Raw genomic sequence first — 57671 nt, forward strand, 5'->3', positions numbered from 1 at the left:
AATCCCTCTTTAAAGCTTGGTCTACTACTTGAAGAATATTTAGAGAAATTATGGATTTTGACAGAGGAAATACCTGTTGATTTTATTCTTCCTGAGGAAAGAATTGTAACAAAAGAAATTGTTGAAAAAGCTCATATTTTGAAAAAAAAGGTTTTTGCTTTTACTGTTAATAGGGAAGATCTCGCTAATAAGCTTTTTTCTTTAGGAGTTGATGGAATTATAACGGATTTTCCAGGTTTATTTCTTCTGAAAACTAAGGCGGTGAACCATAATGACAATTTTTGAAGCGGTTATTGTTGCAATTGTTGAAGGACTTACAGAATTTTTGCCCATCTCCTCTACAGGCCATATGATATTAACTTCCGCAGCATTAGGGATAAAAAATAATGAATTTTTAAAGACCTTTGGGATATTCATTCAGATAGGAGCAATAATGGCGATTGTTTTGATATATGCAAAGCGATTTTTAAAAAGTTTAGAGATATATAAAAAACTTTTTATTGCATTTATTCCAACAATAATTGGGGGTTTTCTGAGTTATAAATTCATAAAATCATATCTTTTTAACCCTCTTGTTGTCTCTATCTCGTTGATTTTAGGGGGAATTATTTTGATTGTTGTAGATAAGAAAGTAGAAGGCAAAGTTTCTAAATACGATGAACTTGAGAATATTCCTTTGAAAAACTCTTTTTTCATTGGACTTATTCAATGTATTTCAATGGTTCCGGGAGTTTCAAGAGCAGGTGCAACGATTGTAGGAGGTGTTTTTAATGGTTTTGATAAAAAACAGGCTACAGAATTTTCTTTTTTGCTTGCAGTGCCAACAATGTTTGCCGCAGCAGGTTATGATCTATTGAGGACCCCCTTAGAATTTAATGTTGAAGAAATATTACTTCTTGGAATTGGTCTTGGAACTGCTTTTATTTTCGCTTGGATTGCGGTGAAAGGTTTTCTTGCTTTTGTAAAGAGATATGGGTTCGCCTATTTTGGCTGGTATCGCATATTAATTGGAGCTTTATTTTTAATTCTTATCCTAAAAAAAGTTATCTAACTATATTATCCCTAAATTTATCAAAACTTCCTTGAGTTTACTTTTGTTTGCCGCCGACATTTCACAAAGTGGGAGCCTAAAGACCTCTTTTATCATTCCTTTCATAGCCAGAGCTGTTTTTATCGGAATTGGATTTGTTTCTATAAATTCTGCCTTGAAAAGTGGTAAGAGTTCGTAATGGAGTTTCCTCATTTCCTCAAAATTTCCTTCCAGTCCAGCTTTTACCATTTTACTCATTTTATCAGGCACAATATTACTTGCAACACTGATTACCCCTTTTCCACCCACAGCCATTAAAGGAAGAGTTAAATTATCATCCCCTGAAAGAACAATAAATTCGGGAGGTGTGTTTTTTATAATGTCCATCATCTGAGGAAGACTTCCCGAGGCTTCTTTTACTCCTATTATGTTTGGATGCTCTGCCAATTTAGCTATTGTGTTAGGTTCAATATTCACCCCTGTTCTTCCAGGGATATTGTATATAAACATTGGGAGATCAACTTCATCAGCAATTGTCTTAAAGTGACGATAAAGCCCTTCTTGGGTGGGTTTGTTGTAGTAAGGGGCTACTTGAAGACTTGCATTTGCTCCTAATTCTTTAGCCTTTGAGGTCATATAAAGAGCTTCTTTTGTAGAGTTTGAACCTGTTCCCGCTATAATTGGAACTCTTCCATTTACATGTTCACAAACAACTTCTATTACCCTTAAGTGTTCTTCATGACTAAGGGTTGGAGATTCTCCCGTTGTTCCCATAGGAACTATACCGGTGACTCCATTTTCTATATTAAAATCCACCAATCTCTTAAGATCTTCTTCGCAAACACTTCCATCTTCATTAAATGGTGTAACTATTGCAGTGAAAACACCTTGAAACATTTTAACCTCCTATTATCTCATTCATCATATCATCAATACTAAAAAATCCCCTTTTGCCGTTTATCCATTCTGCTGCTTTTAAAGCACCCACTGCGAACCCTTCTCTGCTTCTCGCAATATGTTTTAATTCAATTGTATCCACATCACTATCAAAAATAATCACATGGGTGCCAGGAATACTTCCACCTCTAACTGAAGCGAGATGAATTTCTTCTTCCGAGATTTTTCTATCAAGTTTTTCTGTAACTATTTTTTTCTTTCTTTTAACAGAATCTAAAAGGATTTCCCCAATCATATTCATAGTTCCAGAAGGACTGTCCTTTTTTCTTTTATGATGGAGCTCAAATCCCATTATATCATAAATAGGGAATTTATCCATTAATTCTGCAGCTGATCTTATCATTCTAAAGAATATATTAACTCCAAGGGAAAAATTTCCTGACCATATTACTCCAATTTTACTTTTTTCTACTTTTTCTTGAATTTCCTTTAGATGCTCATACCAACCAGTCGTTCCTACTACAGCATTAATCTCATAAGTAATATACTTTTCAATGTTATATGGGACTGCTTCTGGAACTGAAAAGTCTATAGCAACATTGGCTCCAAATAGGGATTCTTTATTTAATTCTTTAAATTTAGCAGAGCTAACAAAGGGATCTATGGTTGAAGTTACTTCAAAATTTTGCTCTTTTGCAAGTTTCTCTATTAGTTCACCCATCTTGCCATATCCAACTATTGCAATTTTCATCTTATTCTCCTTTTAATCTTAATATACAAAAATTATTTTAAAGTCAAGGTTATAAAGATATATACTTTTCAAGCTCGTAATCTGTTACCTGGATTCTATAGTTTTCCCATTCTGCCTTTTTGTTTCTTATATATTTATCGAAAAAAATTTCTCCAAAAATTTCCTTAACTAAATCGCTTTTCTCTGTAATTTGGATTGCAGAATAAAGAGAGTCAGGTAAAACATCAATTTTAAGTTGTTCCCTTCTTTCCCAGGAAAGAGTATAAATGTCCTCTTCTACAGGATCTGGTAAGAGAATTTTTTCCTTAATTCCTCTTAGACCCGCTCCAAGCATAACCGCAAAAGAAAGATAAGGATTTGTCGCAGGATCTGGAGCTCTATATTCTATTCTACAAGAAGAAGGCCTTTTAAAAGACGGGACTCTTATAAGTGCAGAGCGATTTTGCCTACCCCAAGATACATAGACTGGAGCTTCGTATCCTGGGACTAGTCTCTTATATGAATTTACCCATTGATTTGTCACAGCAGTTATTTCTTTAGCATATTTTAAAAGCCCAGCTGTGTAATGCTTGGCGATGTCCGAAAGCCGATAAGCGTCTTTTTCATCATAAAAAATATTCTTGCCATTAGAGAAAAAAGACTGATGGAGATGAAGTCCTGAACCGTTAAATCCGAAAATAGGTTTTGGCATAAATGTTGCATAGACTCCTTTCTCTCTTGCTGTTTCCTTTATGACGTATTTTGCCACCTGAATGTGGTCTGCCATCTTTAGAGCTTCTTCATATCTAAGATCTATTTCGTGTTGATTTTCTGCAACTTCATGATGAGTTACCTCAACTTCTATTCCTACATTATTTAAAATTTTCACAATCTTTTCTGAAACTTCGTCATATTTATCGTAAGGAAGAACATCAAAATAGCCTTTTGTGTCCCGAGTTTGAAGGATTTTATCTGAAAAATAGAAAAACTCAAGTTCTGAGCCTACAAAAAAATCCCAGCTCTTTTTTTTGACTTTCTCTATAATTTTTTTAAGAATGTATCTTGGAGAAGATTCTACTGGTGTCCCATCTGGATAATATATATCGCAGATAAATATTATGGTTTTTGCTCCGTTTTCATCTAAGAAGATATAAGAAGAGGAGAGATCTGGTTTTGCGGTAAGATCTGATTCTTCAATTCTCACAAGACCTTCAATTGAAGAACCATCAAAGTTTATCCCTTCCTCAATTGCCCTCTTTGCTTCTTTATAGCTGATTGAAAATCCTTTTACCCTTCCTAAAATGTCAGTAAACCACAAACGAATTGCTTTTACTTCTCCAGATTCCAATAAAGATAGAGCTTCTTTTTCCTTCATCTTCCCTCCAAAATCAAAGATATTATTTTGCCTTTACAACTCTTATAATCTCTCCCTGCCTAACAGCTTTGAAAACTTCAGGATCCCCTTCGATTTTCCCAATGATATTCACTTCGCTATAAGCACGAATTTCATTTTCACCACTTACAGGAGTTTTCCCGAAGAATATGCAAAAAGAAGGGCTTTCAACCCAAATACCTATTTCTCCTTTTTCTACAACCTCTCTTCCGTTTTCTTTTGTTACAGGGACAGGAATTCTAAAGTATATTTCTTCTCCCCATAAATTTGCTCTTCCTTCAATAGGCAAAGAGAGACAAAAGGCTCTGACTGTATTTGGATTTTCGTCTGTTAAGGTAGCGTAAACCTCTCCTATACTTTCAGAAGTTATTTTAATCCTTTTTGTTTCCATAATTATATTATAATATATTCTTTTTCACTTCAGTCAATACTTCAAAAATTAATTTGTAATATTTTCTTCGCTTCTTTTAACCTACTTTTAGGGACAAAGACCCTTGTTTCTCCAAGTCCGTTTAAAGTAAACCCAGAAATTTTACCAATGGCTTCCTGTTCTAATCTAACTTTTATACCGGAGCTTTCTAATTTTCCCCTTATTATTTCTCCTTCCTGAGGATTTGTTCTTAGAAGGAGACTCCAGATATATCTAAGGGTAGGTCTTCTTTTTTGATTTTTATTAAGCTTCTTTTTAGAGTTTTTTGGTTTCATTTTTTCACTCTAATTTTTTATTTATAACTATTTTTATTGTTATCTTCTTAAAAGTCAATAGGGAGAGAAAAGGTGTTTTTATAAAAGGAGGTAAATATGAGAAAAATTAATGAAATAGGTGTTTGGTTTGTTTTTCTTTTTTCCTTCGAGTTTCAACCTCCAAGGGAATAGGAATCTTCCTCTTAAGCAAATAGGAATAAATATATTATTCTCACCGATAGTTGTCAAATCACAAAGAAGAGATAAATTAACTTTACCTTTAAAGAAAATCTTTCTATTTTATAATACACAATTTCTTAGAGTCTATTAGATCCCCAGCTTTTAATGTATAGAAATAGAGTCCGTTTGTAAGAGACGAAGCGTCAAAATTTACTGAATGTATACCGCTTTCAAACTCTCTTTCTGCAATCACAGCTACTTCTTCCCCAAGAAGGTTGTAAACTTTTAAAGAAACAAAAGAACTTTTTGGGATTTCGAATTTGATTTCTGTTAAATGACTAAATGGATTTGGACAATTTTGGAATAACTTGAAAGATGGCGTAGTTACAATTTCTTCTATACCTGAATCCGAGGAGACGAAAGTTGTTATACTCCCTTCTGGTAAGGTAATATTTAAACTGTCATTTTTTACTACTATATGGTTCTTAGGGGAGCAGTTTTCCGTTTTAGAAGTGACATAAGGTATAAATGCCTTTACAGCGCCATTTTTAAAAACAAATGTTAGATTTTTTGTATATATGGAAAGATTTATTGCAACAATAACTATAGTTGAAGAGGTGCTGTCCTTATAAGCAGAAACATAAATACCATTTTGGGGGTTATCATTGCATTTGATTCTCAGATATCCTGGGCGAATGAATCTGGAGAATTGCGACATAACGAATCCACGCTTTGTAACCTCTCCCTTGTTTCCGCTATTTCTTTCTCCATCGCTAATTGGACCATAAAATCGCACAATATACCACCAAAGATAAGCACTCATTCCAGAAACTAAGCAATCATGAATTTCTTTTCCTGTTAGAAGAGCGGCTTTCCAGGTGAAAATCGTATCAAGATGTTCTGTCATCCATACTTCCTTTCCCTTTTGTTCGGCAAGAGGATATGGTTCAAGACCACCCCCATAGATATGCCCTGCTACAATATCTAAGTTTGCACAAGCATCTGGATCATTTAAGATAGGATCAGAAAATGCTTTATTGAAATGATAGGATTCTGGGGCCATTACTTTGACTCCAATTGAAGAAGCATTTTCTTTAATAAATTTCACCATTTGTGAAGCATTCCAACTGCATGACTCATAAGGAACATTAATATCTGGTTCATTTTGAACTGATATAGCGTATATTGGAGCTTCATTTGCTGCCATATAAGTAGCAAATGAATCCAAATGAGCTGCAAAATCGTCATAATAATCTTCTAAAAGTTCACCACCAACTGGACTTTTGTTTGTTTTAAACTCTGGAGGTGGTGTCCAGGGGGATGCGATAATATTTACACCAAAAGAATGTGCCAATTTGGCGGTAGGAACGTTGAGGTTGAATTCGCTCTCTCTATATGGAATCCGAATTCGAAGGATTGAAAATCCGAGTTGGCCATCTCCTGTTCCAAAAGCTGTTTCGATTTCAGATGGAGTCATATCTGGTCTCCAGGGAAGGATATTTGCGGCACCAAAACCTCTTATTATTTGGTGTGTGCTGTCTAGGTTTATTACAACCGCATTCTGTCCGTTGAGATTTTTAGAGAATATGAATAAAAATAAATAAATAACCCCAACCCTTAATTTTAATAAACTTCTCATTTTTTAAAATATTATATTGATTTTTAGTTTTGTCAATTGATCTTGAGAGATGAGAATTTTTATATGGGGGCTTGACTATCTTGCCAATGTGTGTAAATTAAAAAAGAGACATTTGGTTTTATTAAAATAGAAAAGGAGGAGATTGGTGTCAAGCAAGAAAGTAAAAAATAATTGTTGTTTTTGTAAGGATGGGGCAGAAGTGATTGATTACAAGAATGTAGAATTATTAAATAAGTTTGTTAGCCCTAGTGGTAAAATACTTTCTTCCAGGGTGACGAGGGTTTGTCCAAAGCATCAAAGAAAGCTAAGAAGGGAAATAATGAGGGCAAGAGAAATCGCTTTAATGCCTTATGTTAGATCTTTAGAGTGGTAGGTGCATTATGGAAGTTATTCTTATAGAAGATCATCCACATTTAGGTGAAAGAGGAAAGATTGTGAAAGTAGCTAATGGGTATGCAAGAAATTACTTAATACCCAAAAATATTGCTATTCCTAATACTCCTGCTAATAGAGCTCGGATTGAAGCAGAGAGAAAGTTTGAGGAAGTTAAATATAAGAAGATGGTAACATTGGCTAGTGAGATAAAGGAAAAGATTGAAGGGAAAGAGTTCAAGATTAAAGTGAAAGCAGGAAAGGATGGTAAATTATATGGTTCTGTGACGAAGCAGGATATTGTAGAGCTCTTAAGAAAAGAAGGTTACGAGATAGATAAGAAGGTTATAGAATTAGATGAGGCTATAAAAGAAACAGGTTCTTATCAAATACAACTCAATCTTTTAAAAGATGTAAAAACAAGTATTAACTTAATTGTAGAAGAAGATAACTCTTCTAAGGAGGAGGGAGATGATAGAAGTTAAAATTGCAGGTATTGCAATTGATAGAACTTCGAACACTCCTGTAGTTCTTTTAAGGGACGTGACAGAGAAGAAGAGAGTTCTCCCAATTTGGATAGGACCTTTTGAAGCAGAAGCAATATCCCAAGGGTTAAAAAATGAGAAATTTAAAAGACCTTTAACCCATGATTTGATTTTAAATGTTTTAAAGGGTTTGAAGGTGGAAATTTCGAAGGTTGTAGTTTCCGGCTTGAAAGATGACACTTATTTTGCAGAAATTTATCTTAAAAAAGATAATGAAATTTTCAAGATAGATTCGCGGCCAAGCGATTCACTTGCTTTAGCTTCTAAGAATAAAGTCCCGATTTACGTCAAGGATGAAGTTATGGAAAAAGGGGGTATCAGACTGGATCTTGACGAAAGTAAAAAGTTCCAGGATATTAGAAAGTATATGGAGGATATTAAGCCAGAGGATTTTGGAAAATTCAGGATGTAGTAATTGAAAGTTCTTATCCAGAGAGTTCTTTCTTCTTCGGTTCGCCTAATTAAAGATGGAAAAATAAAAGAGGAAGTTTCTATTGGAAAGGGGCTTTTACTTTTTGTTGGAATAGGGAAAAATGATGATGAAGATAAAGCTTCCTTTCTGGCTCAGAAAATTTTTACTCTTAGAATTTTTGAAAATAAAGGGAAATTTGATTTATCGCTTAGAGATATAAAAGGAGAGGTTTTGGTAGTTCCGCAGTTTACCTTGTATGGAGATGCAGAAAAGGGAAGGAGGCCTGATTTTACTTCTGCAGAAAGACCAGAGAGAGCGAAGAAATTGTTTGATTTTTTTTGTGAAGAGATGAGTAAATATGTGTTGTGCAAAAAAGGATTTTTTGGAGAAAAGATGGAGGTAGAATTAATAAACGATGGGCCTGTTACTTTAATGGTGGAAAAATGAAGTCAATGACAGCTTTTGTTTCTGGAGTAAAAGAATTTTTTGGAGTTAATGTAAGATTTGAGCTTGCTTCATATAATAGTAGATTTATAGATATTAATCTCGATTTGCCGGAATTTTTGCTACCTTATAGGGTGAATATATATAACGCAGTTAAAAGTAAGCTTTCTAGGGGGAGAATAGAACTTCAAGCTTATATTGAGGATGGTAATTTCACGGATACTATTTTTTATCAAAAAATTATGGAAGAAGATTTGGAGAGACTTAGAAAAATAAAAGATAAATTCAATTTGAAGGGAGATATTGATATTTCTCTTTTGATGAGGTTTGCTAATGAATGGGGAAGTTTTTTTAGATTTAATATAAAATGGGAAGAAATAGCACCATTTTTAGATAATCTTTTGTTGGAGCTTAATGAGGTTAAAGAAAGAGAAGGCGAGTTTATAAAAAGAGACCTTGAGAACAAAATAAAAAAATTTAAAGAAATCCTCGATTTTATATTGAGTCAGTCTGGGGTAGAGATGGAAGAGAAGAAGGAAAAAATTATGAAGGCAATCAAGAGATTAAACGAACTTGATATTCAAATTTCATATGATGATATTAATTTCTTTGCCTTTAAAGATATTGACGAGGAATTGGTTCGGTTGGAAAGTCATGTTGATTATTTTATGGAATTATTAAAGTCAAATGGGGCAGTGGGGAAAAAATTGAAATTTTTGTTGCAGGAAATGGCGAGGGAAGTGAATACCATAGGTTCTAAGGCTTATACAGCTAATATTGTCCATAAGGTTATTGATTTAAAAGAAATACTTGATGAGTTGCGAGAGCAGGTAGAGAATATAGAATAATGGTTATAATAATTTCTGGTCCATCAGGAGCTGGTAAAACCACTGTTTGTAAAGAGTTACTTAAGGAGGACGAGAAACTTCTCTATTCTGTTTCGGCAACTACAAGAGGGAAAAGAAAAGGTGAGAAGGAAGGTGTTGATTATTATTTTATTAGTGAGGAAGAATTTAAAAAATGGAAAAAGGAAGGAAGATTTTTAGAAACGGCGAAAGTCCATAATTATTATTATGGAACCTTAAAAGATTTTATAATAAAAGGAGAGAAAGAAAAAAAAGATATTTTGCTTGACATAGATGTAAAAGGTAAAATAAATGTTTCTAAGAAAATTAAAAATACTGTTTCAATTTTTCTCCTTCCTCCTACAATGGAAGAAGCGGTTAAAAGAATAAAAAAAAGAAACAAGGAGAAAGAAGAAGAAATAAAAAAGAGATTAGAAACGGCTTTATATGAGATAAAAGAAATAAAAAAATTTGATTATTTGGTTATGAATATAGATTTAAAAGAAACAGTAAATATTGTTAAGGCTATAATATTAGCGGAAAGACATAAAGTGAAAAACTTAAAAGGAGGTTAAGGGATGATTTATTCTCTTAGTGATATAAAGAAAAGGTCTAATAACATTTATAAAGCTGTGGTGGTTATGGGTAAAGCTGCACATTGGTTTACAGCTTTTAAAAGGACAACCATAAAAAATCCTGTTTACAAAGCTATTGAGGAGTTTATTGATGGTAATATAGAGTATGAATTAATTGAGGAAGAGGATTAAATTTTGAATCTTCTTTTTGAAAAGGTTATTCTTATTGGAGTTACAGGAGGTGTTGCTGCTTATAAAGTTCCTCTTCTTGTAAGGGAACTCAAAGGAAGAGGAGCTAAAGTGAAGGTTATTTTAACCGAAAATGCAAAAAGGTTCGTTTCTTCTCAGGTTTTATCTATCTTTAGTGATGGGGTTTTTGATTCCCTTTGGGAGGATGATATCCCTCATATAACTTTATCTTCTGAATCAGACTTTTTTTTAATCTTACCCGCAGATTACAATATTATTGGGAAAGCCGCTTCTGGAGTGGCGGATGACCTTCTTTCTACAACTATTGCAGCCTATAATAAGAAAATATTGTTTTGTCCTTCTATGAATCCAAGGATGCTTGAAAACCCAGTTCTTATCAAGAATATTGAATATCTTAAAAGTTGTGGACATTATTTTTTAGAGCCTTCTAAGGGTCCTCTTGCCTGTGGGGTGGAAGGGAAAGGTAGGCTTCCTTCAATTTCTCGGATTGTTTTGGAAATTGAGAAGGCTCTTTCCCCAAAAACTTTGGAAGGGGATCTTTGTCTTATAACTGGAGGGGGAACGGTAGAAAAAATTGATCCTGTGAGATGTTTAACAAATGAATCTTCAGGAAAAATGGCTTATTATCTTGCGAAGTATTGCTACCTTTCTGGGGGAGAAGTAGAATTGATTTTGGGTAAGAATACCTTAAACCTTGATCCTGATCTTCCCTATAAAATTACCTTAGTAAATTCTGCAGAAGAAATGTTTAATAAAATTTTAGATAGATGGGATGAGGTTGATTATCTTTTTATGAGTGCAGCTGTTTCTGATTTTACCGTTAATCCAAAAGAGGAGAAAATAAAGAGAAAAGAGGAACTTGTTCTTGAGTTAAAAAGTAATATTGACATTCTTAAAGAGTTGAAGAAAAGGAAAAAACATCAATTTATAGTAGGTTTTTCTTTAGAAAAAGAGAATCTTAGAGCTTCAACCTTAGAAAAAATGAAAGAGAAAGGTTGTGATATAATGGTTGGAAATTTTGTTTCTTCGATTGGGAGTGAAGAGAGTGCAGGGATAATTATTTCCAAGAAAGGAGAAGAAGAATTTAATTGTTCTAAAGAAGAATTGGCATGGAAAATTATTCAAAAAATAAAATAATAGAAATTTTAAAACTATTTAAGTATATGGGCTTTGAAAAAATTTATATAAAAAAGTCGCCTTTCCATGAACTCAAAAAAGAGATTGAGAATTGCAAAAAATGTGAGCTTTGGAAAAATAGGAATAATACTGTCTTTGGTAAGGGACCTTTTAACGCAAAGATTTTCTTTATTGGGGAAGCCCCTGGTAGGGAAGAAGACCTACAAGGAGAACCTTTTGTTGGAATGGCCGGTAAGAAACTGGATGAGATGTTTGAGAAAGCAGGAATTAACCCTAAAGAGGTTTTTATAACAAATGTTGTAAAGTGCCGTCCGCCAGGGAATAGAGCTCCAACTCCCTATGAAATAATGAAGTGCAATTCTTATTTAGTAAGGCAAATTAAATTAATAAATCCTTCTATAATTGTATTGCTTGGTAATATTCCTCTTTCTCTTGTAAGTGGAGATTTCGAAGGAATCTCAAAGGTGCGGGGTAAAAGATTAGAGTATTTATCTTATCCAGCTATTCCTACTTTTCATCCTGCTTATGTTGTTAGGAATCCTGAAAGCGAAGAGATTGTAATTGAAGATTTTAAAAGAGTTTTAAGGAGTGTCTCTTGATTGAGAAAGTTGGAATTCCTTATTCTGAAGAAGCAGAAATTGCTGTGATCTCAAGTATGTTGGTTGATATGGGGGCTGTGGCAGAGGTGAGTACCGTTTTAGTTCCTGAAGATTTTTACTATCCTAGTCATAGCATTATATATAATGCAATTCTCGATGTTTATAATAAAGGGCAGAAGGTTGATGTAGTTACTGTTGTTGAGCGACTGAAAAAAGATAGGGCACTTGAGAAAGTTGGAGGTTCAAGTTATGTGGCTTCTTTTGTTAAAGGGACAATCTCTCCAGAAAATGTGATATATTACGCTGAAATTGTGAGAGAAAAGGCAATTCTTAGGGAGTTAATAGAGAAAAGTAGATTGATAATTGATAGGGCAAGTGCTGCAAGAGAAGATGTGGACTTAATTCTTGATGAGGCTGAAAATTTGATCTTTGATGTGAGAAAAAAAAGAGGTTATGAGAGAGTTATGCCAATTACTCCTTTGCTTAAGGAAGTTATGAAAATAATAGAAGAAAGAGCAGAAAAAAAAGATTTAATTACAGGAATTTCAACAGGGCTTTTGGAGCTTGATCATTTGAGTAGCGGTTTTCAGAAAGGAGAATTAATAATAATAGCTGCAAGACCTTCTGTTGGGAAAACCGCTTTGGCTTTAAATTTTGCTGCTCATATTGCAATTAAAGAAAATATTCCTGTGCTCTTTTTTTCTCTTGAGATGCACTGGGAAAGCCTCATTTTTAGATTACTTGCTGCCGAAGCTCGGATTGATGGAAATAGAATAAGAAGAGGTTATATAAGGGAGGATGAATGGGTTGCTTTAACGTCCGCAGTTTCAAGGTTAACAGAAGCACCTTTTTATATAGATGCCTCTCCTTCTATGACAATATTTGAACTTAGGGCAAAAGCAAGGAGGATGAAGAAGAAATACAATATAGGTATATTATTTGCAGACTATCTTCAGTTGATTAAAGGACCTCAGATTCAAACAAGAGAGCAAGAGGTTGCCGCTATAAGTAGAGCTTTAAAATCACTTGCAATGGAGTTGAACATTCCTGTTGTTGCTCTATCTCAGCTTTCGAGACAGCCTGAGAGAAGAGGGAGAGATTCTAAACCAATTCTTTCTGATCTTAGGGAATCGGGAGCCATTGAACAGGACGCAGATTTTGTTTTATTTATTCATAGACCCGATCAATTTAAAAAGAGTGTAGAGGTCCCTGAGGAAAAAGCCGAATTAATTATAGCGAAGCAACGTAATGGACCAATTGGAAGCTTTGAAGTTGCTTTTAGTAGAAAATACGCTCGTTTTGATAACTTACAGAAGGTAGAAGTAGAATGATTGAAGTGAAGAATGTATGGAAAAGTTTTGAGAGGAATGAAGTTCTCCGAGGAGTTAGTATTAATATTGATAAAGGAGAAACTGTTGCGATTGTTGGCTCAAGTGGTTGTGGAAAAACCGTTCTTCTAAAGCATATTCTTGGCCTCCTTCAACCTGATAAGGGAGAAGTTTGGGTTGATGGGATTAATATAAATGAAAATTTATCTCATCTTTTTGAAATCAGGAAAAAATTTGGAATGGTTTTTCAGAGTTCTGCGCTTTTTGATTCTTTAACAGTTCTTGAGAATGTGATTATTGGAATAAGAGAACATTTCCCTAAAATGGATATAAAGAAAATGGAAGAGATTGGAAGGGAGAAATTAGCTCTTGTTGGGCTAACTGAGGAATCTTTTGATAAGAAACCCCAGGAACTTTCTGGAGGAATGAAAAAAAGAGTAGCGATTGCAAGAGCAATAAGTCTTGATCCGGATTACATTATATATGATGAGCCTACAACAGGGCTTGACCCTATAATGTGCGATAAAATGAATAATTTGATGATTCATCTTAAGGAGCAACTTGGAAAAACAACAATTATGGTAACTCATGACCTACATTCCGCTTTTAAAGTGGCTGATAGAATAGCAATGCTTTCGGAAGGTAAGATCGTCTTTGATGGAACTCCAGGGGAAGCTCTAAAGACAAAAAATATTAGTATGAAAATGTTTATAAAGAGTAGTTCTTTATCTCTTGATTAATGTTTATATGCAGTGAATGCGGATTTAAATCTTTAAAGTGGTTTGGAAGGTGCCCCCAGTGTAAGAATTGGGAGACCTTTCTAGAGGTTGAAGAGAAAAAAGAAGAAAAGGTAAAATCAATTAAGGCCTTAACCCCTAAATTTTTGGGAGAAATTTCTATTAGAGAAGAAGAAAGAATTAAAACAGGAATTTCGGAATTTGATAGGGTGGTTGGCGGAGGGATTGTCTTGGGCTCTTTAATTCTTCTTTCTGGAGATCCTGGAATTGGGAAGTCCACTTTACTTCTTATGATTTGTGGTGCTCTTTCCAAGATTTGGAAAGTTTTATATGTTTCTGGAGAAGAATCTTTAGGACAAGTGAAAATGAGGGCAGAGCGGTTGGGTTTAGGGAAAGAAAAAATTTTAATGGTTTCAGAAACAGACATTGAGAGTATTTTCTCTTTAATAAATAAAGAGCGTCCAAACCTTGTTGTAATTGATTCTATTCAAGTTATGTCTTTTCAGGATGGAAGAGGAATCCCAGGCTCGGTTTCACTTGTTAGGGAAATTACCTCTGGGCTAGTAGAAATTGCAAAGAAAAATAATATCACAATTTTTATTGTTGGACATATCACAAAGTCAGGAAATATTGCTGGTCCAATGACATTAGAGCATATGGTAGATACAGTTCTTTTTATGGAAGGCGAAAGCACTCATTCCTTCCGATTATTACGTTCACGAAAAAATCGTTTTGGCCCAACCAATGAAATTGGAATATTTGATATGGATGAAAAAGGATTGAAAGAAGTTCCAAATCCTTCCTTATATCTTATTTCTGGGAAAGAAGAAAAAGCTTCAGGTTCGGTAATTACTCCTACTGTAGAAGGGACAAGGCCTCTTTTAGTAGAAATTCAAGCTCTTGTTATACCAACGCGCTTTTCTTATCCTCAAAGAATTGCAAGGGGTTTTAATGAAAGGAAACTTGACCTTTTATTAGCTGTCTTACAGAAGAGACTTATGATAGAGATGGGAGGATATGATGTTTACTGTAACATAGCAGGAGGTATAAATATTTTTGAACCTTCTATTGACCTTGGAATTATTATTTCTATTTTATCCAGCTTATTAGATAAGCCTATTAGCTCTAGTCTTTGTGTGGTGGGAGAAGTGGGTCTTGCTGGAGAAGTAAGAGCAGTTCCATTTATACCAAGCAGAATTCAAGAAGCGAAAAGAATTGGTTTTAAAAAGATGATTATTCCCTCAAAAGCAGGGGATTTGAAGTCTGAAGAGATTGAGCTTCTGAAAGTTAATAATATTAATGAAGCAAAGGAGTTTTGTGGTTTATGATTCTCTCTACAATTATTCTTGGATTTTTGGGATGGGTTATTGCACTTTTGCTTTTGTATAGGAATATTAAAATTGAAGGAGGGAAAAGTTATAAGGCTGTGCATTTATCAGCCATTAAGGATGGAAGAGTTGGAGAGTTGTTCAAATTTGGTATTCTTGAAGGAATTCCGGTTATATCGGAAAAGGATATAAAAAAGATTGATGAGTTTTTAGAAAGTAATGAATTGCCTGAAGGTTTTAAGGATAGATTGAGAATTTTCAAGGGTCTTAAACCAAAAGTTATTAAGGAAGAGTTACCTCTTTTTTGCAGGAAATTAGGTTGTCCAGCGGTTGTTTCAGGAGAAGTAAAAGATGAGCTTGAAATTCAAGGGATTAAATGTATTGACATAAAAGTCCTTGATAAAATTGGGAGGCCTAACTTATTAAGGGGCGAGAAGATTAGAGTTAATTATGTGGATTATGGTTATGACAAAGCAGAGGGTTTTTTAGAAGATGGGACAATTGTGGAGATAAAAGGGAATTTTCCAGAAGAGCGTCCCGTTTCTATTGAGTGTATTGTGGAAGGGGTAATAGAAAGTAAGTTTAAAAGAAAGGTTTTTGCGAGATTTAAAGGAAATGATTGAAGCTATAATTGTGGCTGGAGGAAGAGGGGAGAGAATGGGCGGTGTCTATAAACAGTTTTCTTTATTGGGTAATAAGCCAGTATTTCTTTATTCCTTAGAAAGATTTATTGAGTATGGAGTAAACAGCGTTATTCTTGTAGTTCCTAAAGAAAAGGTTTCATTTGTTAAAGAGTTAGTTGAGGAATTTAGAGAGAAAGTTAAAGTTGTAGTGGGTGGAGAAAGGAGACAAGATTCGGTTTATAGTGGGTTTAAAGAGAGTTCTGGAGAATTAATTTTAATTCATGATGCAGTTCGTCCTTTTGTTAGTGTTGATATAATTCGGGAAGTGGTAGAGGGGGTAAAAAAGGTAGGAATTTGTGCTCCGGGAATTCCGGTTAAAGACACTTTAAAGCTATACAAGAAGGATGAAATTTTATGGACATTAGAAAGGAGGAACTTGCTTCAAGTTCAGACTCCACAAGGTTTCAGAAGAGAAATTTTAAAGGAGATTGTAGATTTATACTCAAAGTATTCTTTTACAGATGAACTGGCTTTTGCCGAGAGGCTAAATTACAAAATTTGCTGGGTAAAAGGTGATCCTATGAACATAAAAATTACTTACCAAGATGATATGGAACTTGCCAAAGCGATTTTAGAATACAGGAAAAATTATGGGAATAAGTTTTAGTTTTATGAACCAAGGAGATGTAAATGAGAATTGCTGGAGTTCATATTGAAAGAGCAATTTTAGTAATAAGAGAGAAAGAAAGAGGAAAAATATCTTTTTTGAGGTTTCAGTCTCTAAATGAGTTATTTAAGTCAAGAGAAATAAAAAGATGTAATGAGATATATGTAAATGCTGGAGAAAATAATTTTCTCGTAAAAATAAAAAATTTTTCAAATAGAGATCCTGAAGAAGCTAAAAATTTTGTAATAAAAAACTTGAGTGAATTTACAATTGGGAGAGGAAAAGATTATATAACCAAAGTTTTTGCAATTCCTAAAGGAGATGGTTCTATTATCTATGTTGTTGAGGGTAAAGAGGAAGAGATAAGAAAAAGAATTACCACCTTACCAATAGAAAATTACTTAATTTCCGGGATTATTCCAGATAATTTTGCAATTGCCTATCCTTTTATGGAAGAAGAAAAAATAGAGAATATAGTTTTAGTTGTTGAAATTGGAAGAGGAGAGTTTATTTTTACATACCTTGAAGATAGGAAAATTACATTCACGAGAAGTGTTTTTTATGAAGAAAAAGAAAAGATAAGTTCTCTAAAGAAAGAATTAGATATTTTATTAAATAAAGTAGGCTCGGTAAAGAAAATCTACTTTACTGGTGATATTAGTGATAAAGAGATAAAGGAATTGAAGAAAGATTTCTATTCTTATAAAACCAAAATTAAAGGGATTTATACTACAAAAGGTCTCCCCCCTGAAGCGATTCTTGCATATGGGCTCTCACTTGCTCCAATTATGAAGTTTGAAAACGATCTCACGCCAAAGTTTCTTATCGGAATAAAGGAAGAACGGAGAAGAGAGTTAAGAATAAAGAAATTCTTAATAAGTGTAGTTTATTTTTTTAGTATTTTAATATCTATCCCTATATTTTTATTAATTACGGGGAAGATTTGGATTTTTGTTTTTAATCAGCGAATTGATAGATTAAATACTTCATATGAAAGGGCAAGGAAGATGGAAATTAAAGTTATGAAGTTGAAGGAGAAGCTAAGGCTGAATGAAGAAATAAGGAGAGGAGTTTCTTGGGGTAAGTTTCTTTTTGAAATATCTAGGTGTATTCCAGATGATGTTTGTTTGCTTGGGCTTGAGAGTGAACCAAAAATTGAAGAGAGAAAGAAAGGATTTGTTGTGAATCTAATTGGGATAGGAAAAACCCATGAAGCTATTATGGAGTTTTGTTCTAAAATTCAAGATATTGGGATGGTAAGCGAGATAAATATCAAAAAGATAAAAACGGAAAAAGGTGTAATAAATTTTGATTTTGCTATAACCTTATATTCCGAATAAAAACACCACTTTTTAAATGGATTGTGGTTCTTCCTTTTTTAAGTTTTATTTCCCAATCTATAACTTTTATTTTTTTAAGACTCAATAAATCAAGAGGTAGATAGTAAACCGGGGGAGAACTTTCATTAAGAAAATTAGGTGAAAGATAATATATAAATTTAAAAGAGATAACCTTTATTTCTTTTGAAACTATTTTTTCCTTCGATTTAAATAAAAGAGAATCTCTCCAAGAAAAAGAAGAAATTTTACCTTCTTCATTTAAAAAAGTAAGACTATCTTCGTCCGCGAATATAATTTCACATGCATTTATTAAGTTCCTTTGGATTATGTTAGATATTTTTACCCCCTCTTCTGTTAATTCATCTTTCCATCTATTTTCATTTGTTCTTCTATATATCTGAAAGAGGGTAGTGAAAAGAACCGTGCTTAGAATACTGAAAATAAAAAGGGCAAATATTAACTCTATTAAAGTAAAAGCTTTATTTTTAACGAGACGTTGAGTAAAAATACTTGGAGTATTCCTGGATTTCTTTATTTTCATCCTAAACCCTAATTTATATCATCCTATAGTTCCTTCAGGAATTGAATTGCCAAAATTCTTTTCTTGTTTACATAAACTTTAACACTACATAAAGGTGGAAGTTCTTTATTCATTTTTAGAATCGTCTCATAAATTATTTTATCTAACGTATCTACGCTAACAGTGTCCTTCTGAGAATCTATTCCTCCAAGAGTATGCTCAGCTTTTTTTCTTGCAAGAAGTAAAGCAACTTCTTTCTTTCTTATATTCTCTGAAAAGGAGAGACTTTTTATAAGGAATTGATAAAGAGAAAGAAAAGCAATCGCGATAATTGTTATTGAAATAATAATTTCTATAAGAGTGAACCCTTTTTTCACATTAATTTCCAGCTTTTTCTTTTTATCTTCTGTGTGTTTAAATAGTAGGATAGACAAATTGATTCCGGAATTTCTCCTATGATTTCTCCCTCGAGCACATTTCCATAATGTCCATTTGAGCTTCTTCCATAAAGAGAATGGGCACATAAAAGGCCTTCCAGTTTACCTTGAATATTAATTTTACCTGTTGAATATAATAATCCTTTACATTTAGCATATTTTTCTACTAAGATTATATTTTGATAACCGCCTGCAATAGTTTTCTCTGCTATAGATATTGCACTCCCACAAAAGGAGGCTGATTCGGTGAATTTTATTTGATTTGTCTCTCCATAAGCAATCAAAACCGACGAGTTTTCCACCTGAGAGAATTCCGCAACTCTAATTTCGTTTTCTGAGATAATCTCTCCTGAAAAATAACTGTATCCACTTAAAATAACTGAATTTGCAGAAAAAATAGAGACATTATACAACTTTGAATCATTTTGTATTCTCACCTCTCCATAAGCAATAAGAGTAAGATTCTTAAGAATTCCATTTTCTATTATTATGTCTGAAGAGCTTATAATTGTTTTTTTGTAGTCAAAAGTATCACTCTGAAAGAATACAACATCATTAACGAAAATAATTTCTTTCTCTGGAACTTTCTTTTTGTCGTTAAAAATCTGAGGGGAGAATAGCTCAGTATCTGCCTTAAAGGGAGATTGAATGTATGCGGTAAATAAACTAATTTTCTCTTTTATTGCAGTTATATTTAAAGAAGGTAGCTTCTCTCCAACCATAATGTTACCATTTATATATCCATATATTTCTGGTTTTTGAGTTGTTTCTAAGATTATCCTAACATCAGCAATACTTGAGTCTAATTTTGACCCATATTCTGAGAGAACAGTGACTTTTTCCTTTTTAAATTTTCCCGTGGATTCTATTTCCATAAAACCCTTTTCTATTTTTGCTTTAATTGTTAATTCTCCTCCAAAGAGTGTGTCTGTTTCTTTGTGTTCCGAAGAAGGTAAAATCTTTGAGATTTTTGCCGATCCCGAAGAGGCAATATAAAAAGCTTGCTCCCAATCAACATATTTATTCAATCTCCAAAATTGGTGATTGGTTATTAGTAAGAAAGAGCCTAATAATGAAGAAATTACGAAAATAATATTTAAAGTAAGAACAAGAGAAAAACCTCTATTTAAAATTAATTGTCTTTTTGCCATATTCATCAACTATAATTTTATCTGGATAGATTTTTAGAATCTTTATATTGTTTATTTTATCTCCTTCTTTTACGAAAATTGTCTTTTCTCCATTTATACTAATTGCAGCAGAAGGTTTTTTAGGATCCCATAAGATTGCTTTAATAGTAATAGAAGAAGTTTTCTTAAATTTTGAGATTTCTCCTGAAAAATTTGTTTTATATCTAAAAGGATCTCTTTCTATTTTTGGGATTTCTACATTTTTTTTCTTTTTAAAATTTATTTCAATTTTAGGGAAAGAGGAACTTGGTTCTTTTGGTAAGGTAACATAAAATGCAATTATAAAAATTAAGAATAATAAATATCCTACTATTTTATTTGTCGACATTATCTAAAAGAAAAAGTCTTAAACGAAGTTGAAGAGTTATTCCTTCTTGACCTCTTGATAGTTTTATTTTCTCTATCCGAGTTTCTTCTAATTTCAGTTGATATAAGAATGAACAAATTTCAGAATATTTTCCTAAGAGTTCCAAATCCACAGTAACATAAGAAAAGGGATTTGTTTTTATAACTGGAGAGTGAAGGATTGATATTATGGTGAGTCCTGAAGATTTAGCTAATGATAATAAGTGGGTTATGCCTTCTGATGGTGTTTTAAATTCTATATATTCTTTAAGTCTTTTTGATAAATACTTTTCTAAAGAAAAATAGTAACTATAAAGCGCCTCTCCGTGGGAGTACGAAAGAAACTTTTTTTCTGTGGCAAGGAGTATTTTATTATTTTCTTTTACTTTTTTCACTAAATTGCTGAATAGAAAAAAATAAATTATAAGGATTACTATCCCTGCGGAAATGACTCTACGATATTTACTCATTTTCTGAGTCTTCTACCTCTTCAGGTTCAGATGGAAGGGGTGGTTTTTCAGTTTTAGTGACTCTTTTTAAAATAGAAACCAAATTCCTTCCTGTGTTTTGAGAGAGAAAAGAAACCACATCCTCCCATTTGCCTTTATATTTCGCTTCCGTTATTCCAACTATTGAAGAGCTCTCTTTTGCTTTTACTTTCGCAATAACTTCGTATATTTTATAATCAGGGTTCTTAAGACCAGAAAGAGAAGAAGTTATGTGAAATTTAACAAAATATTTGGCCTTTAAGGAATCTTCCACAGGGATAAATTTGCCTTTTGAATTCTTTAACACATAAAGTTGTGTTTTATCCCCTAAGATACCATATCTCCCAGAAATTTTTTCGAAATATATAGGTATTGTATCTGTCTTTTGGGAAGTTGCAAAATTAGATATGCAATTTATTACAAGTAAAATTACTAAAAAAAATAATTTTCTCATTCTGTCTTATTCCAAGGAATAACTTCAGGTGTTAAGTATACAATTAACTCGGATTCATCTGTGTTAACGGATTGACTAGAAAAGAGAAAATCGCCAATAAGGGGAATATCTCCGAGGATTGGAATTTTATTTTTGGTGACAGTTTCCGTTTTATGAATTAGACCTCCTATTATTGCTGTTTCACCTTCTTGGAGTTTCAAGGTGGTTTTAACGGAACGTTTTGAGAGCTCTGGTAATCCTTCTGCACTAATTCCGGATATTGCTGAGACCTCTATTTCTACATCGGCAGTTACATCATTGTTTTTCCCCACCCAAGGAGTTATAAGTAGTTTAACACCCGCGTCTACTGAATGGACTTCAATTATTGGATTTTCTGGGGTGCCCACTCTTGTCCGATAAAATCCTTGCCATCCCACATTGATACTTGCTTTTTGTCCACTTATTGTTACAATACTTGGTTCTGCATGCACCTTTGCTATCCCTTTTTGTTCAAGAGCATTTATCATTATCCTGAAATCTGCGGGAATTTTTATAGAGGTTCCAATATTGAGAGAGGAGGAAATATAATCCAATATTTCATCTATATCTTTTTTTGTAAATGTCAATTTGACCTCACCAGGAGCTAATTTTAAAGAGTCAACGAGTTTTTCGCCTGCTTTTATTCCCAATTCTGATAATTTTTTTCTTGAAACTGAAAGAATAATAGCTCTCATTCTGACCCTTTTTGTAGGAATGTCAACTTCTTTTAAGAATTCTTCCACTTCTTGAAGCTGAGAAGGAGCCATTGAACAAAGTAGAGAGTTATGTTCTTCAACAACTTTTATATTAGAAGAGGGGATAGAAGGTGGCAATAGCTTGTATGCGTCTTCCGCTTTAAGGTATTTAAGCGGAACAAGAGTAACAGAAGATATTATTCCTTCCCCTGGAATTTTTCCTTCTATTTTTCCTATTATATAAACATTTCCAGTCTTCTTATACCCATAACCTGTCCCTTTTAAAACAAGATTGAGGGTTTTACCAATAGGTTGGTCTTTTATATTTGCTGAAACCATTCCTGTAATTTCTCCATAAGTTACAATATTTATCCCAGTTTGCTGAGATAGCTCATCTATAAAATTTTGTAAATCCAGGTCTTTAACATCTATAGTAATTAAAGTGTCTTGGCTTATTCTTATTCCACCGGTTGTCCTTCTCCTTATAGTTTTTCCTCGTTCTCTCTCTCTTCCTTCTGCTCTTATGACTTCTATAATTTCATCTCTTTCTATAATTTCAAAGCCTTTTGAAGTGAGAAAGGCTTCTAATCCTTTTTTTATAGGGACTTCCTTAAGATAACCTGAAATTCTCATTTCTCTCACATTCTCTCCAGCTACTATTGTTAATCCACTTTTTTTTGAGATTTCTTTTAATAGACGCTCAATTTCTACATCTTCACAGTCAAGGGAGAGGAGACCATTTTCTACAATCACATCCATTTTTGGCGCTTTGCCTCTGATTAAATAATAAACATTTTCTTCTTTGGTAACAGAGCATCCAAGAGTTTGGGCTAACGTAGATAGAAGTTGATCCACTGTTACATCTGAGAGATAAAGCGTTACAGTCCCTTGGACATCCGCTTGTAGAACAACGTTCAATCCATATTGTTGGTTCAATAATTGAATAGCCTCTTGAGCCGGGAGATTCTCAAACGAAACAGAAATTTTTCTTTCATCCTCTGCCTTCAAGATTAGGAAAGCGAATATTAGAAAAGTAAATAATCGTTTCATAACAAAAATATGATAGTATTTTTTTGTGAATTTGTCAAGTCTACTAATTTCTTATAAGATGCACATTTATTTATATATATTTAAGGAATAAGACTTATTTTTTCAATAGTTCTTTATGGGAAATTGAAGTTTCTATTTTTAGTTTTTAGTTTTAAAACCCAGGTTTCCTTATCCTTAATAAAAAGTATTTTTAGAAATTTTTCATCTTGACAAATTTTTATTTTTGTATAATTTTTTAAAAACAAAGATCTTAATCATTGGGCGGGTATGGAAAAGTAGAGAGAAGGAGAATATATATTAATTTTTAAAATTTTATTTATAGGAGGTATTTTATGGGTTTATTAATAATCATCTTTCTTATGAATGCCGATTCTATTGACTCCTTAAAGATTACAACAAGTGCTCAGTCTTCTTCAGGGGGAACCGTTTTAGAATACTCATATGGGTTAGATACTTATCAAGTAGGTTTTAACAAGAATAGTATCTCTGCCAATATTCCGGAAGAGAGTATAGATGTTTCAAGTGGACTATTATCCATTAAAATAAAACTTACCAGTTTACCTATTAGAGGTAACAAAAGTTATGATGTTTATCTTGTTTATCATGGTTCTCCTTTATCTTTGGCTGGGATAGGAGGTTTTAGTGGAACTTGGACTTATGGTTGGAACAATAGTGAATTTATAGGGAATGATGAGTTTATAGTTACAGAGGATTTAGGAACTTGTGGTTTAGGTTGGAATATAATGCCTGGGGAGTTTTCTGTTCCCTATAGATGGTGGGAGAAGAGAGGAGTTGTAGGTGAGATTCGTATTAATGATAGAACTTACAGTTTTTATATGGGAGATTGTGGTGGGGTATTGGCGGAGGATTGTGAAGCGATATTACCGAGTGATCCTTGTGCTGAGAGAAATTGGGCTATCTTTTAAACACCTGAGTGGAGATATATTTTTGGAGAGGGTGTGAATTATCCTCATTACGATTTCAATACTGATGAACCTTTAAGGCAGAATTGTATGCTTACTGAGATGGTAGATAAGAATGGTAATTCTGTGCGATTTACATGGCGTGAGTATATTAGGGAAAAGCTTCGTGAGTCGCGTCCTTATGCATTTAGAATTCCAGAGTCCATTATTACTCCAACCACGTGGTGTAGGTTTGAGCGTAAAGAGATAGATAATCCTAATTCTGGTGCATGGGATTTTTTCTTGGTGGACAAGTTGTTTAGATGGGTAGTGAGTGAAAATGTTAGTGTTTATGAAGTTAGGTTTTATTATACACAGAGAAATATACCTCAAGCTATAGAATATTGGTATGGACATGAATTAGTTCTTTTAGATTCAGTAGTTTTTTATAGCAACGATTTTTATAGTGGAGTATATAAGATAAATCCTTCGTATAAGTTTTTCTATGATAATAATACAGGGGAGCTTGTTAGGTTTATCACTCCTGATGGTGCTGAATACAGGTATGAATATGAGACAGTAGAGAGTTCGACTCTGAGTTTAACTAAGTATCGTAGAATTAAAAAGAAGGAGGTAGTGCTTCCTGGAAGTTCGGAGATTTTAAGGTATGAGTATCATTATGCAGGTGGTACAGATCTTAAAAAAAGCTCAGTTGGAGAGAGGGAAGACTGGGGAGGAGAGTGGTCGAGAGGGTGTTCAGATGGTTTTTCTTTTTATCCTATTTATAGGAAATGTTCTGTAGTTTTACCTGAAGGTGATAGTATAGTTTACTGGAATGTGAATGATAAGTATTTAAGGGAAAATTTTAAATATTATAGTTTTGGTAAAGAAAGTAGTATTTTTAAGGAAGTTGAGCCGAAGAGGCTGCAGTTGATGTATGGGAGGCCTTATAAGATAATGAGATTTGACAAAAGCGGAAGGCCTTTGGAATTAGAGTGGTTATATTGGGTTATAGGTAACAAAGGTAAGAATAGACTTTCTCCGAAGGAAGATGAGACCACTCTTCCTTCGGGTGTTTTGCGTCCTGTTTTAAAATATAGAGCGATTCAGAAGAATCCATCTGACACGGTAATAGGGGTTGGGGATATTTTTGAGCTATATGAATATGATTACGACAATTTTGGTAATGAGAAGAAATGTATGTTTCATGGATATGTTGAGTATTATGGGATGGAGTGGGATACGATTATTTATCCTGAAACCCCTGATAGGTGGTGGGAGGGATGGTGTAATAAGAGGTTTATTTATGACGACGTTGATTCCTACGATAACTGGAGGGTAGAGAAGGATTTTCAATATGAGAAGGATTATCGATATTTTAAGGATTGGAAAGGAGATACTATTTATAGTAGGTTATTAGTTCATCTTCCGGCTTCAATAAGGAAATATAGTAATAATGGGAATTTAATTAATCACACAGAGTTTGAGTATGATGAGAATGAATTAAAGGATATTAGCTGTTTTAATGGTTATCCAGAAATAGTGACTTTTCATAATTCTGAATATTTTAATACAGGTTATAAGTATCGTGGAAACCTTACCAAAAAGACCGAGTGGATAAATGAGAATGAGACTCGTTCAAAGGAATACTGGTATGACATTTGTGGTAATCTTGTTGAAATGGAAGATTATATGAATAACACCTATCAATTTGTCTATGATGATGATGCGGTATTCCCGTATCACAAGGTCTATCCAGATGGATCAATTGAGACTTTAAAATTTGATAAAGAGGGTAATCTTAGGAGCTTTACCGATAAAAATGGAGTAATTAGTGAATTTTATTATGATGTTTATGGAAGATTGGTAAATTATAGAAAAGGAACTTCTGGGGAATATAAACTTCTTGGGGAATATGAATATAATGATTTTGAGCATTGGGCAAAAGAACGTTCTTCCTTCTCGAGCGCAGATGTTACCTATTATTATTATGATGGACTGGGAAGACTTAAGAAGACTAAACAACCTTCGCTTTCTGGGAAAGAGATAATTCAGGAGTATTTTTATGACAAGAATGGGAATTTGAATAAAGAAACAATTCCGAGATTTAGCACTGCTCTTCAAGCGGATACAGTTAAAAAGAAATTTGATATTCTTAAGAGAGTGAGGGAGATAGAATATCCAAAGAGTTCGTACGAATCTGGAAGGGAGGTTGTGGAATATGAGTATAAAAGGGATACAACGGATGTTTATGATGAGATGGGTTACCGCACCAGATTGGTTAATGATGCATCTGGTAATTTAATAAGTGTTTTGGATGCTCTTGGAAATTGGACTTATTATAGTTATGATGTCAATGGAAACCTTACAAAAATAAAAGATGCTGAAGGCAAACAAACAACCTTTAAATATGACTGGCTTGGGCGGTTATTAGAGAGTAATGGTCCTGATAGGGGGAAGGATTTATTTGAGTATTATCCTGACGGTAAGATAAAGCTTCACGTTCAGAATGGAGGGGAGAATATCTTTTATGAATATGATGAATTAGGTAGGATCAAAAGAAAAGGGAAACCATGCTTATATACTCCCCCTATAGTTAATGTAACAGACACTCTTTTATATGATTCTGAGATCAAGGAGATTATTCCGGAATATGAGAGTTCAGCGGAGTGGGAGTTAAATTTAGATATATCTAGCTGGGAAGATGTTCAAATAAGTTTTATGGCGAGATGTGGAGTTGTATATGGTGATGGTTCTCAGTATGTAATAGGGAAGTGTTCCTTAGAAGTGTATTTTTCAAATCCTATTGATACTTTTATTAAGACAATTGAAATATATGAAGGTTCTTTATCTGCAAACTCTTGGGGTTATGAGCTTAACAAGTATAATTATCGGTTTAAGCCTAAGAATTACGGGAATATCATTACGCGAATAAAAATTACTCATACAGGCAAAGCTTTAGGTGCTTTTCCGTGCGGTTATCCCTGTGGGAATTGGGAGGATGAAATTAAAGATGTTTTAATAATAGGGAGTGGGTATAAATCACCTCCTTACTCTGTTCTTAAAGATACTCTTGAGGAATATTTCTATGATAACTATACAATAAAAGGTGTAACCTATACTCCTCCTTCAAATTTAAATTATCCTAAGGGAAGGTTGACAGGTTTCCAGAATGCTAATTTAAGGGAGGTTTATTTTTATGATATGTTTGGGAATCTTGCTCAAAAGAAGGTTATTCCGTTTACTCCTTATGGGAAGGAGTTGGATTTCAAATATTCCTACGACTTAAAAGGGAGGGTAACGGAGTTAAGATATCCTGATAATTACCCAGTGGAGTATGGTTATGATCAATTTGGGAATATTTCCTATCTTAAGATAGGTGGAAAGACTCAGGTATCTCTTTCCTCCACAGCGGCAGGGCTTTTGAGTCGTATTAATTTTCCTAGTGGGGTTAAGGATACATTTGCATATAAGCCGAGGAATTGGATGAATTGGATGGAGATTAAAGGTGTTTCTGATCCTTATCAGAGGGAATTTTTGTATAACAAGCGTGGGGAGCTTATAAGTATATATAAAGGTAATACGAGGACAAGCACGTTTAAATATGATGCTCTTGGGAGACTTACTAGGGAGTGGGTTACTGGGGAGCCTGGGACTTATGAGCATACATATCTTTATGATAAAGTAGGGAATAGGCTTGAGGTTGATTATGGGAGCAAGAAGTATACCTATTATTCAGGGACAAATAAGTTAAAGAGTGATGGGGAGAGGACTTATTCTTATGATGCGAACGGAAGAGTTGTTGGGATTAGTAGTGTAGTGGATAATATTAGTTATGATGTAGATGGTAATATGACTGTGCTTGTTACTCCTGATGAGACTTATAAGTATTATTACAAAGGTAATCAAAGAATAAGGCAAGAGGTAGAGCAGTATGGTTCTGGATCTTTTACAAGTAATTATTTTTACGACAACTTTGGGAATTTAATTTTTGAGGAAGACGATTCTCCCAACATTCTCAAGAATCCTGGATTTGAGAGTGGTAATACAGATGGTTGGGGTAAGTGGCCAGTGGATGTTTACTGGAATGTGACTTCGAGTGAGTCTCAGGAGGGTAAGTACTCTCTTTATTCTCCGAATTTTTCTTCAACGATGCAGAATGTTGAGTGTTGGATGCAGAATTTTTCTCTTTCAGAGGTGAAGAAGCCTTTCACTGCTTCTTGTTGGGTAAAGGCGGAGAATTTAACTGGTGGAGTGAAGATAATGGTTGAATTTTGGGATGTGAATTGGTCTACCCAACTTAGTGTTAAGTCTTCATCAGTGGTAACTGGGACTAAAGACTGGACGAAGCTTTCTGTGACTGTTAATAAGAGTGATGTGCCTCAGAATGCAATGAATTTTAAGGTTACGGTATTGAGGTTTGAAGGTGGAGGTAGACTTTGGGTTGATAATGTTCGTTGTGAATCGGGTTCTACTCGGACGCCTCCAACGAGATACATTTATGCAGGTAACCGTCTCCTTGCAAAAGAAGTTGATGGGAGCTTATATTTCTACCATCTTGACCGCTTGGGTTCACCCATTATGATTACTGATAAAACCGGAAGCATTCTAAAGAGAAAACAATACGAAGCTTTTGGGAACCTGAAATGGCAATCTGGAAGTCTCTCCGACAATCGTGAATTCACCTCCAAAGAGAAAGACCCGACAGGACTCCATTACTTTGGTGCGAGGTATTATTCTGGGAATATTGGGAGATTTTTGAGTCCTGATCCGCATACGCTTATGCCGGGAGGTTTAGAGTTAAGCAATCCACAATCTATAAATCCATATGTTTACTGTGTAAACGACCCATTCAGATATAAAGATCCTAATGGTGAATTTATATTAGCGGTTGAATATGATCAGAGTGCACAATATGGGTCAACACAATATGTTTGGCGTAGTTTCCCAAGAAGCTTCTCCAATGCGATTTCTTATGCGGCGATGAATCGTCCAGAATTAGCCGCTATGTCCCTCGCTCCTAATGGAGTGTATTATTCAAAGACCAGAGCAGACGTACCTGGAACAAATGCGGCTGCGAGAAGCTGGCGTCTATATGATTATAAACTGGATACTAAACCTGCTGGGAAGTCTTTTGCTCCGCATAAAGCATTATTGATTAACAGTGGAGGTAAAGTCCCCACAGAAGAGATAAATATAAATCCCAGATCTAAATATTATGGTGAAAAAGCAGCCGATAGGTTATGGATCCATGCTGGAAGTAGAAAAAAAGATATAGGTGGAACTGGGTCAGAGGGTTGTATCACAGTCCCTACTGTTCTTGGTAATAAAGAATATAGGACTCAGGATCCCGAAACTTGGATCTACTATAATGATTGGATATCGAATTTTGAGAATTACCCAGAAGGGAAACTACTAATAATAAGATTTCCTACATGGATGGAAAACTTGTGGAAATGAGATTAGAGGGAGAAAAAATGAGAAAAAATGGACTTTTTATAATTTCTTTTATTCTTATCTTATTTGCAATGAATTGTAAGGAGACAAAAATAAAACAAAATTTTAAGGAATATAGATATAAAGTGATTCCGAACGAAGAGATTGAAATTTATGGAGTGAATGTTAATAAGGCAATAGATGAAAAATTTAGCTTGCTTGAGAAGGAGTTTAACAGTAAAGCAGAAATTGATGATGAAGTAGCTGTAGTGATACTCCGACGGCTAAAAGATTTCGTAAAAAAGACTAAAGAAACAATACCTAAAGACTGTGTCGATCTTTTATATGGCCCTATAGATGTTCAAAAAATCTATAATCAGGAAATATATAAGGAATATCAGAATGTGTCTCCAAATACTATCATAGTTAGTGGTAAGCTCCTATTTTCGGAAGATTCAACTGTTAAAGAGTCAATTATTACTGAGCTGCAGAAAATTTTACCTTCTAATGATACCTGTAAAAAGGTTATTAAAGACCTTCGGCAGTTTATTCATGGAGACTTTGAAAAGAACACTCAGTTCAAAATTGATTTCGATATACCGAAGTTTCCTTATGCTGAATTTGCTGTATGGTTTCATAAAGGGGAGGAAGAAAACATATACTATCAGTATATTTTTTCTTTAAGAGAAGACGCTTACCCTTATTGATTTTTGGAAAGGATGCAAATGAAGATAAAGAGAGAGTAACAGGGTCAGACCTTGAAATGTGAAAAGATTGACAAAAAGGAATAAGCGAATAATATATCGGTATGGCGAGACCATATCGCTTGCAGGGGGAAGGTTACTTATATCATATCACGAGCAGGGGAGACGACAGGAAAAGGATATACATCAGCGAATATGATTATGAGAAGTTTTTGGAATATCTTCTAAAGGCGAAAGAAAAGTATAATTTTTATCTTTACGCTTATTGTTTAATGACGAATCATTATCATTTGTTGATAGAGACCACACAGCCTAACCTTTCAAGGATAATGCAGTATATAAACACTGCATATACTGTCTATTACAATAAAAAGAGGAATAGAAGCGGTCATTTGTTTCAAGGGAGGTATAAATCTATAATAGTTGATGGAGATAGTTATTTTTTAGAATTAACAAGGTATATACACTTAAATCCTGTGAGAGCCGGTGTATCTAAAACTCCTGAAGGTTATAAATGGTCCAGTTTTAATGAATATATCACCGATAGGAGAAAAACAATAATAGATAAAAAAGAAATAAAGAAATATATTAAGATTAATCCTTCGAGATATAAACAATTTGTATTGGATGGGATAGATAAAAAACCCGATATTTTGGATAAAGTTTACGCCGGATTTGTCCTTGGAGGGGTAAAATTTATAAAAGATACAATAAAGGACTTAAAACAGCAAAAAGGAGGAGAAATTTCCTACAAGAAAAAGTTAACCAATTATATATCAGTAGATGAAATAGTCAAAGAAACAGCTGAACTTTTTAAGAGATTGCCAGAAGAGGTATACGCTTGGAAGAAAAAGCCCTTGCTTGCGAGAAAAGCAGCGATATATTTATCTAAGAGACTAACAGGGTTAACCAATAAAGAGATAGGGGAGGCATTTAAAATAACATACTCCGCAGTAAGTAAGTCATACAGAGATATGGAAAAGATAATGGAAGAGAGAAGAAGAATAAGGAGAGATATTGAAACCATCATTTCACATTTCAAGGTCTGACCCCATAGACACTCATATGGAGTATCGCAGTATTGTATGTAGCGGATGCATTAGGAGGGTCAACTCTTGCGTATGTAGGAACTCAAGCAGTAGGCACATTTATAGGTTCAGGGTTTGATTATGTTGGTGTAGGTCCTGTAAATATACCTACCAATGGTGATTGGTTGGGAGCAAATATTGGGAATATTATTGGTGATCTTGAGTTGATAAGTGAGATAGAAGGGGGAGGTAAAGTATCATGGAACTGGCAAGCGTTAGCATGGGTTTCTGAGGGTGGGCCAATATCTCGGTCAATGGTGGATACAAAATTTGCGCATGGTATGGCAAATTATAATGTTGTATATAAGGGATACGAGCCAACACTTAGAACTAAGGTACATGAATTTACACACATTTGGGAGATGAGATTCGGAGGTAGCTGGATTTATTATTCTACCTATCAACTTTTTTCAGGTTTATACGGTTATTGGGATAATCCTTATGAGGTACAATGTTTTAATAGAGCTAAAATAGATATCTACGATGCAATGATGGGAATTGATTGGTAAGGAGTGAATCGTCAGTTTAAATTATGAAAGGGTAGCGTAGTTAGTTGAAATATTTGAAAAGGCATTTAATTTTATGAGTAAGGTTCTCTAAAAAATGTAAAAAGGAGGAGTAAAATTTATGCATTTAAATCATTATATAATGACTAAAGTTTTAGCGACTAAGCATATTTTTTCTGGTAATAAATCTTATTTTATACCAGGCAAGACAATCTTCAAATCTATAAATACTATATCTTTAATTCTATTAGCTTTTTTATGAGTTCTTGCAAGACTGCTGATCCAGGCTGGTTGTATATGTTGGAGCGACCCTCTTTAGATAGAGTTGAGTGTAGATACGGTTATGGATATGTTTATAAAGACGATTCTTTGGGTATTAAATTGACTGCACAGGACTTTGCATTTGAAACTGATGTTATATTAAGGATAGCTACCCCTTTAGATAGCATTATAATCTATCCTAACTTTGCATATATTGAATCTCCTCATTTTGTTAATAAGGTACATGTTCCAAAAATGATTGGTATTAAATGTGTTTCCAATGACTCATTAATATTTAAGAAGATGTATGAAATTGATGAGATTAAAGGGAAAATTGACTTAGTTAGTTTGGAAGCGTGGCGAGAAGATAGGATAAATATTAAAGAGTACTATGGGCTTAAGAAAGCAAAGAAAATAAGTAAAGATGAATTTTTGAGACCATATTGTTTGCAGAAGGGGTATTTATTCTCAGTATATTTTAGCTATAAAAGTTTTGCCATTTATGACGAAAGAAATAATCAGAGAATCCCATTTGGTAGTCCTAATTTCACCCCTGAAAAAAGCGATTTTATTTTTTATTATGATATTTACAACAATAATAAGCCATTAACTTTTTATTTCAAACCGACTACTGGTAAGGTTGATGAAGAGTAAAAGACTTCTATCCAAGTGGCTTCTTTGGATTAAGGAAAATCAGGGAAGATTATTAAAGAGTTATTAGATTTTTTAAATATTGGGAGAGAAAACGTGAAAGGATTATCCTATTGTAAGGATGGAAGGTTTGGGGGAAAGATATAATAGTCAATAAGCGTTAATCCAAAACTGAACCCTTGCCAATTTAAGAAAATATATTTATCTTTAATTGAAAAGGAGTGATTTTATGAAAACAAAAATCCTTAAAAGGTTTTTTCTTGTTTTAAATGGTTTATTTTTTTCTTTCCTTTATGCTGATACCATTTTCTTTCAGGATGGTTACGAGGCTGGGCAAGATTTTTCTGGTAATTTTATAAACTGGGATGAGACTGAAACTTATGGAGGTGTAGGGGAAGCATATGCAATTGATGATACGGTTATTACTCATACTGGGAAGCATAGTGGTCGTTTCGAATTGTCAGATGGGACTCAAGGTGGATGTGCTTATACATCGAAGGTTATTTCCTGGCCTACTGGGAAAAAGCTTTGGTATAGTTGTTGGTTACGGAATGGCTCAAAAGAGAAGTCCAATGTTGTCGTGGGTGGGTTGTATTTTATGGAGGCTTATGTTAAGGAGGGTCCTTGGAGAGATAGAGCAAACTTAGAGACACACCCCCCTCATATGGAAATACCAGATAGTCTGTTTATGTTGAGAATGGCTTATCGTGGTAGAGATGGAGAGCGACATCGTCAAGAAGAGAATCTCCAATATATTAGAAGAGAAAAATGGCATCACATTGTGATGTTGGTAGATTTAAGCGGCGAAAATCCTTTTTATGCTTGGTGGTTGAATGGAGAACTTATCTGGTCTACATATGATAGTTCACAGGGCCAAGATACTTTTCCTCCAACTGAAATTCATTTTGGCGCAACAAATCTTGATTGGTGGGAAGGGAATAGGGCAGAGGTTTGGATAGATGATTGCCTTGTTACAGACTATTATCCATCTTCTTCGGTTCTTATTGATTCCCAAAAAATTCCTTTAAGCTTAAAAGTTATTCCCAATCCTATTTTAAGGGTAAGCGAAATAAGGTTTGTAATTCCAGAGGATGGACTAGTTAGTATGGAAGTTTATGATGTATGTGGAAGAGAGGTTGAGAGAGTTTTTAATAATGTTTTTTACGCTTCAGGGATTCATCGGATAAGTTTAGATTTAAGCAAGTTTTCTTCTGGAATTTATTTTTTTAAATTAAGTGCAGGGAGAAGAGAACTAGTTGAAAAGGTTGTCCTTATAAAATGAAAACTTCCGAGTAGAAACAACTATAGTTTTTGGATTTTAAATAGTTATGTGTTCTATAACAATTTTAATTCCAATGATTATTAGGATTAATCCTCCAAAGAGTTCCATATTTGTTTTAATGAAATTCCCAATTTTATCTCCAATGTAAAATCCAATTAGACAAATTATAAAGGTAATCCCACCGATTGTTAAAGCTGGAATGATTATTTTAACCTGTAAGAAGGAAAAGCTCAATCCAATAGCTAAAGCATCTATACTTGTCGCAATCGAAAGAATGAATAATTCTATAAATGTAATACAATCTTTTTTAATTTCTTCATTGATTCTCCTCGACTTGTAAATCATTTTTCCTCCAATAAAAGAAAGTAATAAAAAGGCAAACCAATGGTCAAAATTTTGAATATATTTTATAAATGAAAGACCAATGCACCATCCTATCATAGGCATTAAAGCTTGGAAAAAACCGAAAGAAAAGGCCATTCTAAATGCATGCCGAATTTTTAATTTTTTGATTATAGAACCATTTATTATTGATACGGAGAAAGCGTCCATTGATAACCCAAAACCGATTCCAAGGAGATTAAAAAAGTTCATTTTTTAATCTTTATTTTATTTTTTGTTTTTTATCTGTCAAGTTTAAAACTTGACTTTTAAGAGAATGTATGTAATCTTTAAAAGGAGGTGAAAATGAGAAATTTTTTTAAATTTTTAAGTATGTTCTGTATTGCAGTATTCGCTCAATCTGGTTGGGAACACCAGACAAATCCTCTTGGATATGGGGAAGAGGCAATGATTGGTAAGGTAGAGGCTGTTAGTTCAGGAGGAGATGTTTATGAGGTTTGGATTTCAACTAGTAGAGGCGCAGGATTTCTTTATACAAATAGCAGTAGTGGTGGAAATTGGATATTAAGGAACTCCTTCCCGAATGACACTGTTTGGTCGTTGTCAGATCCCTCTATTACAATGTGTTGGGTTAGTCCACTTAGGGGGTGGAAAATAGGGACTGTTGGGATGGGTTTTGAAGATGCAAAGGGTGCGGTTGTTTACAAAACCATAGATGGAGGAAGTAACTGGGATAAAGTAGGTCTTTCCAATAATCCGGGTGATATGGGTGTTCAAATTCAATTTGTCAATAATATGGTGGGTTGGGCTTCTATTTTTAATCCAAATAGTGGGATGGCGACGTTTTTAAAAAGTGTTGATGGAGGAAATAACTGGGTTAATATTACTCAAGCTGGGGGCGGACCACCAACAGGAGGTATTTTCTATTTTGTAGATGAAAATAATGGTTGGGGAGTTAATAATGCTCACATGGCTTCTCCTCCATACGGAATTATACGGACAACAGATGGAGGTTGGAATTGGACAAATCAATATGCCGATCCAAGTGGAACAGGTTTTTCCGCACTACAGTTTGTTGATTTGAATAACGGTTGGGTTGTGGGGGAGGGCAAGATTTTAAAAACAACTGATGGTGGAGAAAACTGGACATTAATAACCAATACAGGATTGCCAGAAAATACACAATATAGATGTTTGTTCTTTTTGGATGCAAATAAAGGATGGATTGGAGCGAATGCACCAGGAAACCCAGGATGGAACGGGATTCTTTATACTTCAAATGGGGGGACAAGCTGGGAATTGCAGGAAATACCTTTTCTTTCTGACACTAACCCAGTATTCAGCATCTTTTTCTTAGATGCTGAGACCGGTTGGTTTACAGCAGATCTTGGAATTATAGGATATACCACAACTGGTGGTTTAGGAGTTGGGGAGGTAACAAATAAAAAAGAAGGAATTCTTTCTTTAAAACAAGTACCTTTTGGTTTAAATGTAGAAATTTCTTTTTGTATTCTGAAGAGGTCACAAGTGAATTTGAAGATTTATAATTTGATTGGGGAAGAAGTAGAGACAATTGTTAATGATGAAATACTGAAAGAAGGTGTTTATAATAAGTTATGGGATACTAAAAACTTATCAAGTGGTATATATTTTTGTAGATTGGAAGTGGGAGGTTTTTTGGCGGATATTAGGAAGATTGTTTTAGTTAGATGAGAAAAGGCTTTTTATTAAATGGTGGAAGAGGAATTCCGGAGAGTTTGAGGAATATAAATTTCCTTTGTAGAATGGGGAAAAGATGAATAATAAGTCGTTTACTCTCCGTGATTTGCCAAAAGAAGATAGGCCAAGAGAGAGATTGAAGCTTTTGGGAGTGGATAATCTTTCAATTCAGGAGTTGTTAGCTTTAGTTATTGAAAGAGGAAGGAAGGGAAGTAATGTTTTGACAATTGCCCAGAATCTTCTTGCGAGATTTGGAAATCTTTCCAGTATTAAAGAAGCTTCTATAGAAGAATTAAAAGAGATTTATGGGATTGGTTTTGCTACAGCTTGTAAATTAAAAGCCGCTTTTAAATTGGGTGAGAAGGCGTTAAATAAAGAAGATAGATATAACTCTAAAATCACCAATCCTGAGGTTGTGTTTAAGTTACTCAAAGATGATATGGGGAATAAGAAGAAAGAGTATTTTAAAATTTTGTCTTTAAATACACGAAAGAGGCTAATTAGTATTGATGATATCTCAATAGGAAATTTGGATAGTTCTATTGCTCATCCAAGAGAAATCTTTAAAGCAGCTATTCAGAATTCGGCTGCTTCTATAATATTGGTTCATAATCATCCTTCCGGCGATCCAAAGCCAAGTAATGATGATGTAAGGCTTACTGAGAGAATGATAGAGGTTGGGAGAATTGTAGGGATAGAGGTGGATGACCATATAATAATTGGGGATAATTCTTATGTAAGTCTTCGAGCTTCTCTAAATACAACAGGACTTTGGAAATAAATAGGAATTTTGTTAACTTTCTCTTGACAAATGAAGATAAGAATATATTTTTAAAAGGAGGTGGTGTAGATGCCGACTTATGAATATGAATGTTTAGAATGTAAATATAGATTTGAGAGATTTCAGAGCATTAAAGAACCTCCTTTAAGGAAATGCCCTACCTGTGGTGGGGAAGTTAGGCGACTTATAGGAGTGGGGGCTGGGATAATTTTTAAAGGGCAAGGTTTTTACCATACTGATTATGTAAGAAGAAATAGCGATGAGAGAAAGAAGAAGAGGGAGGAAAGTAAAGAAAAAAGTGCAGTCGGAGGAAGCTCCGACTAACTTTATTTTTTTAAATAAATTTAATGCTTTCCTTTCTTTTCTTCTTTCTTTCTCTTTTATTCTTGTTCTTTTTCATTAAGTATTGGGAACATGTAAAGATTTATCGCCCAAAAGAGGATTTTTTTGTCTATCCTTCTGAATTTGGGATTGATTTTGAGGATGTCAATTTTTCTTCTCGCGACCACGTTTTGCTTAATGGCTGGTTTTTTAAGGGTATTTCTAAAAAAGTTATTCTTTTCTGCCATGGGAATTTTGGAAATATTTCTTCTGGAATAGAGATTGTTAGAGAATTGAATTTAATGAGATACAACGTTTTTATTTTTGATTACAGGGGTTTTGGGAAAAGCGATGGGATTCCAACTGAGAGGGGTCTTTATTATGATGCTTTAGGGGCCATATCTTATTTAAGAGAAAGAGGTTTTAAAAAAAATGAGATTGTTCTTTTTGGTAACTCTTTAGGAGGAGCTGTTGCTATTTTTGTTGGTAGTGTAATAAGAGACTTAGGTGGAATTATAATAGATAGTACCTTTCAATCTATTCGGAGTCTTAGTTATGATATTTTCGGTTTCCATTTCCCAAGGTTTCTTATCTCCAATCGTTTTGAATCCATTAAAAGAATAAAGAAAATAAGAGCTCCAAAGTTAATCATACATAGTGAAGAGGATGATCTTATTCCTTTCTATCATGGTTTAAAATTATTTGAAGAGGCTTTGCCTCCTAAGCAGTTTCTCAAAGTTAAGGGGTTTCATAATTCTTCTTTTTCTGAATCTAAAGAAACTTATATAAAAGGAATTAAACATTTCATTGAAAGTTTGTGAAAGTGATGAAAGATAATTATAGCCCCTTGCCTTGGGAAGTAAAAGTGATATACTAATCCTTTAAGATGAAAAACCTATTTAACCTTGTTTTTTTTCTTGCTCGGAGATATGTTCGGATTAAAAAGGGGGAGGGGTTCAGATCTTTAATAACACTTTTTGCAGGAGGAGGAATAGGTTTAGGTGTTGCAACGCTTTTGGTTGTTCTTTCTGTGATGAATGGGATGCAGAGTGATCTTAAGAATAAGGTTCTTGGAGGAAGTTCTCCATTAACTATTATGAGGATTGGAGAGGAACCCATTTCTGATTGGGAGGCGGTTGTTGAGAGTGTAAGAGGAAAAGTAAGAGGAGTTAAGGAAGCTTCTCCTTATATTTTAGAAAAAGCTCTTTTAAAGCATAATAAAAGAACAGATGGAGCTTTAGTAAGAGGCGTGGATCCTAATTCGTTTTCTCTTGTTTCAGATATTCCCAAAAATATTAAAATGGGGAATTTTGACCTTTCTGGGAAGAAAGTAATTCTTGGGAACTACTTGGCAGATCGTCTTTGGGCTCAAGTTGGAGACACAATTACTATATCTTTTCCTTTTTCTTTTACTGCAACTCCTTTTGGTTTTATAGTTCCTTCTGGAGATTATGTGCTTGCAGGAGTTTTTGATATGGGTATGTATGAATATAATGCAACTTTAGCCATAATTTCTCTTGAAGAGGCGAAAAAACTATTTGGAATTGATGGGGTTACAGGCGTAGATTTTACATTAGAGAACCCATATAAAGCTCAAGAGATTTCAATTGATATTGTTGGGGAACTTGGTTTTCCTTATAGAGCTATTAGCTGGATGGATAGGAATAGAACTCTTTTAAGGGCTTTGGAAATAGAAAAGAAGGTGATGTTTATAATATTGATCTTAATAATAATAGTGGCTGCTTTTAATATTATTTCTTCTCTTGTTTTGATTGTTCTTGGGAAGATGAGGGAAATAGGAATTCTTAAGGCGTTGGGAGCTTCTGCTTCTTTAATTAGAAGGATTTTTTTGCTTGCTGGTCTTTTAGTTGGGGGAAGTGGAACAATAGGCGGTATTATAATTGCCTGGATTTTATGCTTCCTTTTGGGAAAATACAAATTTATTGATTTACCTTCCGATGTTTATTTCCTTACTAAATTACCAGTGAAAATGCAAATCTTTGATTTTGTTTTGGTGGCTTTTTCTGCTATTATTCTTTCTTTGCTTGCAGCTTTGTATCCAGCTATAAAAGCTTCTAATCTTGATCCTGTGGATGCGATTAGAAATGAGTGAGATAATAAAATTAAATAATGTTAAGAAGAAATTTGTTTCTGGAACTGAAGAAGTAAGAGTCCTGGAGGGAATTAATTTAGAGGTAAGAAGAGGAGATTTTATAACCATAACAGGACCTTCAGGATCTGGGAAAAGCACCCTTCTTAATATAATGGGTGGACTTTTGCATCCTGATGAAGGAGAGGTTTTACTTGAGGGGAAGTCTCTTTATGAATACCAAGATAAAGAACTTGCAAGAATAAGGAATGAAAAAATAGGTTTTATATTTCAGTTTCATCATCTTCTTGTTGATTTTACGGTTTTAGAAAATTTGGCAATCCCTCTTTTGATGAAAGGCAGGGATCTTAAAGAGGCTTATAGAGAGGCAGAAAGATTGCTTTCTATTGTGGATCTTAGGGAAAGGATTTATGCTAAGCCAAGAACTCTTTCAGGGGGGGAATGCCAGAGAGTGGCTATCCTTCGTGCTATTATAACTCAACCCATATTGCTTCTTGCAGATGAGCCCACGGGAGATTTAGATGAAGCTCACGCAGAGGTTGTTTTGAAGATGATTAAAGAGATACATATAGAGAGGGGAATGACTGTTGTTCTTGTTAGCCATAACGAGAGGGTTGCACAAATGGGGAAAAAGATATATAATTTAAGTGGAGGAAGGTTAAGATGAAGTGTGATTTATGTGGTAATAATGAGGCAAAATTTAAGTATTATGAAGTAGATTCTGATAAGGTTCGGGAAATGAATATTTGTGAAGGATGTGCCAGAGAGAAAGGGATTGAAAGTAAAATAGAGGAAGAACCAATAGGAGAGAAAAACAAAGTTTGTGGTAATTGTGGACTTAGCTTTGAGGAATATAATGAGACTAAAACACTGGGATGTCCTGATTGCTATAAGACTTTTAATAAATGGATTAAGATTTCCTTAAAGAAGATTCAGAAGGATGTTGTTCATAGAGGAAAAGAAGCAATTAGAAATTCAAGGATTATGGATGTTAAAAGGGAAATTCAGGAACTAAAGAGGAAACTTGAAAGTTTTGTAGAAAGCGAAAGATTTGAAGAAGCGCTTAAGTTGAGGGATGAAATTGAAAAAAGAAAAAAGGAACTTAAAGCCATTAGGGGTAAAGGTGATTGATTATCTTGTGGATAAATTTCCTTCCTGGATTGAAAAATTAGGCCCTTATTCAGATATGATTCTATTCTCTAAGGTTTCTTTATACCGTAACTTGGGGGGCTATAAATTTAATTTCAAAAATTCGGAGAAGGAAAAGGAGGAAATTTTAGAGTTACTACGAGAAGGATTTTCTGCTCTTCCTTTATTTGAAAATATTATTTTTTTAAGAGAGCTTAATAATAACGAGAGGCAATTTTTGATGGAAAGAGAATTTATTTCAAAAGATTGTTTGAAGAACTTTCATTTTGTTGGGTTGGGTTTAGATGCCTCCCAAGAGAAGATATGTGTTTTAAATGGAAAAGAGCATGTTGAGATTTCTTGTTTTTGCCCTGAATTATTGGTTAGGGATGCTTATACAGAATGTGATAGGTTAGATGATGAATTGAATGAGGAGTTTGGTTTTGCTTATGATGAGGAATTGGGTTTTCTTACTTCTTCAATTGAGAAGCTTGGAACCGGAATGATTGTCTCTTCGGTAGTTCATCTACCTGCCCTTGTTATTACAGGAGAGATTGTAGAGGTTATTGAGGATATTGAGGATTCCCTTTTTCATATTGAGGGAATTTTTAATATTGAAGAAAATGTTGCGGGAAGCTATTTTAGGATTAGTAACAGATTTACTCTTGGGATATCTGAGGAGGAAATATTAGACTTGTTTGAAGGAAAAATAAAGGATGTTATTAAAGAAGAAGTCGCAAGTAGAGAGTATTTAACCCAAAAAGCGGGATATGAAACTGAAGATAAAATTTGTAGGTCTTATGGTATATTGGAGAATGCAAGAATGCTATCTATAAATGAGTTTTTGAATTTATCTTCAGCTGTTAGGCTTGGTTTGAGTTTGGGGATTATAAAAGATATAAATATAAAAGAGTTAAATAAATGGATTTTGCAAGCTTTACCAGGATATATAAGGGTTTTAAATCCAGAAATTAATGACATTAAAGAAGAAAATATTGTTAGGGCAAAATTAATAAGAAGTAATTTAGGAGGAGAAAAATGTTCATAGATGAAGGTTTTACGAAAAAACTTATAGATGTTATAAAGATAGCAAAGGATATAGCTAAAGGAGCAGATTTAGAAGAAGTAACTCCTTTAATTCTTTTTCTTGCTTTGCTAAAACATCGTAACAATACAGCTGTTACAATAATGGATGAGTTGGGGATAGATATTGATATGGCCGAGAGCAGGATTATGAAGTTCCTTAGTATTAATGAGGAAAGAATGAAATCAGATGAACCTATTGGGTTGTCTGAAAGCTGTATCAGCATTATGGAGCAGGCAAAAGAGGAAGCTTTGATGCTTGGTAAACAGGTAATAGGAACCGAACATCTACTTTTGGCATTGCTTAAGTCAAAAGAAAGTAGTTTTGTTAAAATCTTACGGTTAGAACCTCTTGAATATTATTCTGCAAAGAGAATTCTTCTTGACCTTTTTGAGAGAGAAATACCTCAGGATAAAGAAAAGACTAAGTCTTCTGATAGAACTTTAGAGTTTTATACCAGGGATCTTACAGAACTTGCAAGAGAGGGGAAAATTGATCCTGTTATTGGAAGAGAGGGAGAGATTGAAAGAGTTATTCAGACTTTGTGTAGGAGAAAGAAAAATAATCCTGTTCTTGTTGGAGAACCTGGGGTTGGTAAAACTGCAATAGTTGAAGGTCTTGCCCAAAGAATTGTTTCTGGTAGAGTTCCTAAGGTTTTGCAGAATAAAAGAATTCTTTCTTTAGATCTTGCTTCTGTTATTGCAGGAACGAAATATCGTGGGCAATTTGAAAAAAGATTAAAACAGATTTTAGATTCATTAAGAGAATCTAACTATATTCTTTTCATTGATGAGATTCACACTATTGTAGGTGCTGGAGCTGCTGAGGGAGCCATAGATGCTTCTAATATGTTAAAACCTGTTCTTGCAAGTGGAGAGATTCAAACGATTGGTGCAACAACCCATGAAGAGTATAGGAAATATATTGAAAAAGACGGAGCTCTTGAAAGAAGGCTCCAGATGATTATTGTAGAGCCTCCTACGATAGAAGAGACAATAGAGATTTTAAAAGGAATTAAACGTAAATATGAGGATTTTCATAAGGTTATTTATCCTGATGATGTGATTGCTGTGGCGGTTAAACTTTCTGCTCAATACATTCAGGGTAGAAATCTTCCAGATAAAGCTATTGATGTTCTGGATGAGACAGGAGCAAGGGTAAGATTGAGAGAGACAAAGGTTCCTGATGAGATTGTAAAATTAGAAGAGGAGCTAAGAGAAGTTAAGGAGAAATTGGTTAAAGCAAGAGAAGAAGGCAGATATGAGGTTGCGATTGAACTTAGGGATAAGAGGGATGAACTTGAGGAGAAGTTAGAGAGAAGTCTACAAGAATGGGGTAAGTATGGAAGTTTTAAAAGCGTTGAAGTGACAGAAGATGATATTAGAGAGGTTGTTTCCCTCTGGACAGGGATTCCTCTTAAGAGACTGAAAGAGGAAGAAACAGAGCGTCTTCTCTCTATGGAGAAAGAGATCAAAAAGAGAGTTGTTGGACAAGATGAAGCTGTTAAGGTTGTTTCCCAGGCGATAAGAAGAAGTAGGGCTGGTTTGCGTGATATGAGAAGACCTTTGGGTGCTTTTCTTTTCCTTGGACCGACTGGAGTAGGGAAAACTGAGCTTGCTAAGCAACTTGCAAGATTTCTCTTTAATACCGAAGATGCTTTAATTAGAATAGATATGAGTGAATTTATGGAAAGATTCAATGTTTCAAAGTTGATTGGAGCTCCTCCTGGATATGTTGGGTATGAAGAAGGGGGGACTCTTACAGAGGCTGTTAGAAGAAGACCTTATGCTGTCGTTCTTTTGGATGAGATAGAAAAGGCACATCCGGAAGTTTACAATATCCTTCTTCAGGTTTTTGATGAAGGGATTTTAACTGATGCCTGTGGTAGGAAGATTTCTTTTAGAAACACAGTTATAATTATGACTTCAAATATAGGAACAAAGGAAATAATGCAGGGGACTCATTTAGGCTTTAAGAAGAGCGGTAAAATTGAATATGAGGAAATGAAGGAATATCTTCTTGAAGAGATTAAGAACAGATTTAACCCTGAGTTCTTAAATAGAATTGATGAATGCGTTGTTTTTAGGCCTCTTGATAGAAAAATGATGTCTTCAATTGTGGATATATTCTTTGATGAGGTAAAGAAGAGAGTGGAGGAGAAAGGTTTTGAGATCTCTCTTACTGAGGAAGCAAAAGAGTTTCTTATTGAGAAAGGGTTTGATCCAGAGTTTGGAGCAAGACCTTTAAAGAGAATTATTCAGAGGGAATTAGAGGATAAATTGGCGGAGGCTTTCTTAAAGGGAGAATGGAAGGAAGGCAGTAAAATCGTGGTTGCCAGAGAGGGTAATGACTTGATATTCTTTACCTCTCATTCTGTGGCTGAAGTTATCTAAATATATGGGGAAAGTTATTTCGATTGTCAACCAGAAGGGTGGTGTGGGGAAAACTACAACTGCAATAAATTTAGGTGCTGCGCTTGCACTATACAAACAAAAGACCCTAATAATTGATATGGATCCCCAATCAAATGCTACAAGTGGTCTTGGCCTTAGTGGGAAGACCCCAACTGTTTATGATATGCTTTTAAGAGGTAATTCTCCAGAAGAGGTTATACAAAAAACAAGCACTGAAAATCTTTTCATTATTCCTTCTGATATTTCTCTTGTTGGGGCTGAAGTCGAACTTGTGGATGTTCGAGGAAGAGAAATGCAATTGAAAAGGAAAGTAATGCCCCTAAAGAGTGAATATGATTTTATTTTAATTGACGCTCCTCCTTCTCTTGGACTACTTACAGTAAATACTCTTGTGGGTTCTGATTCTGTTCTTATTCCAATTCAAACAGAGTTCTATGCAATGGAAGGACTAAGTAAGCTTTTAAATACAGTCTGGAGCATTCAAAAAGAATTAAATTCTCGATTAACAATTGAAGGAGTCCTTCTAACTCTTTTTGATACAAGGCTAAATCTTGCAAGTGAAGTCACAAATGAGGTTCATAAGTATTTTGGAGATAAAGTATTTGAGGTTATAATTCCAAGAAGCGTTAAGCTTGCTGAAGCTCCAAGCTATGGGAAAAATATTTTCGATTATGACCCGAAGTCAAAAGGAGCTATAGCTTATAAAATGCTTGCAAAGGAGGTAATGCAAAGGAATGGTAAGACGGGCTCTTGGAAAGGGATTTGATGCTTTAATTCCTAAAATTGAAGAAGATAAAGTTCCAATAGACCAGATAATACATTCTCCTTTACAACCAAGGAAAAAGATAAATGATGAGGAATTAGAAGGGCTTGTAGCTTCAATAAAGCAGAATGGAATTTTACAACCCGTTCTTTTAAGAAGATTGGAAGATGGTAAATACGAATTAGTTTATGGACATCGGAGATTTGAAGCAGCTAAAAGAGCAGGGCTTAAAGAAATACCAGCAGTTTTTAGAAAACTTTCAGATAGGGAAGTTTTGGAGCTTGCAATTATTGAAAATATTCAAAGGGAAGATTTGACTCCTCTTGAGGAAGCTTGGGCGTATTACCGATTGAATGTGGAGTTTAATCTAACTCAAGAGGAGATTGCAGAAAGGGTTGGGAAAGCAAGGACCACAATAACAAATAAAATGAGGTTACTTTCTCTACCCGAAGAAGTTAAAGAGGCTTTAAATCTCGGGAAAATAACAGAAGGTCATGCGAGAGCTCTTTTGGGTTTTGGCGATGATAAGAAGAGGATTTTAAAAGAGTTAGAGAAGATAATAAGAGGAGAAAAGACTGTAAGAGAAGTAGAGAAAGCTTCCAAGGGGAAATTAAAGAGGGAAAAAATTCCTCTTGAGTATGAAGAATTGCAGGAGGAACTTATGCATTTTTTTAATTCTGAGGTGCGGATAAAATTGGGAAAGAAAAAGGGACAATTGATAATTGAGTTTTATTCGAATAAAGATTTGGAGAGGATTGTTGGTTTGATAAAAGGGAAATAATGGGAATTATAAAAAAATATACAATTCAAATTGTTCCTGAGGAAGGAGAAATTAAAGAAATAAATTTGTCGCCTAAAATGGTTGTCTTTTGGTTGATTTTGATTTGTTTTATTTTTTTGGGAACAACTTGTTTTCTGGTAATTTTTAGCAAGTTAGCTATGGATAAAGCAGAATATAACTTATTAAAGAAGAAAATTGCTTATCTTGAGAATAGAGAAATTGAAATTAAGAAACTGAATAATAGGATGAGGAAGTTATATGATATGGCTGATAAACTGAATAGGGCTCTTGGTCTCGAACTTTCACTGGAAGAATTCTATGACAATTATAATAAATATAATAAAGAAGAGAGAAAAACACCCTTAGAGGTTGACTCTCCAATGGGTGAGATAGATGAAATAAAAGAAGCTGCTATTTTGCATAATTTTATTCCAGATATTTTGCCAACTCAAGAAGGATGGATAAGTAAGAAGTTTTCTCCGGAACATAAGGCAATTGATATTTCTTTGAAAGAAGGAACGCCTCTTTATTCTACTATAGATGGGATAGTTTTTTCTGTTGAGGAGGACGAATATCTTGGAAAGACATTGGAGATTCGTAATGATGAAGGTTTTGCAATTTTTCTTGGTCATCTTAAAGAAGTTTTGGTGAAAAAAGGAGATAATGTTAAGAAGAATCAACTCATTGCTCTTTCTGGAAGTAGTGGAAAGACCGAAGCTCCTCATCTTCATTATGGAGTAAAAGTGGAGGGCAAATGGGTTGATCCAAGTGATTATTTATTAATTAGGAGGTGATTATGCGACAAGAAGCAATAATGAATGTTTTTCATAAGGGTTCTACTTTGGATGGGACTATGCGAATAAATGGTTCTATAAGAATTGATGGAAAACTTCGAGGAGATATTGATGCAACTGAAGCGGTCATTGTGGGCGAAACTGGTGTTATTGAGGGAAATATTAAGGCCAAAGAAATAAATATTTCTGGAAAATTCACGGGCAAGATTGTTGCTGAAAATTGTGTTGTTCTTCACGCTACAGCGGAGATAAATGGAGATATCAAATGTAAGAAATTGGTGGTTGATGAGGGGGTTGTAATTGATGGTAATATTACGATGAGAGAGAAAGATAGAAGTGCTCAGGGAGAAAAAAGAAAAGAGTAAAATTCGTTCTGTAAATATAAAGGTAAATTATCTTAATCTTGTTCCTACCTCTGTTTTAATAGAGGAAGGTAATACAATTGTTCTTGTCTCTTCCACTATTACAGATACTGTTCCTCCTTTTCTTAAAGGATTAGGGGAAGGATGGATTACAGCACAATATGGAATGTTACCAAAAAGCACAAGTTCAAGAGTGAATAGAGAGAGACAAGGACTCTCTGGAAGAATTTATGAAATTCAAAGGCTAATTGGGCGTTCATTAAGACAAGCTTTTGATTTAAGTTTACTTGGGGAAAAAACAATTATTGTGGATTGCGATGTGATTCAAGCTGATGGGGGAACAAGAGCAGCTTCAATAACGGGAGGAATGGTGTCTTTGTATGAACTTTTTAGAGAAATGGTTGTAATGAAAGAAATTGAAAAAATCCCCTTGGTTCGTTGGATAGCAGCGATTTCTGTTGGAATTGTTGATGGGGAGATTTTTGTTGATCTTAATTTCGAGGAAGATTCAAATGCAGAAGTCGATGCTACTCTCGTTATGGATGAAGAGGAAAATCTAATAGAGGTTCAAGCTTCAGGAGAAAAGAGACCTTTCACAGAGGATGAGCTTAAAGAGATGATAAAGATAGGGAGAGAAGGGATAAAGGAACTTATTGCTAAACAGAAAGAAGCACTTGGAATAAGATGAGTTTGGGTTCTTTTCTGTGGCTCCAAATTTAGAGAATATTAATTCTAATGGAACGAAGATTTGGAAAGAAGAAGTAAGAAGCAACAACATAAGGCTTGATGTTTATCTTTCGCAAACCCCACTTCCTTTTAGTAGAAGTAAAATAAAAAAGAAAATTCAAGATAAGGAGGTTCTTGTGAATGGTAAGGTTGCCAAACCTTCTTATCTTGTTAAGAAAGGGGATATAATTGAGGTTATTTATAAAGAACCAAGACCTTTTGAGATAAAACCTCAAAATATCCCTATTTCAATTATTTATGAGGATGAGGATATAATTGTTTTGAATAAGCAAAAAGGAGTTGTTGTTCATCCTGCAAAAGGGAATCTTGAAGGAACTCTTCTTAATGCCCTTTTATATCATTGCTCCACTCTATCAAAGGGAGTAAGTAAAGAGAGACCCGGAGTTATTCATAGATTAGACGAAGATACCACTGGAGTTATAGTTTTTGCAAAGAATGAGGAAGTTCATTCTAAAATTGCGGAGCAGTTTAGAAAAAGGGAAGTAGATAAGGTTTACCTTGCAATTGTATGGGGAACACCTCCAATGGAGGAAGGAGAAATAAGTTCTCCAATTGGAAGAAATTTTTTTGATAGGAAATTGATGGCTGTTACTCCTTTAAGTTCTAAGGATTCTCTTACTCGTTTTAAAATCTTACATTCCTATGGGTTTGCTTCAATTCTTAAGGTTAATTTGGAAACAGGTAGAACCCATCAGATTAGAGTTCATCTTTCTCATTTTGGATACCCTGTAATTGGGGATCCTGATTATGGTGGAAGAGACAAGAAAATATTAAGGAGTATAGGTCTTGACTACCATGATGTATTTAATAAAATAATGGAAATTATGGATAGACAAGCTCTCCACGCTGTAGCGGTTGAGTTTTTCCATCCAAGAAAGAAAAAAAGGATGCGTTTTGTGGCTCCAATCCATCCTGATATGAAGGAACTAATAAAATTTTTGAATGAGATAGAGAGAAAAAGATAAATGGATTTAATAATTGTTGAGTCTCCTACAAAGGTAAAGACAATAACAACTTATTTAAAAAAGACAAAAGTGCTTGCCACGATGGGTCATATTAAAGATCTACCAAAAAGTAGAATGGGGATAGATATTAATGATGGTTTTAGACCGGAATACAAAATAATAAAAGGTAAAAAGAAAATTATTAAAGAGATAGTAGAGGAAAGTAAAAAAAGTGATAGGGTTTTTATAGCGACAGATCCCGATAGAGAAGGTGAAGCCATTGCATATCATATAGCAGAAGAACTACCTGTTAAACCTAAAAGGGTTTTGTTCTATGAAATGACAAAAAGTGGAATAGAAAAGGGAATGAGTGAACCAATAGATATAGATATGAACAAAGTTTTTTCTCAAAGGACAAGGAGAATCTTAGATAGACTTGTAGGATATGAAATTAGCCCATTATTATGGAAGCTCATTAAAAAGGGTTTATCAGCTGGAAGGGTTCAAAGTGTTGTTCTTAGGTTAATCTGTGAGAGGGAAGAGGAGATCGAAAAATTTGTCCCAAAGGATTATTGGGTTCTTAGGGGTAGATTTATTCATCCAGAAGGAGAATTTGAAGCAATTCTTCAAAAGATTAATGGAAAAAAGGTAGAAATTTTAAGTATAGAAGAGGCAGAAAAGCTAAAAGAAAAAATAGAAAAAACAAAATTCTTTGTTAAAAAATTCATAAGAGAAGATGTAGAGCAATTTCCATTACCTCCTCTTATTACAAGCACTCTTCAGAGAAGTGCCTCCACAAGTTTTGGTTTTTCTATTAGTAAGACAATGCTAATTGCTCAGAGGTTGTATGAAGGGGTAGACCTTCCTGAAGGGACAACAGGCCTTATTACCTATATGAGAACAGATTCCTATAGGATTTCAAAAGAGGCAGAAGAGAGTATTCGGGAGTTTATTAAAAACGAATATGGAGAGGAATATTTACCTTTAAAACCCAATGTGTTTAAGTCAAAAGAGACAGCTCAAGAAGCACATGAGGCAATTAGGCCTACTGATATAAGAAGAACCCCTGAGGCTGTGAAAGCTTTTTTAACCCCTGATGAGTATAAGATCTATAAGCTAATTTGGGAGAGAGCTCTTGCGAGTCAGTTTAAACCGGCTATTTTTGATTCTAAGGTAGTTATTGTGGAAGGCTCTTCCTTTGAATTTAAAGGTTCTTCTAAAAATTTGAAATTTGAAGGTTTTTATAAAATTCTTACCCCTCCAAAAGAAGAGGAGGAAATTCCTTTGATGAAAGAAGGCGATTCGGTTGAACTTAAAACTTTAATAACCGATAAGAAAACAACAGAGCCTCCTCCAAGATATTCTGAAGCATCAATGGTAAGAGAAATGGAAAAACGAGGAATTGGTCGTCCAAGCACTTATTCCCCAATCATTTCCACACTATTTAAAAGGAATTATATAAAAAAGGTTAAAGGTTTTCTTGTCCCTCAAGAAATTGGTAGGATTGTAAACAAGATCTTGGTTAAGCATTTTGGAGATACAATAATCAATTGTGAATTTACATCAGAGATGGAAAAAACCTTAGATGAAATTGAGGATGGGGAAAAAGACTGGCGAGGTTCTATTGAAGAGTTCTATTCTTCTTTTAGGAATTATTTGGATGCCATTGAGATGAAAATTTCTGAGATTAGAGATAGTATAACTGAAGAAGTGGATAAAAAATGCCCTAAATGTGGTAAGAATTTGATTGTGAGATGGGGAAAATTTGGGAAGTTTCTTGCTTGTCCAGGATATCCAGGGGATTGCGAAGGATATAGAGAACCCATCTCAGAGGAAGTTCTTAATGAAAAATGCCCGAAATGTGGAGGAGAGGTAATTTTAAAAGAAGGTAAGTTTGGAAGATTCAAGGCTTGTAAAAATTATCCTGATTGCGATTGGACTGCTTCTATTTCTACAGGGGTTAGGTGCCCTCAATGTGAGAATGGAGAATTTTTAGAGAAAAGATCTAAAAAAGGGAGAATTTATTATCCTTGTTCAAATGAGAATTGTAATAACATTTTGTGGAATAAACCAATTCTTCGGGAGTGTTCTAATTGTGGTGCTCCATTTATGGTGGAAAAAATAAAGAGAAAAGAAAATTATTTTTATTGTATTAAATGCAAAAACGAGGAAAAGAGTTCTTAATTATTGGAGAAAACTTTTTATTTTTGAAATTATTGAATTTCTAAATAGATGGAGTTGAAGATGCCCTGTTGGAAACCAGATTATCTTTGGCTTTCCTAAAGCCTTGTGTAAAAGAATGGTTGATTTTCTTGGTATTATTAAGTCAAATAGAGCATTTATCATAAGAACTTTTTCGGGTTTAATCATAGGGGCAAAACATAAAGGATCAAAGTAAAGACAAATAATGTTTGTTTTAATGTTAAAAGGAATTTCTCCTTTTATTACAGATTCTAAAAAGGGCTTAAGGAGAGTTCTTGCTTTTATGCAATTTTTATAAGTTATACCTTTCTTTTTATAAGCTGTTCTTAATTTAAAAAGGAGAGGACTCTTCCAAGTTATTATACTATAATCACCACCTCCTAAGATAAAAACACCTTTATTAATTCTCTTATCTAGAGCCATAGCCATAATGGAAAAAATGCTTCCAAGACTTATTCCTATTATTGAGATTTCTTTATATCCGAGTTTCTTTAGGATATTTACAGTTTTAATTATATCCAAGGTTCCCTGTTTAAAAAAATTTAAAGTGAAGATTCCATCCCAAAGAGAAGAAAGCAAATCTTTTCCTGTTCTACGGTGTCTTTGATAGGGGAGGTCTATATAACAAGCTCCTATTTGAGGAGGAACAATCTTTATATATGAGTCCCATTTTGACCCTAATTCCATTCCAAGCCCATGAACTAAAATACAAACTTTTCTTTTTTGAGGTGAATCTTTAAGTAGCAAGTATACGTTATCGTTTATTTCGTTAAATGTATTTACTGGGGATTTAAATCTAATTTCAAATAGGTCATTTTTTAATTTTGTTTTTTTAAATGAAGGAACTTCTTCAAAGATCCTAGGAGGAAGAATCATTAAATTAATTTATTCTATTTAGTCAATCCAGTATAGAATTCTTCCACAATTTGGGCAGGTAATAACAGATTTATTTTTTTGCTCAGGAGCAATCATTTGAGTTGGAAAAAGTAGGTAACATCCTTGACAGATATTGTTTACCACAGGAACTACAGCACTACCATATCTTTTTGTCAATCTGCTATATTTTCTATACAAGTGATCCTTTATTTGAGAGACAATGCTTGCCCTTGCTTCTTCCATTTTTTTCATATTGTCTATCTCAAAGCCTACTTCTTCTTCTCCTTTTTTCTCTTTCCGAAGAATATCTAATTCCTGTAAAGAAATTAAAAGTAAAAGTTGTTTATCCATTTAAACTCCAAAAAGGTTACTAAGTTCAACTTTGAATTCTTCTTCATTATTTATTTTAAACAATTTTTCATCAGATGAGATTTCATTAAATGTCTCGGCTATTTTCCCAAGAAGAATCAGATATTCCCTTTTTGAAGAATAAGGAGGTGCCACTACAAGAAAAACAAGCCGAACTGGCTTTTTATCCTGTGATTCAAAATCTATCGGCCTTTTAGGACGTCCTACAACAACCATCAGGTCTTTTACTGCTAAACTTCTTGTGTGAGGAATTGCTATACCGTTGCCAATTCCTGTAGAGCCAATTTTTTCCCTTTGTATAACTGCATTTGTTAGAATTTCTTCTTTATCTTTACTTAAATTTAAAGCCTTAACCAAAATCTTTATTAACTCAAATTTCTCTTCTGCCTCAATATTCAATAAAACTTTTATATCTTTAAGAATTTTACTAACTAAGGCTTTTTCCATATTTAATAAAGTATAATGTTATTTAATTTCTTGTCAATACCTAAAATTATAGAAAATGTCTATTTTAGAGATTTTTACCATTTGACAAAATTAAAAAATTGTATATATTTTATCCAACTTTAAAAGGAAAAAAGATGGATTTTCAAACTGTATATTTAAAATTGCAAGATTTTTGGGCTAAAAAAGGATGCACGATAGGGCTTCCCTATACATCTGAGGTAGGAGCTGGGACCTTTAATCCATTAACTTTTTTTGGGGCTCTTGGTAAGAATCCATTAAAAGTTGCTTATATTGAGACTTCAAGAAGACCAAAAGATGGGCGGTATGCCGAGAATCCCAATAGGCTTCAGCAATTTCAACAATATCAGGTGATTCTGAAACCTTCTCCAACCAATGTTCAAGATTTGTACCTTGAGAGTCTTAAGTATCTTTCACTAAATATAAATGAGCATGATGTCCGGTTTGTTGAGGATGATTGGGAGTCACCCACTCTTGGGGCTTGGGGTTTGGGTTGGGAGGTGTGGTTGGATGGGCAAGAAATTACCCAATTTACTTATTTTCAGCAAGTTGGAGGGGTAGATCTTGATCCTATTTCTGCTGAGCTAACCTATGGTCTTGAGAGAATAGCAATCATTCTTTCTGGAGCTACTTCTGTCTTTGATCTTCCATGGTCAAAAGATAAGACTTGGACAGATTTAAATAAAGATCAAGAATATCAGTTTTGTGTTTATAATTTTGATGAAGCGGAAGTAAACTTTCTTTTTGATTATTTTGAAGAATGTAAAAAGGAAGCCAAAAGATTAATTAATAAAAATCTTCTTTACCCTGGTTATGATTTTGTTGTTAAGGCTTCCCATACATTTAATCTTCTTGATGCGCGAGGCGCTCTTTCGGTAGAACAGAGGAATAATTATATTCTTGAAATAAGAAAATTAGCAAATATGGCGGCTCGGAAATGGATAGAGATGTACTCATAGAAATTGGAACGGAAGAGATCCCTGCAGGTTATTTAGAAAATGCTATAAATTCTTTTGAAAAAGGATTAAAAGATGTGTTTTGCTCTAATGGGATTTCTTATTCAAGTATTGAAAAGTTTTATACTCCAAGAAGACTTGCTCTTATAGTTAAGAATGTTAAGAAGAAAAAGGAGAAGAAAATAAATAAGATAAAAGGACCCCCAGCACATCTTGCTTTTAAAGATGGAAAACCAACCGAGATGGCTAAAGGTTTCGCTTCTTCAAAAGGTGTTTCTATTGATTCTTTAAAAATTGAGGAGATTGATGGTAATAAATATGTTGTGGCTGAGATTTTAGAAAAACCTAAAAAGGTAGAGGAGATCCTTAAAGAAAACTTACTCTCCTTAATTAAAAATATTGAATTTCCAAAGAAAATGAGATGGGAAGAAACTGGTTTTGCTTTTGCAAGACCAATAAGATGGCTTATTGTTATGTTTGGAGAAAAAGTCATTTCTCTCTCTATAGCTGGGGTAAGGAGTTCTAATACCACTTTTGGACATCGCTTGTTGAGCTTTGGGAAGATAAAAGTCACTCCTAAGAATTATGAAGAAAAACTTGAAAAAGCATTTGTCATCGCTAATCCAGAGAAGAGGAAAAGACTTCTTAAAAGTTTAATAGAAAGGGAGGCGAAAAAGCTTGGGGCTTCTCCCATTTTCTCTGTGGGTCTTCTGGAAGAGGTTTCTAATCTTATAGAATATCCTTTTGTAATTCTTGGTTCTTTCCAGGAAGAGTTTCTTAAGTTACCTGAAGGGGTAATAATCTCAGCAATGGAGACCCATCAAAGGTATTTTCCTTTAAAAAAGAATGGGAAACTCATTCCGTATTTTATCTCAGGAATAAATAATAAACCAACTGAGGAAATAATAAAAGGCAATGAAAGGGTTTTAACTGCAAGACTTGAAGATGCAAAATTTTACTGGGAAGTAGATAATAGGTTACCTATAAGAGAAAGGATTCAGAGCCTCTCAGGAATTAAATGGCATAAGAACTTGGGTAATCTATTGGATAGAACGAAAAGGTTGGTTGAGTTAAGTGAATGGATTGGAAAAATTTTGGATGGGATAAATCTTGAGGTCTTAAAAGAAGGTGCAGAACTTTGTAAAGTTGATTTAACAACTCTTATGATAAGAGATGGCAAAGAGTTTACAAGCCTTGAGGGGTATATAGGAGCGGAATATGGAAGAGCCCAGGGTTTGAAAGAGGAGGTTTGTAAGATAATAGAGGAGCATTATAAACCTAAAAATGTAGAAGATACTCTTCCTACTACAAAAGAAGGGGCTGTTCTTTCTCTTGCTGATAGAATAGACCTTATGGTTGGGAGTTTTGTTGCCGGAGAAAAGCCAACAGGTTCAAGAGACCCATTTGGACTTCGTCAGGCAATGAATGGTGCTATAAGGATTGTTTTAGATTTTAAGTTTTCTTTTCCAATGGATGAATTAATAAAAAAGAGTCTTAAATTATTTGGGGTAGATTACAAGGAAGAAATTTTTGAGGAGATTAAACAGTTTATGATAGAAAGAATGGAGGGTTATCTTGAGAGCAAAAATATAAGATATGATATAGCTAAAGCAGTTCTTTCTGAAAAATGGAACGATCTCTTAGAGTCTTACCTTGTTGCCTTGGCTATGATGGAAATTAGGAAAGATGAGAAAGAGTTTGAGAAAATTGTAATAGGACAGAAGAGGGTTTCTAATATATTGGAAGGGGTGGTACAAGGAGAAGTTAAAGAAACTCTTTTAATAGAGAAAGAAGAAAAGGATTTATTTAGAGAAGCAAAAGCCTTAGAACCAATTTTAAATAATTTTATAAAGAATAGACAGTATCTTGAAGGGTTAAAAGAATTAAAGAAGCTAAGACCTTATATTGATAATTTCTTTGATTCGGTTTTAGTGATGGTTGATGATGAAGATTTGAGGAATAATAGACTAGCTCTTCTTTATTATGTGAGAGGGTTATTTCATCTTTTCTGTGATTTTGAAGAAATCGTTATTGATTAGAAAGGCTTAGAATGAAAATCGAGTTTTATGGTGCTACAAAAGAGGTTACGGGTAGTAAGTTTATTTTAGACACAGGAACGCAAAGAATTCTCGTGGAATGTGGTCTTTTCCAAGGTAAAAGGAAAGAATCCGAAAAGAAAAATCGGGAATTTCTATTTGATGTTAAAGAAATTGATTTTATGATTCTTTCTCACGCTCATATTGACCACTCCGGTAATATTCCGAATCTTGTAAAAAATGGCTTTTCAAAAAAAATTTATGCCACTTCAGCTACAATAGATCTTCTTAAGCATCTTCTTCTTGATTCTGCTCATATTCACGAAAGAGATGCGGAGTATTTAAATAAGAAGCACAAAGAGGAGAAAATTGAGCCCCTTTACACAATAAAAGATGTGGAAAAGTCCTTTGAGCTTTTTGTTCCTATTCCTTATAGAACTAAAGAAGAAAGAGGAATTAGCTTTGAGTTTTTTGATGCAGGGCATATTTTAGGTTCGGCAGAAGTTTTGTTTGAAGTGGATGGGCAGAAAATTCTTTTTACTGGGGATCTTGGAAGAAGTAATTTGCCAATATTAAGAGATCCGGAAATTCCTGGGAAGGTTGATATACTTATTATGGAAAGCACTTATGGGAATAAGGTTCATCGTGATATTGAGTATGTTAAAAAAGACCTTGAAGAAGTTTTGAAAAAAGCAATAGAAAGAAGAAGTAAAGTTATAATACCTTCTTTTGCCTTAGAGAGGGCTCAAGAAGTTATATACGCAATAAACTCTCTTATTTTGGAGAAAAGAGTTCCCAAGATTCCCATCTACGTTGATTCTCCTCTTACTGTTGAGATAACGGGTGTTTTTATGAAGCATCCAGAGTATTTTGATGAAGAAGCTTATAGGCTTTTGCGGGAAAATCATCTTTTTAATTTTGGAGAGATAACTTATATAAGAGATGTTGAAGAATCTAAAGCTCTGAATGATAAAAAAGGCCCGATGGTGATTATTTCTGCTTCTGGAATGTGTGAGCATGGAAGGATTCTTCATCATTTGAAGAATAATATTGAAGACGAAAAAAATATAATTTTAATTGTTGGGTATCAAGCTGAGAATACCCTTGGCAGAAAACTCGTTGAGAAAGAAGAAGTAGTAAATATTTTTGGAGAGCCTTATAAAAGGAAAGCCGAGGTTGTTGTCCTTAACGAATTTAGTGCTCATGCAGATAGGAACGATCTTATCTCCTTTGTAGAAAAAGTCTCTCCAAAGAGAATAATTCTTGTGCATGGGGAAGAATCTCAGATAATCCCATTTGGTTTGACACTAAGGGAGATGGGATATAAGGTCGACATTCCTGAAAAATTGGGGTCAGGTCTTGATTTTTGAATTTATCTTCTTAAATTATTATTGATGAGCAGGCCATTAAGAATAGAGTTTTCTGGTGCTGTTTATCATATAACATCCCGGGGGAATGGGAAAGAGGACATATTTTTTGATGATAGTGATAGGAAGCTCTTTCTCTCTATTTTTTGGGAAGTTGTAAAGAGGGAAAAGTGGATTTGTTATGCATATTGTCTTATGAATAATCACTATCATTTGTTAATAGAGACGCCTAAGCCAAATCTTTCAGAGGGAATGAGACAGCTAAATGGAAATTATGCGCAGAAACTAAATTATAAAAGGAAGAGTGTTGGCCATATTTTTCAAGATAGATTTAAGTCAATTCTTGTGGAAAAGGAAAATTATCTTTTAGAATTGTGTAGATATATTGTGTTAAATCCTGTTAGGGCCGGATTAGTTGAAGCTCCTGAGGAATGGGAGTGGAGTAGTTATAAGGCAATGATTGGCTTGGTTAAGCCCCCAGAACTTCTTAATATTTCGTGGATTTTATCAAATTTTGATGAGGATTTAGAAAAAGCCATGGAAAGGTATAAAAAATTTGTGCTTGAGGGAATTGGGAAGGAGAGCCCTTGGAAGGAATTACGAGGTAGGATCTTCCTGGGAAGTAAAAATTTTATTGAGAAGTATGAAGAAAAGTTATTGGAGAAGGAGAAGGATGTAGAAATTGCAAAAGTGGAGAGGTTTGCGAATAGACCAGAATTGGAACAAATATTTAGAAACATAAAGACAAAAGAGGAAAAGGAAGGGAAAATATATCAAGCATATGAAGAATTTAGATATAACCTGAAGGAGATTGGAAACTTTCTTGGGATTCATTATTCAACGGTTAGCAAAATTGTTAAGAGACAGAAAAATGGAATTCAAAAATCAAGACCTGACCCCAATGGGTAGGGAGGTGCATAGGTGTGTAAAGGATTACACAGGTTGTGGAGATTAAGTTTTTGAAAATTAAGGACTTATTTTTTGGAATGAAGTTTGTATATTTTAAAAAGAAGGAGGAAAAATGAAAAGGAAGGGTTTTACAATAATTGAATTATTGGTTGTAATTGCTGCAATAGGGATTTTAGCTCTTTTGGGTGTTCCTGCTTTTAGTAGGTTATATCAGAGAAATAAAATAGAGGAGACAAAGAATGCAATTGTTAGTTTTTATCAAAGAGTTAATAGATATGCAGCTTCAGAAGGTGTGGATTATATAATGAAAATTGGAGGAGACTCTTTGGAATGTGTGAAAGATACTCTGGTAAGTTGGGCGCCAAAAGATTACTTTGTTTTGGAGCCAAGGTTTTCTTTAAATTGTGGGGGTGGGCCACTCATCTTAACTGTAGAAAGAGACGGCTTTGTTAGAGCAAG

Annotated in this window: 62 protein-coding genes (2 of these 62 cut by a window edge); 45 read left to right on the forward strand and 17 right to left on the reverse strand. The window is 34.1% G+C overall.

All coding sequences use genetic code 11. The features are described 5' to 3' along the window. Together ABIN61_00285 and ABIN61_00290 are read left to right on the forward strand one after the other, a co-directional pair. Positions 1-285, forward strand: the end of a protein-coding gene (locus tag ABIN61_00285) for a glycerophosphodiester phosphodiesterase family protein (protein MEO0292645.1). 417 nt of this gene lie to the left of the window's left edge; 285 of the gene's 702 nt are visible here — the last part of the coding sequence; the start codon falls outside the window, past its left edge; the stop codon is at positions 283-285. Continuing rightward, positions 272-1051 (forward strand): undecaprenyl-diphosphate phosphatase, encoded by a 780-nt coding sequence (locus ABIN61_00290; protein MEO0292646.1) that lies wholly within the window; start codon positions 272-274, stop codon positions 1049-1051. The genes ABIN61_00285 and ABIN61_00290 overlap by 14 nt, the downstream gene beginning before the upstream one ends. On the opposite strand, the gene dapA is transcribed toward ABIN61_00290, so the two are convergent. The 6 genes from dapA to ABIN61_00320 all read right to left on the reverse strand — a co-directional run bounded on the left by dapA (position 1052) and on the right by ABIN61_00320 (position 6553). Continuing rightward, positions 1052-1927 carry a 4-hydroxy-tetrahydrodipicolinate synthase gene (gene dapA, locus ABIN61_00295; protein MEO0292647.1) on the reverse strand — a complete coding sequence of 292 codons (876 nt, stop codon included), beginning with the start codon at positions 1925-1927 and terminating at the stop codon, positions 1052-1054. Between the two features lies 1 nt (position 1928). Continuing rightward, positions 1929-2678, reverse strand: a complete 750-nt coding sequence (gene dapB, locus ABIN61_00300) for a 4-hydroxy-tetrahydrodipicolinate reductase (protein ID MEO0292648.1) — start codon at positions 2676-2678, stop codon at positions 1929-1931. A gap of 49 nt (positions 2679-2727) precedes the next feature. Continuing rightward, on the reverse strand, positions 2728-4032 hold the full coding sequence (locus ABIN61_00305; protein MEO0292649.1) for a glutamine synthetase family protein: 1305 nt from the start codon (positions 4030-4032) through the stop codon (positions 2728-2730). A gap of 22 nt (positions 4033-4054) precedes the next feature. Beyond that, positions 4055-4441: a cyclophilin-like fold protein gene (locus ABIN61_00310; GenBank protein ID MEO0292650.1), complete on the reverse strand. Its 387-nt coding sequence runs from the start codon at positions 4439-4441 to the stop codon at positions 4055-4057. A 41-nt stretch (positions 4442-4482) separates the two neighbouring features. Beyond that, positions 4483-4755 (reverse strand): DUF2007 domain-containing protein, encoded by a 273-nt coding sequence (locus ABIN61_00315; protein MEO0292651.1) that lies wholly within the window; start codon positions 4753-4755, stop codon positions 4483-4485. 274 nt (positions 4756-5029) lie between these two features. Next, positions 5030-6553: a T9SS type A sorting domain-containing protein gene (locus ABIN61_00320; GenBank protein ID MEO0292652.1), complete on the reverse strand. Its 1524-nt coding sequence runs from the start codon at positions 6551-6553 to the stop codon at positions 5030-5032. A 145-nt stretch (positions 6554-6698) separates the two neighbouring features. Here ABIN61_00320 and rpsR point away from each other — a divergent pair, with 145 nt between their 5' ends. From rpsR to ABIN61_00395, 15 genes are read left to right on the forward strand one after another with little or no spacing between them, the layout of a single operon-like run. Further along, positions 6699-6926 carry a 30S ribosomal protein S18 gene (rpsR, locus tag ABIN61_00325; protein ID MEO0292653.1) on the forward strand — a complete coding sequence of 76 codons (228 nt, stop codon included), beginning with the start codon at positions 6699-6701 and terminating at the stop codon, positions 6924-6926. 7 nt (positions 6927-6933) lie between these two features. After that, positions 6934-7410: a 50S ribosomal protein L9 gene (gene rplI, locus ABIN61_00330; GenBank protein ID MEO0292654.1), complete on the forward strand. Its 477-nt coding sequence runs from the start codon at positions 6934-6936 to the stop codon at positions 7408-7410. After that, a complete protein-coding gene (locus ABIN61_00335) occupies positions 7397-7882 on the forward strand; it encodes a bifunctional nuclease family protein (protein ID MEO0292655.1) in 486 nt (161 codons plus the stop codon). Before rplI ends, ABIN61_00335 begins: the two co-directional genes overlap by 14 nt. 3 nt (positions 7883-7885) lie before the next feature. After that, positions 7886-8329 carry a D-aminoacyl-tRNA deacylase gene (gene dtd, locus ABIN61_00340; GenBank protein MEO0292656.1) on the forward strand — a complete coding sequence of 148 codons (444 nt, stop codon included), beginning with the start codon at positions 7886-7888 and terminating at the stop codon, positions 8327-8329. Next, on the forward strand, positions 8326-9174 hold the full coding sequence (locus ABIN61_00345; protein ID MEO0292657.1) for a DUF1732 domain-containing protein: 849 nt from the start codon (positions 8326-8328) through the stop codon (positions 9172-9174). Before dtd ends, ABIN61_00345 begins: the two co-directional genes overlap by 4 nt. Then, positions 9174-9746, forward strand: a complete 573-nt coding sequence (gene gmk / locus ABIN61_00350; protein MEO0292658.1) for a guanylate kinase — start codon at positions 9174-9176, stop codon at positions 9744-9746. Before ABIN61_00345 ends, gmk begins: the two co-directional genes overlap by 1 nt. A 3-nt stretch (positions 9747-9749) precedes the next feature. Further along, positions 9750-9938, forward strand: coding sequence for a hypothetical protein (locus tag ABIN61_00355; protein MEO0292659.1), 189 nt, complete (start codon positions 9750-9752; stop codon positions 9936-9938). 3 nt (positions 9939-9941) lie between these two features. Then, positions 9942-11093 carry a bifunctional phosphopantothenoylcysteine decarboxylase/phosphopantothenate--cysteine ligase CoaBC gene (gene coaBC / locus ABIN61_00360; protein ID MEO0292660.1) on the forward strand — a complete coding sequence of 384 codons (1152 nt, stop codon included), beginning with the start codon at positions 9942-9944 and terminating at the stop codon, positions 11091-11093. Then, positions 11066-11692, forward strand: a complete 627-nt coding sequence (locus ABIN61_00365) for a uracil-DNA glycosylase (GenBank protein MEO0292661.1) — start codon at positions 11066-11068, stop codon at positions 11690-11692. The genes coaBC and ABIN61_00365 overlap by 28 nt, the downstream gene beginning before the upstream one ends. Continuing rightward, a complete protein-coding gene (dnaB, locus tag ABIN61_00370; protein ID MEO0292662.1) occupies positions 11689-13023 on the forward strand; it encodes a replicative DNA helicase in 1335 nt (444 codons plus the stop codon). Before ABIN61_00365 ends, dnaB begins: the two co-directional genes overlap by 4 nt. Continuing rightward, positions 13020-13760, forward strand: a complete 741-nt coding sequence (locus ABIN61_00375; protein ID MEO0292663.1) for an ATP-binding cassette domain-containing protein — start codon at positions 13020-13022, stop codon at positions 13758-13760. Before dnaB ends, ABIN61_00375 begins: the two co-directional genes overlap by 4 nt. After that, positions 13760-15085 carry a DNA repair protein RadA gene (gene radA / locus ABIN61_00380; protein MEO0292664.1) on the forward strand — a complete coding sequence of 442 codons (1326 nt, stop codon included), beginning with the start codon at positions 13760-13762 and terminating at the stop codon, positions 15083-15085. Before ABIN61_00375 ends, radA begins: the two co-directional genes overlap by 1 nt. Beyond that, positions 15082-15708: a hypothetical protein gene (locus ABIN61_00385; GenBank protein ID MEO0292665.1), complete on the forward strand. Its 627-nt coding sequence runs from the start codon at positions 15082-15084 to the stop codon at positions 15706-15708. The genes radA and ABIN61_00385 overlap by 4 nt, the downstream gene beginning before the upstream one ends. After that, positions 15701-16375 (forward strand): 2-C-methyl-D-erythritol 4-phosphate cytidylyltransferase, encoded by a 675-nt coding sequence (ispD, locus tag ABIN61_00390; GenBank protein ID MEO0292666.1) that lies wholly within the window; start codon positions 15701-15703, stop codon positions 16373-16375. Before ABIN61_00385 ends, ispD begins: the two co-directional genes overlap by 8 nt. Positions 16376-16398: 23 nt before the next feature. Continuing rightward, positions 16399-17715, forward strand: coding sequence for a hypothetical protein (locus tag ABIN61_00395; GenBank protein ID MEO0292667.1), 1317 nt, complete (start codon positions 16399-16401; stop codon positions 17713-17715). On the opposite strand, the gene ABIN61_00400 is transcribed toward ABIN61_00395, so the two are convergent. From ABIN61_00400 to ABIN61_00430, 7 genes are all read right to left on the reverse strand, one after another. Continuing rightward, positions 17693-18256 carry a type II secretion system protein gene (locus tag ABIN61_00400; GenBank protein MEO0292668.1) on the reverse strand — a complete coding sequence of 188 codons (564 nt, stop codon included), beginning with the start codon at positions 18254-18256 and terminating at the stop codon, positions 17693-17695. The genes ABIN61_00395 and ABIN61_00400 overlap by 23 nt on opposite strands. A 23-nt stretch (positions 18257-18279) precedes the next feature. Next, the gene (locus ABIN61_00405) at positions 18280-18612 is read right to left on the reverse strand and encodes a prepilin-type N-terminal cleavage/methylation domain-containing protein (GenBank protein ID MEO0292669.1); all 333 of its coding nucleotides are present in this window, start codon (positions 18610-18612) and stop codon (positions 18280-18282) included. Continuing rightward, positions 18609-19700: a hypothetical protein gene (locus ABIN61_00410; protein ID MEO0292670.1), complete on the reverse strand. Its 1092-nt coding sequence runs from the start codon at positions 19698-19700 to the stop codon at positions 18609-18611. Before ABIN61_00410 ends, ABIN61_00405 begins: the two co-directional genes overlap by 4 nt. 94 nt (positions 19701-19794) lie before the next feature. Beyond that, positions 19795-20190, reverse strand: a complete 396-nt coding sequence (locus tag ABIN61_00415; GenBank protein ID MEO0292671.1) for a hypothetical protein — start codon at positions 20188-20190, stop codon at positions 19795-19797. Then, the gene (locus ABIN61_00420) at positions 20177-20677 is read right to left on the reverse strand and encodes a hypothetical protein (GenBank protein MEO0292672.1); all 501 of its coding nucleotides are present in this window, start codon (positions 20675-20677) and stop codon (positions 20177-20179) included. The genes ABIN61_00415 and ABIN61_00420 overlap by 14 nt, the downstream gene beginning before the upstream one ends. Then, a complete protein-coding gene (locus tag ABIN61_00425; GenBank protein MEO0292673.1) occupies positions 20670-21149 on the reverse strand; it encodes a hypothetical protein in 480 nt (159 codons plus the stop codon). Before ABIN61_00425 ends, ABIN61_00420 begins: the two co-directional genes overlap by 8 nt. Further along, on the reverse strand, positions 21146-22912 hold the full coding sequence (locus ABIN61_00430; protein ID MEO0292674.1) for a secretin and TonB N-terminal domain-containing protein: 1767 nt from the start codon (positions 22910-22912) through the stop codon (positions 21146-21148). The genes ABIN61_00425 and ABIN61_00430 overlap by 4 nt, the downstream gene beginning before the upstream one ends. 332 nt (positions 22913-23244) lie before the next feature. On the opposite strand from ABIN61_00430, the gene ABIN61_00435 reads away from it, so the two are divergent. The 7 genes from ABIN61_00435 (at position 23245) to ABIN61_00465 (ending at position 33742) form a co-directional block, all read left to right on the forward strand. Next, on the forward strand, positions 23245-23838 hold the full coding sequence (locus ABIN61_00435; protein ID MEO0292675.1) for a hypothetical protein: 594 nt from the start codon (positions 23245-23247) through the stop codon (positions 23836-23838). 33 nt (positions 23839-23871) lie between these two features. Further along, positions 23872-29274 carry an RHS repeat-associated core domain-containing protein gene (locus tag ABIN61_00440; protein MEO0292676.1) on the forward strand — a complete coding sequence of 1801 codons (5403 nt, stop codon included), beginning with the start codon at positions 23872-23874 and terminating at the stop codon, positions 29272-29274. Positions 29275-29291: 17 nt separating this feature from the next. Beyond that, the gene (locus ABIN61_00445; protein ID MEO0292677.1) at positions 29292-29957 is read left to right on the forward strand and encodes a hypothetical protein; all 666 of its coding nucleotides are present in this window, start codon (positions 29292-29294) and stop codon (positions 29955-29957) included. A gap of 101 nt (positions 29958-30058) precedes the next feature. Further along, a complete protein-coding gene (locus ABIN61_00450) occupies positions 30059-31003 on the forward strand; it encodes a transposase (GenBank protein MEO0292678.1) in 945 nt (314 codons plus the stop codon). A 32-nt stretch (positions 31004-31035) separates the two neighbouring features. Next, positions 31036-31551: a hypothetical protein gene (locus tag ABIN61_00455; GenBank protein ID MEO0292679.1), complete on the forward strand. Its 516-nt coding sequence runs from the start codon at positions 31036-31038 to the stop codon at positions 31549-31551. A 255-nt stretch (positions 31552-31806) separates the two neighbouring features. After that, positions 31807-32463, forward strand: coding sequence for a hypothetical protein (locus tag ABIN61_00460; GenBank protein MEO0292680.1), 657 nt, complete (start codon positions 31807-31809; stop codon positions 32461-32463). A gap of 226 nt (positions 32464-32689) precedes the next feature. Continuing rightward, on the forward strand, positions 32690-33742 hold the full coding sequence (locus tag ABIN61_00465; protein ID MEO0292681.1) for a T9SS type A sorting domain-containing protein: 1053 nt from the start codon (positions 32690-32692) through the stop codon (positions 33740-33742). Between the two features lie 36 nt (positions 33743-33778). Here ABIN61_00465 and ABIN61_00470 read toward each other — a convergent pair whose 3' ends face one another. Further along, a complete protein-coding gene (locus ABIN61_00470) occupies positions 33779-34336 on the reverse strand; it encodes a manganese efflux pump MntP family protein (GenBank protein ID MEO0292682.1) in 558 nt (185 codons plus the stop codon). Between the two features lie 93 nt (positions 34337-34429). On the opposite strand from ABIN61_00470, the gene ABIN61_00475 reads away from it, so the two are divergent. From ABIN61_00475 to topA, 16 genes are all read left to right on the forward strand, one after another. Beyond that, positions 34430-35797 carry a hypothetical protein gene (locus tag ABIN61_00475; GenBank protein MEO0292683.1) on the forward strand — a complete coding sequence of 456 codons (1368 nt, stop codon included), beginning with the start codon at positions 34430-34432 and terminating at the stop codon, positions 35795-35797. Positions 35798-35879: 82 nt separating this feature from the next. After that, on the forward strand, positions 35880-36584 hold the full coding sequence (gene radC / locus ABIN61_00480; protein ID MEO0292684.1) for a DNA repair protein RadC: 705 nt from the start codon (positions 35880-35882) through the stop codon (positions 36582-36584). 69 nt (positions 36585-36653) lie between these two features. Then, positions 36654-36908 carry an FmdB family zinc ribbon protein gene (locus tag ABIN61_00485; protein ID MEO0292685.1) on the forward strand — a complete coding sequence of 85 codons (255 nt, stop codon included), beginning with the start codon at positions 36654-36656 and terminating at the stop codon, positions 36906-36908. 23 nt (positions 36909-36931) lie between these two features. Further along, positions 36932-37726 (forward strand): alpha/beta hydrolase, encoded by a 795-nt coding sequence (locus tag ABIN61_00490; GenBank protein MEO0292686.1) that lies wholly within the window; start codon positions 36932-36934, stop codon positions 37724-37726. Between the two features lie 65 nt (positions 37727-37791). Continuing rightward, positions 37792-39018 (forward strand): ABC transporter permease, encoded by a 1227-nt coding sequence (locus ABIN61_00495; GenBank protein ID MEO0292687.1) that lies wholly within the window; start codon positions 37792-37794, stop codon positions 39016-39018. After that, a complete protein-coding gene (locus tag ABIN61_00500; GenBank protein MEO0292688.1) occupies positions 39011-39682 on the forward strand; it encodes an ABC transporter ATP-binding protein in 672 nt (223 codons plus the stop codon). Before ABIN61_00495 ends, ABIN61_00500 begins: the two co-directional genes overlap by 8 nt. Further along, complete coding sequence (locus ABIN61_00505) at positions 39679-40146, forward strand: UvrB/UvrC motif-containing protein (GenBank protein ID MEO0292689.1); 468 nt, start codon at positions 39679-39681, stop codon at positions 40144-40146. The genes ABIN61_00500 and ABIN61_00505 overlap by 4 nt, the downstream gene beginning before the upstream one ends. After that, a complete protein-coding gene (locus ABIN61_00510) occupies positions 40097-41191 on the forward strand; it encodes a hypothetical protein (GenBank protein MEO0292690.1) in 1095 nt (364 codons plus the stop codon). The genes ABIN61_00505 and ABIN61_00510 overlap by 50 nt, the downstream gene beginning before the upstream one ends. Beyond that, on the forward strand, positions 41182-43620 hold the full coding sequence (locus tag ABIN61_00515; protein ID MEO0292691.1) for an ATP-dependent Clp protease ATP-binding subunit: 2439 nt from the start codon (positions 41182-41184) through the stop codon (positions 43618-43620). The genes ABIN61_00510 and ABIN61_00515 overlap by 10 nt, the downstream gene beginning before the upstream one ends. A gap of 4 nt (positions 43621-43624) precedes the next feature. Next, positions 43625-44407 carry an AAA family ATPase gene (locus tag ABIN61_00520; GenBank protein MEO0292692.1) on the forward strand — a complete coding sequence of 261 codons (783 nt, stop codon included), beginning with the start codon at positions 43625-43627 and terminating at the stop codon, positions 44405-44407. Next, a complete protein-coding gene (locus ABIN61_00525) occupies positions 44376-45185 on the forward strand; it encodes a ParB/RepB/Spo0J family partition protein (protein MEO0292693.1) in 810 nt (269 codons plus the stop codon). Before ABIN61_00520 ends, ABIN61_00525 begins: the two co-directional genes overlap by 32 nt. After that, positions 45185-45979 (forward strand): peptidoglycan DD-metalloendopeptidase family protein, encoded by a 795-nt coding sequence (locus tag ABIN61_00530; GenBank protein ID MEO0292694.1) that lies wholly within the window; start codon positions 45185-45187, stop codon positions 45977-45979. The genes ABIN61_00525 and ABIN61_00530 overlap by 1 nt, the downstream gene beginning before the upstream one ends. A gap of 2 nt (positions 45980-45981) precedes the next feature. Next, positions 45982-46344, forward strand: a complete 363-nt coding sequence (locus tag ABIN61_00535) for a polymer-forming cytoskeletal protein (GenBank protein ID MEO0292695.1) — start codon at positions 45982-45984, stop codon at positions 46342-46344. Next, positions 46316-47029: a ribonuclease PH gene (rph, locus tag ABIN61_00540; protein ID MEO0292696.1), complete on the forward strand. Its 714-nt coding sequence runs from the start codon at positions 46316-46318 to the stop codon at positions 47027-47029. Before ABIN61_00535 ends, rph begins: the two co-directional genes overlap by 29 nt. Before the next feature lie 16 nt (positions 47030-47045). Next, complete coding sequence (locus ABIN61_00545; protein ID MEO0292697.1) at positions 47046-48053, forward strand: RluA family pseudouridine synthase; 1008 nt, start codon at positions 47046-47048, stop codon at positions 48051-48053. Further along, complete coding sequence (gene topA / locus ABIN61_00550) at positions 48054-50216, forward strand: type I DNA topoisomerase (GenBank protein ID MEO0292698.1); 2163 nt, start codon at positions 48054-48056, stop codon at positions 50214-50216. Here the strand turns inward: topA and ABIN61_00555 are convergent, their stop codons facing one another. The 3 genes from ABIN61_00555 to ABIN61_00565 are packed head-to-tail and all read right to left on the reverse strand — an operon-like array spanning position 50217 to position 51926. Next, positions 50217-51110 (reverse strand): hypothetical protein, encoded by an 894-nt coding sequence (locus ABIN61_00555; GenBank protein MEO0292699.1) that lies wholly within the window; start codon positions 51108-51110, stop codon positions 50217-50219. Between the two features lie 18 nt (positions 51111-51128). Continuing rightward, positions 51129-51461 carry a C4-type zinc ribbon domain-containing protein gene (locus ABIN61_00560; protein MEO0292700.1) on the reverse strand — a complete coding sequence of 111 codons (333 nt, stop codon included), beginning with the start codon at positions 51459-51461 and terminating at the stop codon, positions 51129-51131. Beyond that, a complete protein-coding gene (locus tag ABIN61_00565) occupies positions 51462-51926 on the reverse strand; it encodes a PTS sugar transporter subunit IIA (GenBank protein ID MEO0292701.1) in 465 nt (154 codons plus the stop codon). It lies immediately after the preceding gene. 134 nt (positions 51927-52060) lie between these two features. Between ABIN61_00565 and ABIN61_00570 the strand changes: the two genes are divergently transcribed. The 5 genes from ABIN61_00570 to ABIN61_00590 form a co-directional block, all read left to right on the forward strand. Beyond that, positions 52061-52903, forward strand: a complete 843-nt coding sequence (locus ABIN61_00570; GenBank protein ID MEO0292702.1) for a glycine--tRNA ligase subunit alpha — start codon at positions 52061-52063, stop codon at positions 52901-52903. Beyond that, positions 52882-54939: a glycine--tRNA ligase subunit beta gene (glyS, locus tag ABIN61_00575; GenBank protein ID MEO0292703.1), complete on the forward strand. Its 2058-nt coding sequence runs from the start codon at positions 52882-52884 to the stop codon at positions 54937-54939. The genes ABIN61_00570 and glyS overlap by 22 nt, the downstream gene beginning before the upstream one ends. An 11-nt stretch (positions 54940-54950) precedes the next feature. Beyond that, positions 54951-56306, forward strand: a complete 1356-nt coding sequence (locus ABIN61_00580; GenBank protein MEO0292704.1) for an MBL fold metallo-hydrolase — start codon at positions 54951-54953, stop codon at positions 56304-56306. Positions 56307-56330: 24 nt separating this feature from the next. Beyond that, complete coding sequence (locus tag ABIN61_00585; protein MEO0292705.1) at positions 56331-57212, forward strand: transposase; 882 nt, start codon at positions 56331-56333, stop codon at positions 57210-57212. Between the two features lie 112 nt (positions 57213-57324). Continuing rightward, on the forward strand, positions 57325-57671 hold the 5' portion of the coding sequence (locus tag ABIN61_00590) for a prepilin-type N-terminal cleavage/methylation domain-containing protein (GenBank protein ID MEO0292706.1). The gene runs 100 nt beyond the window's last position; 347 of the gene's 447 nt are visible here — the first part of the coding sequence; its start codon is at positions 57325-57327; the stop codon falls past the right edge of the window.

It is taken from the genome of candidate division WOR-3 bacterium, assembly GCA_039804165.1.
GTDB lineage: Bacteria > Hydrothermota > UBA3072 > UBA3072 > UBA3072 > JAFGHJ01.

Excerpts from the sequence above, each read along its gene's own strand:
- ABIN61_00290 (MEO0292646.1), top strand. The coding sequence starts at position 272 with ATGACAATTTTTGAAGCGGTTATTGTTGCAATTGTTGAAGGACTTACA.
- dapA (MEO0292647.1), bottom strand. The coding sequence starts at position 1,927 with ATGTTTCAAGGTGTTTTCACTGCAATAGTTACACCATTTAATGAAGAT.
- dapB (MEO0292648.1), bottom strand. The coding sequence starts at position 2,678 with ATGAAAATTGCAATAGTTGGATATGGCAAGATGGGTGAACTAATAGAG.
- ABIN61_00305 (MEO0292649.1), bottom strand. The coding sequence starts at position 4,032 with ATGAAGGAAAAAGAAGCTCTATCTTTATTGGAATCTGGAGAAGTAAAA.
- ABIN61_00310 (MEO0292650.1), bottom strand. The coding sequence starts at position 4,441 with ATGGAAACAAAAAGGATTAAAATAACTTCTGAAAGTATAGGAGAGGTT.
- ABIN61_00315 (MEO0292651.1), bottom strand. The coding sequence starts at position 4,755 with ATGAAACCAAAAAACTCTAAAAAGAAGCTTAATAAAAATCAAAAAAGA.
- ABIN61_00320 (MEO0292652.1), bottom strand. The coding sequence starts at position 6,553 with ATGAGAAGTTTATTAAAATTAAGGGTTGGGGTTATTTATTTATTTTTA.
- rplI (MEO0292654.1), top strand. The coding sequence starts at position 6,934 with ATGGAAGTTATTCTTATAGAAGATCATCCACATTTAGGTGAAAGAGGA.
- ABIN61_00335 (MEO0292655.1), top strand. The coding sequence starts at position 7,397 with ATGATAGAAGTTAAAATTGCAGGTATTGCAATTGATAGAACTTCGAAC.
- ABIN61_00345 (MEO0292657.1), top strand. The coding sequence starts at position 8,326 with ATGAAGTCAATGACAGCTTTTGTTTCTGGAGTAAAAGAATTTTTTGGA.
- gmk (MEO0292658.1), top strand. The coding sequence starts at position 9,174 with ATGGTTATAATAATTTCTGGTCCATCAGGAGCTGGTAAAACCACTGTT.
- ABIN61_00355 (MEO0292659.1), top strand. The coding sequence starts at position 9,750 with ATGATTTATTCTCTTAGTGATATAAAGAAAAGGTCTAATAACATTTAT.
- ABIN61_00365 (MEO0292661.1), top strand. The coding sequence starts at position 11,066 with ATGGAAAATTATTCAAAAAATAAAATAATAGAAATTTTAAAACTATTT.
- ABIN61_00375 (MEO0292663.1), top strand. The coding sequence starts at position 13,020 with ATGATTGAAGTGAAGAATGTATGGAAAAGTTTTGAGAGGAATGAAGTT.
- radA (MEO0292664.1), top strand. The coding sequence starts at position 13,760 with ATGTTTATATGCAGTGAATGCGGATTTAAATCTTTAAAGTGGTTTGGA.
- ABIN61_00385 (MEO0292665.1), top strand. The coding sequence starts at position 15,082 with ATGATTCTCTCTACAATTATTCTTGGATTTTTGGGATGGGTTATTGCA.
- ispD (MEO0292666.1), top strand. The coding sequence starts at position 15,701 with ATGATTGAAGCTATAATTGTGGCTGGAGGAAGAGGGGAGAGAATGGGC.
- ABIN61_00395 (MEO0292667.1), top strand. The coding sequence starts at position 16,399 with ATGAGAATTGCTGGAGTTCATATTGAAAGAGCAATTTTAGTAATAAGA.
- ABIN61_00400 (MEO0292668.1), bottom strand. The coding sequence starts at position 18,256 with ATGAAAATAAAGAAATCCAGGAATACTCCAAGTATTTTTACTCAACGT.
- ABIN61_00415 (MEO0292671.1), bottom strand. The coding sequence starts at position 20,190 with ATGTCGACAAATAAAATAGTAGGATATTTATTATTCTTAATTTTTATA.
- ABIN61_00420 (MEO0292672.1), bottom strand. The coding sequence starts at position 20,677 with ATGAGTAAATATCGTAGAGTCATTTCCGCAGGGATAGTAATCCTTATA.
- ABIN61_00425 (MEO0292673.1), bottom strand. The coding sequence starts at position 21,149 with ATGAGAAAATTATTTTTTTTAGTAATTTTACTTGTAATAAATTGCATA.
- ABIN61_00430 (MEO0292674.1), bottom strand. The coding sequence starts at position 22,912 with ATGAAACGATTATTTACTTTTCTAATATTCGCTTTCCTAATCTTGAAG.
- ABIN61_00435 (MEO0292675.1), top strand. The coding sequence starts at position 23,245 with ATGGGTTTATTAATAATCATCTTTCTTATGAATGCCGATTCTATTGAC.
- ABIN61_00445 (MEO0292677.1), top strand. The coding sequence starts at position 29,292 with ATGAGAAAAAATGGACTTTTTATAATTTCTTTTATTCTTATCTTATTT.
- ABIN61_00450 (MEO0292678.1), top strand. The coding sequence starts at position 30,059 with ATGGCGAGACCATATCGCTTGCAGGGGGAAGGTTACTTATATCATATC.
- ABIN61_00460 (MEO0292680.1), top strand. The coding sequence starts at position 31,807 with ATGAGTTCTTGCAAGACTGCTGATCCAGGCTGGTTGTATATGTTGGAG.
- ABIN61_00465 (MEO0292681.1), top strand. The coding sequence starts at position 32,690 with ATGAAAACAAAAATCCTTAAAAGGTTTTTTCTTGTTTTAAATGGTTTA.
- ABIN61_00470 (MEO0292682.1), bottom strand. The coding sequence starts at position 34,336 with ATGAACTTTTTTAATCTCCTTGGAATCGGTTTTGGGTTATCAATGGAC.
- ABIN61_00475 (MEO0292683.1), top strand. The coding sequence starts at position 34,430 with ATGAGAAATTTTTTTAAATTTTTAAGTATGTTCTGTATTGCAGTATTC.
- radC (MEO0292684.1), top strand. The coding sequence starts at position 35,880 with ATGAATAATAAGTCGTTTACTCTCCGTGATTTGCCAAAAGAAGATAGG.
- ABIN61_00485 (MEO0292685.1), top strand. The coding sequence starts at position 36,654 with ATGCCGACTTATGAATATGAATGTTTAGAATGTAAATATAGATTTGAG.
- ABIN61_00490 (MEO0292686.1), top strand. The coding sequence starts at position 36,932 with ATGCTTTCCTTTCTTTTCTTCTTTCTTTCTCTTTTATTCTTGTTCTTT.
- ABIN61_00495 (MEO0292687.1), top strand. The coding sequence starts at position 37,792 with ATGAAAAACCTATTTAACCTTGTTTTTTTTCTTGCTCGGAGATATGTT.
- ABIN61_00500 (MEO0292688.1), top strand. The coding sequence starts at position 39,011 with ATGAGTGAGATAATAAAATTAAATAATGTTAAGAAGAAATTTGTTTCT.
- ABIN61_00505 (MEO0292689.1), top strand. The coding sequence starts at position 39,679 with ATGAAGTGTGATTTATGTGGTAATAATGAGGCAAAATTTAAGTATTAT.
- ABIN61_00515 (MEO0292691.1), top strand. The coding sequence starts at position 41,182 with ATGTTCATAGATGAAGGTTTTACGAAAAAACTTATAGATGTTATAAAG.
- ABIN61_00520 (MEO0292692.1), top strand. The coding sequence starts at position 43,625 with ATGGGGAAAGTTATTTCGATTGTCAACCAGAAGGGTGGTGTGGGGAAA.
- ABIN61_00525 (MEO0292693.1), top strand. The coding sequence starts at position 44,376 with ATGGTAAGACGGGCTCTTGGAAAGGGATTTGATGCTTTAATTCCTAAA.
- ABIN61_00530 (MEO0292694.1), top strand. The coding sequence starts at position 45,185 with ATGGGAATTATAAAAAAATATACAATTCAAATTGTTCCTGAGGAAGGA.
- ABIN61_00535 (MEO0292695.1), top strand. The coding sequence starts at position 45,982 with ATGCGACAAGAAGCAATAATGAATGTTTTTCATAAGGGTTCTACTTTG.
- topA (MEO0292698.1), top strand. The coding sequence starts at position 48,054 with ATGGATTTAATAATTGTTGAGTCTCCTACAAAGGTAAAGACAATAACA.
- ABIN61_00555 (MEO0292699.1), bottom strand. The coding sequence starts at position 51,110 with ATGATTCTTCCTCCTAGGATCTTTGAAGAAGTTCCTTCATTTAAAAAA.
- ABIN61_00560 (MEO0292700.1), bottom strand. The coding sequence starts at position 51,461 with ATGGATAAACAACTTTTACTTTTAATTTCTTTACAGGAATTAGATATT.
- ABIN61_00565 (MEO0292701.1), bottom strand. The coding sequence starts at position 51,926 with ATGGAAAAAGCCTTAGTTAGTAAAATTCTTAAAGATATAAAAGTTTTA.
- ABIN61_00570 (MEO0292702.1), top strand. The coding sequence starts at position 52,061 with ATGGATTTTCAAACTGTATATTTAAAATTGCAAGATTTTTGGGCTAAA.
- glyS (MEO0292703.1), top strand. The coding sequence starts at position 52,882 with ATGGATAGAGATGTACTCATAGAAATTGGAACGGAAGAGATCCCTGCA.
- ABIN61_00580 (MEO0292704.1), top strand. The coding sequence starts at position 54,951 with ATGAAAATCGAGTTTTATGGTGCTACAAAAGAGGTTACGGGTAGTAAG.
- ABIN61_00585 (MEO0292705.1), top strand. The coding sequence starts at position 56,331 with ATGAGCAGGCCATTAAGAATAGAGTTTTCTGGTGCTGTTTATCATATA.